The organism is Cellulosimicrobium cellulans (assembly GCF_006539945.1).
In the GTDB taxonomy this organism is placed as follows: Bacteria; Actinomycetota; Actinomycetes; order Actinomycetales; family Cellulomonadaceae; genus Cellulosimicrobium; species Cellulosimicrobium cellulans.
This window is the reverse complement of sequence record NZ_BJNZ01000003.1, coordinates 112,777-168,675: the sequence shown is the minus strand read 5'-3', so window position 1 is coordinate 168,675 and position 55,899 is coordinate 112,777. Positions and strand designations below refer to the sequence as shown.

The following is a 55,899-nucleotide window of genomic DNA, read 5'->3' as shown; positions in this document are numbered from 1 at the left end:
GGCACCTCCATGGGCATGGACCGCGCCAAGTCCCTCCTCACCGTGCGCGACGCCGACCCGCAGCGCCCCGACAGCGGCCCCCTCACCTTCCTCGACGTCATCGTCGCCCAGGTCCGCGCCGCCCGGCACGCCACCGGAGCCACCCTGCCCCTGCTCCTCATGAACTCGTTCCGCACCCAGGACGACACCCTCAGCGCGCTCGCACGCCACGACGACCTCCCCGTCACCGGCCTCCCGCTCGACTTCCTCCAGAACCGCGAGCCCAAGCTCCGCGCCGACGACCTCACCCCCGTCGACTGGCCCGCCGACCCCGAGCTCGAGTGGTGCCCGCCCGGCCACGGCGACCTCTACACCGCGCTCTACGCCTCCGGCGCCCTCCGCGCCCTCCTCGACGCCGGCTACCGGTACGCCAGCGTCTCCAACTCCGACAACCTCGGCGCCGCGCCCGACGCCGCCATGGCCGGCTGGTTCGCCGCCAGCGGCGCCCCCTTCGCCGCCGAGGTCGCGCGCCGCACCCCCGCCGACCGCAAGGGCGGCCACCTCGTCGTGCGCCGCAGCGACGGACGCCTCGTCCTGCGCGAGACCGCCCAGACCCCGGCCGGCGACCAGGACGCCGCCGCCGACATCAGCACGCACCGGTACTTCAACACCAACAACCTCTGGTTCGACCTCGAGGCGCTCGCGGCCGAGCTCGACCGCACCGGCGGCGTGCTCGAGCTCCCGCTCATCAAGAACACCAAGACCGTCGACCCGACCGACCCGTCGTCGACCGAGGTCGTGCAGATCGAGTCCGCCATGGGCGCCGCCGTCGAGGTGTTCGACAGCGCCCTCGCCATCGAGGTCGGGCGCGACCGCTTCCTGCCGGTCAAGACGACGAACGACCTCCTCGTCCTGCGCTCCGACGTCTACGACCTCGACGACCGGTACCGGTTCGTCGCCCGGACCGACGCGCCGCTCGTCGACCTCGACCCGGCCTACTACAAGACCATCGCCGCGTTCGACGCCCGGTTCGACGACGGCACGCCCTCCTTGCGCGCAGCGCGCTCGCTGACCGTCCGCGGCGACTGGGCCTTCGGCTCGGGGGTCACCGTCACCGGCGACGCCGAGCTCGCCGACCCGGGCGGCTCCTCGCGCGTCCCCGACGGCGCCGTCGTCGGTCCGGACGGGGTCAGCGACTGACACCGAGACCGGACTCGGGTCTCCCGAGGGAGAGCCGTGCTCTCCCGAGGTAGAGCCGTGGTCGCGCGAGGTAGAGCCGTGGTCGCGCGAGGTAGAGCCGTGGTCGCGCGAGGTAGGGCCGTGGTCGGGCAACCAGGGTTCTCCCTCGCCGGTTGTGCTCAGGCGGGGAGGTCGACGACGCGGTCCGTGCCGCGCTGGGCGGTGAGGGTGCCCGAGGTGGCGGCGGCGAGGTCGGCGTCGAACCGGGCCAGCTCGGCGGGCGGGACGAGGACGGTGAACTGCGCCTCGGCGCCGTAGGCGACGGCGTCGAGCGAGCCGTCGTGCTGGGCGGCCCAGTCGCGCAGGACGCCGTGGAGGCGGCCGGCGTCGGCGTGCGGGACGTCGACGCGCACCTCGGTCAGCACCGCGCGGCGCACGCGCCGTGCGACGTCGAGCGCCCCGCTCACCGCGGAGGAGTACGCCCGGACGAGCCCGCCCGCGCCGAGCAGCACGCCGCCGAAGTAGCGCGTGACGACCGCGACGACGTCGGTGACCTGGCGGTGCCGCAGCACCTCGAGCATCGGTACGCCCGCGGTGCCGGAGGGCTCGCCGTCGTCCGTGGAGCGCTGCTGGTCGGCGTGCGCGCCCACGACGAGGGCGACGCAGTGGTGTCGCGCGTCCCAGTGCTCCTTGCGGATGCGGGCGATCACGGCGTCCGCGTCGGCGACGGACGCGACGGGGGAGAGGTGCGCGAGGAACCGGGACTTCTTGACGACGAGCTCGTGGTCGACCGGTCCGGCGATCGTGCCCCACAGCTCACCGATGCCCGCGCTCATCCCGCGAGCCTAACCGTGCGCGGCCACGGTTCCTGAGGGCGACGGACGCGCGGACGCCCGGGTCGGCATCCCGACCCGGGCGTCCGTGGAGCGAGGAGGGGCGTCAGTCGGTGCCCGACTCCATGGCGGCCCGGTCGAGGAGCGCGTCGTCGCCCTCGGCCATGCCGCGCGACGCGATGACCTCGGCGCCGCCCTCGGGCATCGCGCCGATGAGCTCCGTCGTCGCCCCGGCCCCTGCCCCGATGAGCGCCGCGTGCGCGGTGCCGACGATGCCGATCCCGGCGTACTGCTCGAGCTTCGCGCGCGAGTCGGCGATGTCGAGGTTGCGCATGGTGAGCTGGCCGATCCGGTCCATGGGGCCGAACGCGGAGTCCTCGGTGCGCTCCATCGAGAGCTTGTCCGGGTGGTAGCTGAACGCGGGCCCGGTGGTGTCGAGGATCGAGTAGTCCTCGCCGCGGCGCAGGCGCAGCGTGACCTCGCCCGTGACGGCGGTGCTGACCCAGCGCTGGAGCGACTCGCGGATCATGAGCGCCTGCGGGTCGAGCCAGCGGCCCTCGTACATGAGGCGGCCCAGGCGGCGGCCCTCGGCGTGATACTGCGCGAGGGTGTCCTCGTTGTGGATCGCGTTGACGAGGCGCTCGTACGCGGCGTGGAGCAGCGCCATGCCGGGCGCCTCGTAGATGCCGCGGCTCTTGGCCTCGATGATGCGGTTCTCGATCTGGTCCGACATGCCGAGGCCGTGGCGGCCGCCGATCGCGTTGGCCTCGTTCACCAGGTCGACGGCGGACTCGAACTCGCGCCCGTCGATCGTGACGGGACGGCCCTGGACGAAGCCGATCGTCACGTCCTCGGTCGCGATCTCGACCGAAGGGTCCCAGAACCGCACGCCCATGATGGGGTCGACGGTCTCGATGCCGGTGTCGAGGTGCTCGAGCGTCTTGGCCTCGTGGGTCGCGCCCCAGATGTTGGCGTCCGTCGAGTAGGCCTTCTCGGTGCTGTCGCGGTAGGGGAGGTCGTGGGCGAGCAGCCACTCCGACATCTCCTTGCGGCCCCCGAGCTCGGCGACGAAGTCGGCGTCGAGCCACGGCTTGTAGATGCGCAGGGCCGGGTTCGCGAGCAGGCCGTAGCGGTAGAACCGCTCGATGTCGTTCCCCTTGAAGGTGGACCCGTCGCCCCAGATCTGCACGTCGTCCTCGTGCATCGCGCGCACCAGCAGGGTGCCGGTGACGGCCCGCCCGAGGGGAGTGGTGTTGAAGTACGCGCGCCCGCCGGACCGGATGTGGAACGCACCGCAGGCCAGGGCCGCGAGGCCCTCCTCGACGAGCGCCGCGCGGCAGTCGACCAGGCGCGCGACCTCGGCGCCGTACGCCGTCGCGCGTCCCGGCACCGACGCGATGTCGGGCTCGTCGTACTGGCCGATGTCGGCGGTGTAGGTGCAGGGCACGGCGCCCTTGTCGCGCATCCAGGCGACGGCGACGGACGTGTCGAGGCCGCCGGAGAACGCGATCCCGACGCGCTCGCCGACGGGGAGGGAGGTGAGAACCTTGGACATGCTCAAAGTATGCGCCAATCTGCATAGGTATTCAATCTCGCGCGACAGGTTGGTCGCTCCGCGAGCCGCTCTCGGCGCGTTGGAGGGTAATAGTGTGCCAAGCGGCTAGGTTTGCTCCCGTGACCACCGACGCCACCGTCCCACCCGAAAACGGCTCCGACGAGGCGGCCGCCCGCCCCGCGGCCTCGCCGTCTCGCTATCCCCGACCGACGGTCTCGCTGGACGAGGCCGAGTGGGTGTGGCGGACGCTCGCCACCGAGGCGATGGTGGAGTCGGCGAAGCCGGAGACGGTGCGGCTCGCCGTGATCGCCGGCCTCACGCGCGCGACGGGCGCCCGGTACGGCGACCTCCTGCGCTGCACCGCGGACGCGATCGACCTCGGTCCCGCGACGGCGCGCGCGGGGGAGGGGAGGGTCGTCCTGACGCACGGCAAGCACCGTACGGTCCGCGAGCACGTGCTCAGCGCGAGCGTCGTCGTGGTGCTGCGGCGCTGGATGGCCGTGCGGGAGGTGCTCGCGGCGGACCTCGAGGGATCGGTGCCGCGCGCGCTGCTGCTCACGGTGCACCACACGCACGACAACGGCGTCACGGTGTCGAGCGGCCTGCCCATCACGAAGCAGGGTCTCGTGCTCTCGTGGCGGCGGTTCGTGCACCGGACGAACGCCCGCTACGGCGCCGTTCGGGCGCCGCTGCCGACGCGCTTCGAGCAGGTCCGACGCGCGTGGGTCGAGGCGTCAGCGCCCGTCGGCAGCGGGATCGTCGCGGGCCCCGGGCTCGGCGACGACGCCGGGCGGGACGCCCTCCTCGCCGCCGAGCTCCTGGAACAGGGTGACGTGGAGGCCGGCGGGGGCGTCGAGCCGTGAGTTGAGCGAGCCCCACGGGGTGCGGGTCGGGGGAGCGACGAGCTCCGCCCCGGCCTCGACCGCACGGTCGGTGGCGACCCGCGCGTCGTCGACCTCGAACGCGACCCGGAGGTGGCCTGCGACCTGGCGCCCGACCTCCACGTCGTCGATCGCCCGCTTGTGGGCAGGGTTCGCGATCTCGAGCGTCGCGTGCCCGACGTCGAGGATCGCCACCCGGTCGTCCTCGCCGTCGGCGTACGCGATGCGCTCGGGGAGGCCCAGGACGTCGCGGTAGAAGGCGAGGGCGGCGTCGTAGTCGGCTGCCTCGACGACGAGGCGGAGCTGGCGGACGGCGGGCCGCCGGGGAGTGTTGTCGCTCATCCGACGAGCCTACGTCACTTTCGGAAAAAATAGTGTGCCAAGCGACCATGACCGACCCCACCTCCGTAGGAACCTCACCACAGAGCACAGAAAGGACGGCCGCACGCCGCGTCGGGTGGACCGCGGCGTGCGGCCGGCTCTGTGCTGCGGAGCAGCAGTCCGGCGGGGGAGCGGACGTCAGGGCTGGCCGGCGGCCGCCTGCTCGGCCTTGCGCGCCGCACCGGTCTCGGTGCGCGCCCCGTCGGTGGAGAGGTCACCACCGGTCGACTCGAGGTGCGCGCGGACGAACCAGTGGAACAGCTCGAGGTCGTGCAGGTGCCCGATGAGCAGGTCGTTGGTCACGTCGTCGAGCTCCTCGGTCGCGGACGCGGCCTCGCGGTGCGCCGTGATGACCCCGACGTACACCTCGTCGAGCGCCCCGAGGTGGGCGATGGTCGAGGCGCGGCCGAGCGAGTAGTCCTCCCAGCTCCGCTCGGCGACCAGGGCGCCGGGCGTGCCCTTCGGGGAGACGCCCAGGGTCGCGATGCGCTCCGCGACGGCGTCGACCATCGCGCGGACGGCGTCGACCTGCGGGTCGATCATCTCGTGCACCGCGATGAAGTGGGGTCCGACGACGTTCCAGTGGATGTGCTTGAGCGTGAGCTGAAGATCGTTGAGCGCGTGGAGGCGCTCCTGGAGGATCCCGGCGACCTTCGCCCCTTCCTCGGGGGTGAGCGACGGGACGGTGTACTTCGGCAGGTCGGAGCGAGCGGCCATGGGTGCCTCCTCGGGTCGGGTGCGGTCGCCGCCGTGACGGCGGGACGGCGTCGGGCGCCGTCCCGCCATCGTCGGGCGGTCCCCGGCCGCTCGCAGCGCGAGGTCAGTCCCGCGGCGTGACGAGCAGCACGAGGCCCAGCACGGCGATCCCGCCGAGGGCGGTGGCGACCGCGGACGCGACGACTCCCGCGGTGATCGCCTGCACCGCGAGCGCCACGAGGAGGAGCACGGCCTGGAGCGCGACGACCCTGCGGAGGTCGGGCACGACGGCGCGCAGCTCCGCACGCGCCTCGGGCGGCACGTGGTCCGACCACCAGGCCGTGCGCAGGACGAGGTGACCCAGCGGGAGGAGGACGAGCACGACGGGGTCGAACGGAGCGTCCCCTTCCATGAGCAGGACGAGCCCGCCGAGGAGAACGAGCAGGTGGGGCACGGGCGGGGCGGGCAGGTAGGCGGTGACGGCCCCGAGGCCGACCGCGGCTCCCCAGACCAGCGACGGCGCGAGCCCGGTCGTCTGGAGCGAGGCTCCGGCGAAGGCGGTGGCGAGGACGAGGAGGAGGACGCGCGGGCACCACCCGGGGAAGGTGTGCTCGGTCTCGACCCGGAGGCGAGGGCGCGGTCCGGCGGTGACGACGTCGCGGCGGGCGAGTCGCCTCATCGGGTGGCTCCGGTGGGGCTCGGACGTCCGGGCCCTTGCCGGTCGAGCCGTCGTGCCGCGAGCTCGAGCGTCCTGCGAGCGCCGTCGGCGCCGGGCGTGCCGTCGTACCAGCGTGCGACGACGATCCCGCGCTCGCGCAGGTCGTGGACGCGGTCCGCGCGCTCGTGGCGGGTGACGGACCAGGCGGTCGCGACGTGGTCGTCGACCTCGGCGACGGAGACGGGTGGGAGGACGTCGACGACGACCACCACGTGCCCGGTGTCGTGCCACTGGCGGGCGAGGTGGGGCGCCTCGTCGTCGAGCAGGGTCGAGAAGAGGTAGACGGCGGCGCCGGCGGGGACCTGGGGCGGTCGGTGGCGGGCGGAGGGGTCGCCGACTGGTCGGGCGAGGGCGAGGCCGTGGAGGATGCGGCGCAGGTGGCGTCGTCCGCCGCCGGGTCGGACGGGTCGGGCGAGGCGGCCGAGGTCGTCGAGGGCGACGCGGTCGCCGTCGGCGAGGACGGCCTGGGCGACGGAGGCGGCGGCGTGGCGGGCGAGGTCGAGGGACGTGGCCTCGTCGGGGCGTTGGGCGCCGACGCCGCTCCAGGTGGCGAGGTCGGGGGCGACGTCGTCGCGGGAGTCGACGACGAGGACGACGGTCGCCTCCGCGGTCCCGAAGGTCCGGCGGACGTAGAGGGTGTCGAGGGTGGGGGAGCGGCGGGCGGTGGCGCGCCAGTCGATGCGGCGGAGCCGGTCGCCGGGGCGGAAGGCGTCGACGTCGCGCAGCTCGGTGCCGTCGCCGGGGCGTCGGGAGGTGTGGGGGCCGGAGAGTCCGCGCAGGCGGGAGGAGAGGGGCAGGCGCCCGAGCGGGGTCGGGCGGGGCAGGACGAGCCGGCGCGGGCCGCGGGCGACGCGGACGACCTGCTCCTCGACGCCGTCGGGCCCGTACGCGGCGTAGTCGACGCGGAGGGTGTCGGTGACGCCGGTGCGGGCGGAGGGTGCGTGCCAGGTGAGCTCGTGGTTTCCGGTCGTGGTGCGGACCAGGCGTTCGGTGACGAGGCCGCCGGGGGCGAGGGCCCGCAGTCGCAGGAGCTCGACCCCGGCTGGGACGTCGGCGACGGTGCGGGCGGCGAGGGTCCCGGCCGGGGCGTCGGTGTCGAGGACGACCCGCACGGTGACGGGCCCGTGGGGTCGGTGGGTCCAGCCCCAGACGGCGCCGAGCAGCGGTGCGAGCCCGAGGAGGGCTGCGTCGGGGCGGCGGAAGAGGACGCCGAGGGCGAGGAGGGTGGTGCCGAGGAGGACGCCGGCGGCGAGGTGGACGGTGGTGCGCCAGCGGGGCGGGTCGTCGCGGTCCGCCGTGGGGGTGCTCATCCGCGGTCGCCGACGGTGGCGGGGCCGGGGACGGTCTGGAGGATGCCGGCGACGACGGTCTCGGGCCGCAGGTCGGCGGCCCAGGCCCCGGGGGTGAGCGTGAGGCGGTGGGCGAGCACGGGGACGGCGACGCGCTTGACGTCCTCGGGCAGGACGACGTCGCGCCCGTCGAGCACGGCGACGCCGCGGGCGAGGAGGGCGAGGTTCTGGGACCCGCGGGGGGACGCGCCGACCTCGAGGTCGCGGTGGGTGCGGGTGGCCGTGGCGAGGTCGACGCAGTAGGCGATGACGTCGGGGTGGACGTCGACCTGCTCGACGGCGGCCTGCATGGCGAGGACGGTGTCGCGGTCGACGACCTGGCGGACGACGGGGTCGTCGTGGCGGCGGGCGATGCGGCGGGTGAGGACCTCACGCTCCTCGTCGCGCGCGGGGTACCCGACGGACAGGCGCACCATGAAGCGGTCGAGCTGCGCCTCGGGGAGCGGGTAGGTGCCCTCGTGCTCGACGGGGTTGGACGTCGCGACGACGTGGAAGGGGCGGGGCAGCACGTGGGTGGTGCCCTCGACGGTGACCTGGCGCTCGGCCATGGACTCGAGCAGCGCGGACTGCGTCTTGGGGGCGGTGCGGTTGATCTCGTCGGCGAGCAGCAGCCCGGTGAAGACGGGCCCGGGCCGGAACTCGAAGGTCCGGGTCGCGGGGTCGTACACGGAGGAGCCGGTGACGTCCGAGGGCAGGAGGTCGGGGGTGCACTGCAACCGCGTGAAGTCGAGGCCGAGCGCCCGGGCGAGGCTGCGGGCGGCGAGGGTCTTGCCGAGCCCGGGAACGTCCTCGAACAGCACGTGCCCGCCGGCGAGCACGGCGGCGAGCGCGAGCGTGAGGGGTTCGCGGGCGCCGACGACGGCGGTCGCGACCTCGTCGAGGACGGCGCGGCCGTGCGCGGCGACGGTCGGCACGTCGAGGCCTGCGGCGGGTGCGGCGGGTGCGGCGGTGCGGGGGGCGGGGTCGGCGGTCATCGGGGTGTCCCTCCGTCGGGGCGGTCCGGGGTGGTGGGGGTCTGGTCGAGCCGGTCGAGCGCCGCGAGCCAGGTGTCGAGCTCCGCGGGCGTCGGGAGGCGTCGGTCGGTGACCAGGCCGTGGACGGTGCGCGCCGCGCGGGGACCGAGGAGCCGTGCCAGGTCGGTCGCGGCGCCGGGGTCGGCGAGGTCGTCGATCCCGTGGCGGGCCAGGCGACGCTCCGTGAGGTGGCGCACCCGGCGCGCGGCGGTGACCGTGACGCGGCCGTCGCGGCCCAGGACGGACCAGCCGAGGTCGGACACGTCGCGCCGGTTGCCGTCGCGCCGCACGTCGGGGACGCGCGGCCACACGGTGTCCCCGGCGTAGCCGGTGCGGTGCCACAGCAGGACGCCCGCGACGGCGAGGGTCGTGAGCATGAGGGCGTGCGCGGGCGACGACCCGAGCAGCACGAGGACCACGCCGAGCCCGACGACGGCGGCGGCGGCGAGCAGGGCGTGCCGGTCCGCCGGGCGCAGGCGATCCCAGCGCTCGCGCGCCCTCACCGTCGTGCCTCGTCGCGCAGCGGGCGGTCGTGGGGCGCGGCCGGGTCGGGTGTCCCGTCCGCGGGGAGTCCGGCCCGCGGCGCGAGGTCCGCCGCGATGCGGGCGAGGGCGGCGCGAGCCGCCTCCAGGTCGTGCACACCGAGCGGCGTCTCGCCGAACCGGGCACGGTGGTACAGGCCTCGGAGCGTCGCGACGGCGTCCGCGTCCACCCGGGTGCTGGCCAGCACGGCGCTCGTGAACTCCGTCGGGGTCTGGGCGGGGTCACGTCGGGTGCCTGCCCGCTCCGCGGCGCGCTCGAGCGCGACCCACGCGGCGACGACGGCGTCGTGCGGGTCGACGTCAGGCACGTGCAGGTCGTCGTGCGCCCGGTCGACCGCCTCGCGCAGCTCGGGCACGACCGGGTCCTCGGCCGCGTGGACGGAGACGGCGCCGGGTGCCGTGACGAGGAGCTCTCGTCGGCGTCGTCGCACGAGGAGCGCCGGGAGGTACCGGCGCGCGAGCACGACGAGGACCACGAGCACGACCACGCCCAGGAACCCGAGCAGGTACGTGTCGAACGAGATGCCGCCGGTGTCGGCCAGGCCCCGGAGGTCGTCCGGGCCGGTGTTCGCGTCACGGGTCGTCGCGGTGTCCGGTGGCGGCGCGACCGGGTCCCGCGCGACGTCGTCGAACCAGCCCGGCGCCTCCCAGCCCCACGGCGCGCCGACGGCCGCGGCGAGCACCGCCGCGAGCGCCAGTGCGGCGACGGCGGCGAAGCGTGCCGGTCCGGGCCGGCGGTGGTCGTCCCCCTGCGGTGCGGTCATGCGGGCCGTAGCGACTCCGCGTGGACGCCGGCGACGGCGGCGGCCACGAACGCGGCGGGGTCGGTGTCGAGGCCGCGGCCCATGGTGGAGAGCCGGACGGGGACGGCGTGGAGGGCGTCGAGGAGGGCGGGGTCGGCGGGGACGTCGACGAGGTGGTGGCGCCCGGTGGGGGCGGAGAGGGTCGTGGCCTGCTCGGTGACGCGGCGGGTGAGGTCGGCGCCCCACCCGGGGAGCCGCTCGACGTCGGGCGTGGGGACGGGCACGGGGACGTCGCTCGCGGCGAGCGCGACGCGGCCGTAGGCGGTGAGGGAGTGGTGGGAGACGCCGAGGTGGCGGTCGCGGGCGTCGGCGCCGGAGACGCGCAGGGACGCGACGGGGCGGCCGCCCAGGGCGGCGACGGCGTTGAGGGCCTCGCCGGCGGCGACGCCGGAGAAGCCCCAGCGGGTGCCGGTGCCGAGGTTGCCGGGTCCCTGGGCGACGACGACGAGGTCGGCGCCGGTGACGTGGCGTGCGGCGAGGAGGCCGGTGTGCACGGTGACGGCCTCGAGGTCGCCGCCGAACGCCTGCCCGACGGTGAGGCAGGTGTCGATCCAGCCGGTCTCGCGCAGGGTGGCGACGGTGCGGGAGAACGCGGCGGGCAGCGCGCCGCCGTCGGTCATGACGTAGGCGACGCGGGGTGCGGGGCGGCCCGCGAGCGCCGCGGCGTGCCGGGCGCCGGCGACGACGGCGGGGAGGGCGGAGTGGAGGTCGGCGACGACGACGGGGGTGGCGTCGAGGTCGTCGGCGTCGCGGAGGGTGTCGTGGTGGGGGGACTCCTGCTCGTCGACGCCGAGGACGAGGGCTTGGAGGGGGGTGTACCGGGCCTTGACGAGGTGGCCGGGTCCGGGTGCGGGGTCGGGCGGGAGGGGGGTGCCGGGCTGGGCGGGCCCGACGACGAGGGCGTACCCGCCGGTGCCGAGGCCGCGCGCGAGGGCGGAGACGTTGAGGAGCACGTGGTCGCCGGGGTCGGGGGTGCCGACGAGCTGGGTGTACGCGAGGGCGCGCACGGTCGCGTCGGGGTCGTCGTCCCGCCCGGGGAGGGGGTGGTGGAGCCGCACGTGCAGCTCCTGGGCGCCGGTCCAGGCCTTCGCGTGCGACACCACGGTCGCGGTCCGCCACGTGATCACGCGGCACACCCTATCGACCGACTAGCGTGGTGCCGATGTCCGAGCCCACTCCCCCCTCCGTCGCGCCCGATCCCGTGCCCGGCTCTGCGCCGTCGTCGTCGGGGTCGTCGCCGACGAATCCGGCCGCGCGCCTGCTGAACCTGGTGATCGCGCTGGTGAACACGAACGCCTCGATGACGAAGCAGCAGATCCGCGTCAGCGTGGCGGGGTACGGCGACGCGCCCTCTCCGGACGCGTTCGAACGGATGTTCGAGCGCGACAAGGACACGTTGCGCGACCTGGGGATCCCGATCGTCACGGTGGACGCGGGCGGGCACGCGGACGAGGTGGGGTACCGGATCGACCAGGACGCGTACGCGCTGCCCGCGGTGGACCTGACGCCGGCGGAGCTGGGGGTGCTGGCGCTGGCGGCGCAGTTCTGGCAGGACAAGACGCTGCGGACGGACATCTCGCGGGCGCTGACGAAGCTGCGCGCGGCGGGCGCGGGGGAGACCGCGATGGACGTCGTCGCGGGCCTGGCGCCGCAGGTGCGGCCGGTGGGCGACGCGTACGCGACCCTCATGGACGCGATCTCGGCGCGGCGCGCGGTGTCGTTCACGTACCGGGCGGCGAGCACGGGGGAGGTGCGGGCGCGGCGCGCGCAGCCGTGGCGGATCGCGGCGCGTCGCGGCGGCTGGTACCTGGTGGGGTTCGACCTGGACCGCGGGGCGCCGCGGTCGTACCGGCTGAGCCGGGTCGAGGGCCGGGTGCGGGCGACGGGTCCGCGCGACGCGTTCGAGGTGCCGGTCGACGTGGACGTGGACGCGGCGCTGGGCACGCGTGACGCGGGTGGGGTCGCGCGCCTGGCGGTCGTGCCGGAGCGCGCGGGCGCGCTGCGGGCGCGCGGCACGGTCGTGGGGTCGGTGCCGGACGCGCGGGCGGGCGACGGCGCGGGCCGCGACGTGCTGGAGGTCGCGTACGACGTGCGGTACGCGCTGGCGGACGAGGTCGTCGGGTACGGGGACGCGGTGCTGGTGATCGGGCCGCCCGACCTGCGTGCGGCGGTCGTGCGGCGGCTGCGGGACGCGGCGGCGCTGGGCTCCGCGCAGGGCGTCGGGGCCGGCGCGGGCGAGGGCGCGGGGTCGACGGAGGTGACGGGGCGTGGCTGAGCGCGCGGACGACCGGCTGGTGCGCCTCCTGGGCATCGTCGCGTACCTGGACGGGGCGGGCCCGGTGCCGGTGGGCGAGCTCGCCCGCCACTTCGGCGTGAGCGAGCGCCAGGTCCTGGACGACGTCGACGCCCTGTGGGTGTCGGGCACGCCCGGGTACTGGCCGGACGACCTCATCGACTTCGACGCCGACTCGATCGAGCGCGGCGTCGTGCGGCTCACCGAGGCGCGTGGCATGACGCGGCCCCTGCGGCTCGGCACGCGCGAGGCGGTCGCGCTCATCGCGGCGCTGCGCGCCATGCGGGAGACCGCGGCGGTGCAGGCCGACCCGGAGCGCGCGGGCGTCGTCGAGTCGGTGCTGCGCAAGCTGACCGACGCGACCGGCGAGGCGGCGGCCGCGCTCGACGTGCAGCTCGCGCCCGAGGGCGACCCGCGCGTGGTCGCCGCGATCACCAGCGCGCTCGTCGCGGGACACCGCCTGCGGATCCGGTACGTGACGGCCGCGGACGAGGAGTCCGAGCGCGAGGTCGACCCCGTGTCGCTGCACACGCAGGACGAGCACGCCTACCTGCTCGCGTGGTGCCACCGCGCCCGGGGGCGCCGCACGTTCCGCGTCGACCGCATCCTTGACGCCACCGAGCTGGACCAGCCCGTGGAGGGGCACGACGTCGACCCTGACGTCGACTTCACCCCCACCGGCGACGCCCCGCTCGCGACGATCACGTTCGCCAGCCCCGCGCGCGCCGTCGCCGAGCAGGTCCCGGTCGAGTCCGTGCGCAACCTGCCCGACGGCGCGTTCGAGGTGCGCCTGCGCGTCACCAACCCGGTGTGGCTGCGCCAGCTCCTCACGGAGCGGGCGCGGCACGTGCTCGCCGTCGAGCCCGCGTCGGTCGCGCGCGACGTGCGCGAGGCCGCGAGCGCCGCCCTGTCCGCGTACGCGCACCTGCCGGGCGAGCCCGACGGCGCGGCGGGCGACGAGGCGTCCGGCGAGCGGGCTGCTGGCTAGGGTGGGCGGCATGTGGTTCTGGGTCTGGACGCTGCTCGTCGTGGGCACGCTCGTGGGCGCGTTCTTCCTCGCGCGGCGCCTGTGGAGGTCCGTGAAGGGGCTGGGGCGCGAGCTGTCGCGCGCCTCGCAGGTCGCGGCGGACATGAGCGCGCGGGCGGACGAGCTGTCGCGGGCCCTGGAGGAGGCGCAGCCGTCGACCGCGCCGACCCTGTTCGACGACCCGGTCGGGCTCCAGGAGCGCGTGGACCTGCTCCGCGCTGAGAGGGCGGAGCGGCGCGTGCTGCGGCGGCGGCGAGACGAGCAGGTCTGGTCCCGCTGGCGCCGGTTCAACGCCTGACCGGCCTGCGAGCCCTTCGAGCACGGCCCGGTCGGGGCGAACTGCGTGACCTATGATGGCGCGTAGAGCAACGTCGCCCCTTGCCGCCCACGAGTAGTAGGTTCTCGCCGTGAACATCCTTCGTCACCCCGCGACGATCGTCGTCCTCATCCTCCTCGTCGTGCTGCTGTTCGGGTCCAAGAGGCTCCCGGACATGGCCCGTTCCGTGGGGCAGTCCCTGAAGATCTTCAAGAAGGAGGTCAAGGACCTCCGGGAGGACGACGACGCGTCGACGACGCCGACGCCGCCGCCGAGCGGCACCACGACGCAGTCCGGCGCGAGTGCAACCACCCCGGGCGGCGCGACGACCGTGGCGGGAGGCACGACGTCCTCGACGCAGGACGACACGCCGAAGGCATAGTCGGTGTCACGATCAGCCCGTGACCCCGAGGGGCGGATGCCCCTGCGCGAGCATCTCGTCGAGATCCGCAAGCGCCTCTTCCTCTCCGCGATAGGCCTCCTCGTCGGCGCCGTCGTCGGATGGATGGTGTACGACCCGGTGCTTCAGGCGCTCCAGCAGCCGCTGATCGACGCTGCCGAACGGCGAGAGGTCCTGACGGGCCTCAACTTCGAGGGCGTGGCGACCGCCATCGACATGAAGGTCAAGGTCTCCCTGTTCCTGGGTGTGATCCTGACGAGCCCGTGGTGGCTGTACCAGCTCTTCGCGTTCATCACGCCGGGGCTGACGTCGAAGGAGAAGCGGTACGCGTTCGGCTTCATCGGCGCCGCCGTACCGCTGTTCCTGGGCGGCATCGCACTCGCCTGGGTGATGCTGCCGCGCGCGGTCGCGCTGCTCAACGAGTTCGTCCCCGACGGCAGCGCGAACCTCATCAACGCGCAGATGTACCTCGGGTTCGTCATGCGGCTCATGCTGGCGTTCGGCATCGCGTTCCTCGTGCCGGTGGTCATGGTGGCGCTCAACACGATGGGCGTGGTGCGCGCCTCGACGTGGTTGGCGGGCTGGCGGTGGGCCGTGCTCATCTCGTTCCTGTTCGCCGCCATCATGACGCCCACGCCGGACGTGCTGACGATGTTCACGGTCGCTCTGCCCGTCTGCGCGCTCTACTTCGCCGCGTACGGCGTCAGCGTCCTGCACGACCGGCGCGTCGACAGCCGCGACGCCGCACGGCTCGCCCTGTGAGCGCCGTGCCCCGGCCGCGCCCTGCCGGGCGCGGGGGACGCGCATGAGCACGGTCGCGCTCGTCGTCAACCCGACGGCCGGGCGCGGCCGCGGTCGCACCGCGGGCGCGCGCACCGCCGAGGCGCTGCGCGCGGCCGGGCACGACGTCGTCGACCTCAGCGCGCCCAGCCTGCCCCTCGCCCAGGAGTCGGCCGACGCCGCCGTGCGCGGCGCGGGCGGTGCGGGAGCCCGACCCGGGGTGGACGCCCTCGTCGTCGTCGGCGGGGACGGCATGGTGCACCTCGGCGTCAACGCGACCGCCGGGACCGGGATCCCCCTCGGCATCGTCGCGGTCGGGACGGGCAACGACTTCGCGCACGGCCTCGGGCTGCCCACGACCCGTGCGGACCGGTGCGTGGACGCCCTCCTCACCGCTCTGGGCACCGCCGCGAGCACCGAGTCCTCGGCGAGCGCCCGGCCGTCCGTGCGCGCGGTCGACGCCGCCCGCGTCACGGGCGAGCACCTGGCTGCGCCCCGCTGGTACGCGGGCGTGCTCTCCGCGGGGATCGACGCGGCCGTCAACGCCCACGCGAACGCGGCCACGTGGCCGCGCGGGCGGTCGCGGTACGCGCGCTCGGCCCTCACGGAGATCACCCGGTACCGCCCGTACGGGTACCGCGTCACGCTGCGCGGCGTGCCCGCGGGCGACGAGCTGCCCGACCTGCTCGCTGGCGCGCCCCTCCTGCGCGACGGCGCCGCCCTCGGGACGAGCCCCGACGCCCCCGACGCGCAGGGCGGGCGGACCGTGGTGTGGGAGTCGCCGGGCGCCCTCGTGTCGGTCGCGAACGGGCCGCGCATCGGCGGCGGCATCCGGATCGCGCCGGGCGCGGCGCTCGACGACGGCCTGCTCGACGTCGTCGTCGCGGGCCCGTTCGGGCGCTGGGGCGCGACGCGCATCTTCCCCGGCATGTACGCGGGGCGGCACCTGGCGAACCCCGGGGTCGGGACCCTGCGCGCGACGTCGGTGACGGTCGCGGCGACCGAGGCGGGCGCGACCCCGCCGCACGCGTTCGCCGACGGGGAGCACCTGGGTCCTCTGCCGCTGCGGGTCGACGTGGTGCCGGGCGCGCTGCACGTCCTGCACGTGGCGGCCGGGCCCGCCGCGCACTGACCCTCCGCCGGCCGTCCGCCGCGGACGCGCCGGTCGCCTCCCGGCGGCCCGCGCGCCGACCGGCGAGGTCGGCGCCGGACCGTAGGCTGGCACCATGACGGCCGCTGAATCGCCCGCCGCCCGTTACGCCGCGTCCCGGGCCCGCCAGGCGGCGGCCCGCACGCGGCTCGCGGAGTTCCGGCAGGTCCTCGACTTCCCGCTCGACGACTTCCAGGAGCGCGCGTGCGAGGCGCTCGAGGAGGGGCGCGGCGTGCTCGTGGCCGCCCCGACGGGCGCGGGCAAGACGGTCGTCGGCGAGTTCGCGGTCCACCTCGCCCTCGCCGGCGGGCGCAAGGCGTTCTACACGACCCCGATCAAGGCGCTGTCCAACCAGAAGTACGGCGACCTCGTGCGCCGCTACGGCGCCGACTCGGTGGGCCTGCTCACCGGCGACACGACGATCAACGGGGAGGCGCCCGTCGTCGTCATGACGACCGAGGTGCTGCGCAACATGCTCTACGCGGGCTCGCGCACCCTCGACGGCCTCGCGTTCGTCGTCATGGACGAGGTGCACTACCTCGCCGACCGGTTCCGCGGGCCGGTGTGGGAGGAGGTCATCATCCACCTGCCCGACGACGTCCAGCTCGTGTCCCTGTCCGCGACGGTGTCGAACGCGGAGGAGTTCGGCGACTGGCTGGAGATGGTGCGCGGCGACACGACCGTGGTCGTCAGCGAGCGCCGGCCCGTGCCGCTGTGGCAGCACGTGCTCGTCGCGTCGGCGAACCCGGCGACCGGGGTCGCGCACGCGGGCGGAGGCCGGGCGCTCGGCGCAGACCTGCTCGACCTGTACGCGGGGCACGTGGACCCCACGGACCCGGGCGTGAACCCGCCCATCAACCCGGACCTGCTGGCCGCGTTCCGCGCGGCCCCGCGCACGAGCGCGTCGGGTCCGGGCGGGCGGCGCGGCCCGGGCGACCGCGGGTACCGGGGGCGGGGCGGGCGGCGTCCCGGCCCCGACCGGTCCGGGCTCGGGTCACGTCGCACCCCGGCCCGGTTCGCCGTCGTGGACGCCCTGGACGCGGACGGGCTGCTGCCCGCGATCTACTTCATCTTCTCCCGCGCCGGGTGCGAGGGCGCCGTGCAGCAGTGCCTGGCCGCGGGGCTGCGCCTCACCTCGCCCGCGGAGGAGGCGGAGATCCGTCGCGTCGCCGAGGAGCGCACCGAGACCATCCCCGCCGAGGACCTGGACGTGCTCGGGTACTGGACGTGGACCGAGTCGCTGGCGCGCGGGATCGCGGCGCACCACGCCGGGATGCTGCCCGTGTTCAAGGAGACCGTCGAGGAGCTGTTCAGCCGCGGCCTCGTCAAGGTCGTGTTCGCGACCGAGACGCTCGCGCTCGGCATCAACATGCCCGCACGGTCCGTCGCGCTGGAGAAGCTCGTCAAGTGGGACGGCACCGCGCACGTGGACGTCACCCCCGGCGAGTACACCCAGCTCACCGGACGGGCGGGGCGGCGCGGCATCGACGTCGAGGGGCACGCCGTCGTCGTCGACCACGCGGGCCTCGACCCCGTGCATCTCGCGGGCCTGGCGTCCAAGCGCCTGTACCCGCTGCGCTCCAGCTTCCGGCCCACGTACAACATGGCGGTGAACCTCGTCGCGCAGGTCGGGCGGGACCGGGCGCGCGACGTGCTGGAGACGTCGTTCGCCCAGTTCCAGGCCGACCGCGGCGTCGTCGGGCTCGCGAAGCAGGCGCAGGCGCACGCCGAGGCGCTCGACGGGTACGCCCAGGCCATGACGTGCGACCGCGGCGACTTCGCCCAGTACGCGGCGCTGCGGCGGCGCATCACCGCCCGGGAGGGCGACCTGTCGCGCGCCGCGAGCCGGTCGCGCCGCGCGGAGGTCGTGGCGGCGTTCGAGCGGCTGCGGCCCGGGGACGTGGTCGAGGTGCCGTCGGGGCGGCGTGCGGGCTACGTCGTCGTGCTCGACCCGGGGGAGGGGGCGGGGTTCGACGGGCCGCGCCCGACCGTGCTCACGCAGGACCGGCAGGTGAAGAAGCTCACCGTGGCCGACGCGCCCGGCGGCATCCGCACCGTGGCCAAGGTCCGTGTGCCGAAGTCGTTCAACCCGCGCGTCCCGGCGCAGCGGCGCGACCTCGCGTCCACGCTGCGCAACGCCCTCGGGGCGCTCGACGAGCCCGGCGCGCGCCCCGGGCGCACCGCCCGCGCCCGGTCGGCCGCCGCGGACGACGCCGAGCTCTCGCGCCTGCGCGCGCAGCTGCGCGCCCACCCGTGCCACGACTGCCCCGACCGTGAGGACCACGCGCGCTGGGCCGAGCGGTGGGCGCGCCTCAAGAAGGAGCACGACCAGCTCGTGCGCCGCGTCGAGGGCCGCACCGGGTCCATCGCGCGCGTGTTCGACCGCATCTGCGACGTCCTGCTCACGCTCGGCTACCTCGCCCCGGGCGACGCCGCGGACGACCCGGTCGCGCCGCTCGAGGACGCCCTGGACGCGGAGGAACCGGGCGGCGGGCCCCGCGACCGCGACCGGGACCCCGCGGGCCGCGCCGGGCTGCGTGTCACGCGCGACGGGCAGTGGTTGCGGCGCCTGTACGCGGAGAACGACCTGCTGCTGGCCGAGTGCCTGCGCCGCGGCGTGTGGGAGGACCTCGACGCCCCCGCCCTCGCGGCGGTGGTGTCCACGTGCGTGTACGCCGGGCGGCGGGAGGACCACGGCGAGCCCGACGTCCCCGGCGGCCCCCACGGCAAGCTCGCCCGCGCGCTCGAGGCGACCACGCGCGTGTGGTCCGAGGTGGACGACCTCGAGGAGGCGCACGACATCGACGCGACCGGCCCCCTCGACGAGGGCCTCGTCACCGCCGTGCACCGGTGGGCCGTGGGCCGCAGCCTCGACGCGGTGCTGCGCGGCTCGGAGATCGCGGCCGGCGACTTCGTGCGCTGGTGCAAGCAGGTGATCGACGTCCTCGACCAGGTCGCGACCGCCGCGCCCACGCCCGCCGTGCGCCGCACCGCGCACCAGGCGATCGAGAAGCTGCGGCGCGGCGTGGTCGCGTACTCGAGCGTCTGAGCCGACCGAACGGGCACCCCGAGTGCCGGGCGGGGCGCGTGACGTGCACGACACCCGCCGCGACCTGCGCGGACGTCACACCGGAGGGGTGAGGTTCGGGCGGTTGTGGCGGTATCGTGAAGGATTGTGGCCTCAACCCTGTACCGCGGCGGCGTGATCCACTCCCAGGCCGACCCGTTCGCGGAAGCACTCCTCGTCGACGACGGCATCATCGCCTGGATCGGCGCCGACGACACGGCCGACGGGCTCGCCGCCCGCGCCGACCGCGTGATCGACCTCGACGGCGCGCTCGTCGCGCCCGGGTTCGTCGACGCGCACGTCCACCTGTTCGAGGTCGGGCTCGCCCTCGCCGGCGTCGACCTGTCCGCGAGCGCCGGCGTCACGACCCTCGCGGCCGCGCTCGAGGCGATCGCGAAGACCGCCGCGGACGCCGGGGACGACGACGTCGTGCTCGCGTTCGGGTGGGACGAGCGGTCCTGGCCCGAGGGGCGCCCCCCGACGCGCGACGAGCTCGACGCGGCCGCCGGCGGGCGCGCGGTGTACGCGGCGCGCGTCGACGTGCACTCGGCCGTCGTCTCCACGACGCTCGCGCGGCGCTGTGCCCTGGAGGAGCGACCGGGGTGGGACGAGTCGGGCTGGGTCATGGGGGAGGCGCACCACGTGGCGCGCGACGTCGCGCGCGACGTGTCGCCGGCACGGCGCACCGACCTGTACCGGGCGGCGCTGCGTGCCGCGGCGGAGCAGGGCATCGTGTCGGTGCACGAGATGAGCGCACCGCACATCGACACGCGCGCCGGGCTGCGCGAGCTGCTCGCGCTCACGGGCGAGGCGTCCTCGGGGCTGGCGCACGTCGTCGGGTACCGGGGCGAGCTGTGCACCACGGTCGACGACGCGCGTGACCTCCTCGCGGACGTGCCGGGCCTGACGGGCATCGCGGGCGACCTCAACGTGGACGGGTCGATCGGGTCGCGCACCGCGGCGATGCGCCTGCCCTACCAGGACGGGCCGGACCGGACCGACCGCGGGAACCTCTACCTGAGCGCGGAGCAGATCGCGAACCACCTGTCCGCGGTCGGTGCGGCGGGCACGCAGGGCGGGTTCCACGTCATCGGTGACCGCGCGATGGACGAGCTCGTCCTCGGGCTCAAGGTCGCGGCGGAGGTCCACGGCCAGGGCGCGGTGCGCGCGGCGCGGCACCGGGTGGAGCACGCGCTGTTCGTGGACGCGTCGGCGCTGGCGTCCCTGCTGCTGTTCGGCGTGAGCCTGAGCATCCAGCCCGGGTTCGACGCCGCGTGGGGCGGCCCGCAGGGCATGTACGCGGCGCGCGTGGGCGCGACCCGGGCGGAGGGACTGAGCCCGTTCGCGGACCTCGCGGGCGCGGGCGTCCCGCTGGCGTTCGGTTCGGACGCGCCGGTGACCCGCCTCGACCCCTGGGCGGGCGTGCTCGCGGCGATGTCGCACGTGGACCCGGACCAGCAGATCTCGGCGCGGGCCGCGTTCCGCGCGCACACGCGCGGCGGGTGGCGCATCGCGGGGCTGGACCACACGGGCGCCGGGCAGCTGCGCGTCGGGGCGCCCGCGCACCTGGCGGTGTGGCGGGGCGAGCACCTGGTCGTGCAGGGCGCGCTCGGGCGCACGACGTCGTCGTGGAGCACGGACGCGCGCGCCGGGCAGCCGCTCCTGCCGGAGCTCGGTCCCGACGTGCCGCGGCCGCGGTGCCTGCAGACCGTGCGCGACGGCGTCCCCCTGTTCGACACGTTCGTCTGACCGCTACCGCTTGACAGGGCCGTGAGCCGGAGTAGGTTCGACAGGGTGTTCCGGCCCCCGTGGCCGCAGGGGGATCAGCCACCGACGACGACCCCTCGGCGTGCCGCGCCGGGTACCTGGCCGGGCCCGCGCGCTCAGTAGAAAACGTGCTCCGCCGGTGGCGGCGGCGTACGGGCCGAAGGGCGCGCGGGCCCGCACACACCCACCGTCTCGTTCACCCGCCGGGCCGCCGCCGCGGACCTGGGTCCGTGCAGGTGCGTGGCGTAGGGTGCACCCGTGCACGCCCCCGAGCCCACGGCCGCCCCGGCCGGGCGACCCCGCCCCGCGGTACCGGACACGTCAGCCCCGGACTCCCCGGCATCCACCACCTCCGAGACCGGCCACGGCGAGACCGGTCGCCGCGTCCCCGGGACGACGGACGGCCGCACCCTCGTCGGGCCCCCGTCGCGGCCGCTCACGCTGCTCCTGGCCCTCGTGGGCGGCCTCGTCACCGACGCGGCGTTCCCCGACCGCGGGTGGTGGCCCCTCGCGTTCGTCGGCGTCGCCGCGCTGTTCTGGGCGCTGCGGCGCGACGGCGCCCGTTGGGGCTTCCTCGTCGGGCTCGTGTGGGGGCTCGCGTTCTTCCTGCCGCACCTGTGGTGGGCGAACTACGCGACCGAGACCGTGCCGTGGGTCGCGCTGTCCGTCATGGAGGCGTGCTTCGTCGCCGTGCTCGGCGCCGCGTGGGTGTGGGCGCGGCGCCGGCCGTGGTCGGCCGCGCGCCCGTGGGCGCAGGCCGTCGGGTTCGCGCTGCTGTTCGTCGGCGTCGAGCAGGCGCGCACCGAGGTCCCCTTCGGGGGCTTCCCCTGGGGCCGGCTCGCGTTCTCCCAGGCGGGCTCCCCGCTCGGGCGCGCGGCGTGGCTCGGGGGCGAGGTCCTCGTGTCCCTGCTCGTCGCGCTCGCCGGGTCGCTGCTCGCGGTCGCCGCGCTCGCGCTGGTGCGCCGCCGCGACGTCGTGACGGGCGCCGTCGTCCCGGTGGTCGTGGCCGGCGCGCTCGTCGCGGCGCCGCTGATCGTGCCGCTCGACACGCGCGCCGAGGCGGGGACGCTCGCCGTCGGGGCCGTGCAGGGCAACGTGGGCGAGCCGGGCCTGGGGTCGTTCGCGAACCGGGCCGAGGTGCTGAACAACCACCTGCAGGGGACCGTCGCGCTGCTGGACCAGGTGGAGCCCGGCGACCTCGACGTCGTGCTGTGGCCGGAGAACGGCTCCGACCTCGACCCGCAGACCGCGCCCGACGTCGCGCGCGCCATCGACGACGCCGCGCGCGAGGTCGGCGCGCCGATCCTCGTCGGCGCCCAGGAGTACCCGGAGACCGGCGGCCGGTACAACGTGTCGCTGCTGTGGGAGCCCGGCGCGGGCGTCGTGGACCGGTACGCCAAGCAGCACCCCGCCCCGTTCGGCGAGTACATCCCGCTGCGGTCCCTGCTGCGGATCTTCTCCGACCAGGTCGACCGCGTCTCCATCGACATGATCCCCGGCACCGAGACCGGTGTCGTCGACCTCGTGTCCGAGCGCCTCGGGCGCACCGTGCCGCTCGGCGTCGTCATCTGCTTCGAGGTCGCCTACGACGGCCTCGTGAACGACGCCGTGGACGCGGGCGCCGAGGTGCTCGTCGTGCAGACCAACAACGCCTCCTTCGGGTACACCGCCGAGTCCACGCAGCAGCTCGCCATGTCGCGGCTGCGCGCCGTGTCCACCGGGCGCGCGACCGTGCAGGTCTCGACCGTCGGCGTGAGCGGCATCATCGCCCCCGACGGCACCCTGCTGCAGAGCACCGGGCTGTTCACCGCCGACCAGCTGGTCGCGGACCTGCCGCTGCGCACGAGCCTGACCCCGGCCGTGCGGGCGGGGGGCTGGCCCGGGCGCGTGGTCGAGCTCCTCGCCCTCGGCCTCCTGGCCGCGGGAGTCGTGGGCGCCGTCCGCGAGCGCCGCGCGGTCCGGGCGTCCGCGACGTCTGCTGCGACCGAGGACGACGCGCGGTGAGCGAGCGCCCCGTGGAGCCCGCCGCGCCGGGCCGCGTGCTCGTCGTCGTCCCCACGTACGACGAGGCGCTGACCCTGCCGGGCACGCTCGCGCGCCTGCGCGCCGCGGTGCCGGGCGCGGACGTGCTCGTGGTCGACGACGCGAGCCCCGACGGGACGGGCGACCTCGCCGACGCCGCGGCCGCCGCGGACCCGGCCGTGCACGTGCTGCACCGGGCGGGCAAGGAGGGGCTGGGCGCCGCGTACGTCGCGGGGTTCGGCTGGGGCCTGGACGCCGGGTACGACGTCCTGGTCGAGATGGACGCCGACGGTTCGCACCAGCCCGAGCAGCTGCCCTCGCTGCTCGCGGCGCTCGCCCCGGCGGGGGAGTCCGGGGAGGGCGCGGGCGCGGACCTCGTCATCGGGTCGCGCTGGGTGCCGGGCGGGCGGGTGGAGAACTGGCCGTGGCACCGAGAGGTGCTCTCCCGGGCGGGGAACGTGTACGTGCGTGTCGCGCTCGGGCTGGGTCTGGGTGACGCGACGGCGGGCTTCCGCGCGTACCGTGCCGACGCGCTGCGCGCCGTGGACCTCGCGAGCGTGGAGTCGCACGGCTACTGCTTCCAGGTGGACATGGCGTGGCGGGTCGTGCGCGCGGGCGGGCGGGTGGTCGAGGTGCCGATCACGTTCGTCGAGCGCACCGCGGGCCGGTCGAAGATGAGCCGCTCGATCGTCTCCGAGGCCTTGTGGAAGGTCACGGTGTGGGGTGCGCGACGCCGCGCCGCGCAGCTCGCCGGGGCGGTCCGGGGGCGGGGGAGCCGGGCCTCTCGCTGAGGCCGGGACCGAGCGGAGCGGGGTCTGCGACCAGCCGGTGACGCACGAGAGGCCCGGACCCTGCGGGGTCCGGGCCTCTCCGGTCGTCGGGCGACCGTGGTGTCAGGCGCTGCGGCGCAGCTTGCCGGCGCGCAGCAGGCCGAGGCGCTCGTCGAGGAGCTCCTCGAGCTCGGAGATCGTGCGGCGCTCGAGCAGCATGTCCCAGTGGGTGCGGGCGGGCTTGCCGGCCTTGGGCTCGGGACGCTCCGCGTCGCGCAGCAGCGCCTCGGCGCCGCAGCGGCACTCCCACACCGGGGGGACCTCGGCGTCGGTCGAGAACGGCAGGATGATGGTGTGCCCGTTGGGGCAGTCGTAGTGCGCCTGGAAGCGGGGGGCGAAGTCGACGCCCTCGTCCGACTCCATGCTCTTCGCACCGATGCTCATCCCGCGCAGCGAACGGTCGGCCATGGTGTCCTCCTGAGGGGTCTTCGGGGGTGGTGGGCGCGCCCGGTGGGGTGCGGGCAGCGGCCCGGTCTACGAGAGGCAACGCCTCACCGTCGGTCGGTGTTCCGGCGCGTCGTGAAGGTCCGGTGAACGTCGCGGGGTGTCCGCGGCCTGGCCGCCCCCACGGCGCCCGGCCGGTCCGCCTCGGCGCGTCGCGGTCCCAGGCTCCCGGGTTTCGATGCCCGACGCAACTCGTCACGGCCGCCACGGCCCGGACGTGCGCACGCTCACACCGGCGGCGCGAGGGGCCGGGAACAAACCCGCGGGGCGGTGGGTTGAGCGGCATGTACATGCAAACGCATCGACCTAGGACTCACGGGAGCACACCATGCAGTTCGGCATCTTCACCGTCGGCGACGTCACGACGGACCCCACGACGGGCCGGACCCCCGACGACACCGAGCGCGTGCGCGCGATGCTGACCATCGCGAAGCACGCGGACGAGGCGGGCCTGGACGTCTTCGCCACGGGCGAGCACCACAACCCGCCGTTCGTCCCGTCCTCGCCGACGACCATGCTCGGCTACCTCGCCGGTGTGACGAAGAACATCGTCCTGTCGACGTCCACGACCCTCATCACGACGAACGACCCGGTGCGTCTCGCGGAGGAGTACGCGATGCTCCAGGTCATCTCCGACGGGCGCATGGACCTCATGATGGGGCGCGGCAACACCGGCCCGGTGTACCCGTGGTTCGGGCAGGACATCCGCAACGGCATCCCGCTCGCGATCGAGAACTACGCGCTGCTGCGCCGCCTCTGGACCGAGGACGTCGTGGACTGGGAGGGCAAGTTCCGCACCCCGCTCCAGGGCTTCACCTCCACCCCGCGCCCGCTCGACGGCGTGCCGCCGTTCGTGTGGCACGGGTCGATCCGCAGCCCGGAGATCGCCGAGCAGGCGGCCTACTACGGCGACGGGTTCTTCCACAACAACATCTTCTGGCCCATCAGCCACACCCGGCAGATGGTGCAGTTCTACCGCCAGCGCTGGGAGCACCACGGCCACGGCCCCGCGGACACCGCGATCGTCGGCCTCGGCGGCCAGGTGTTCATGCGCAAGGACTCCCAGAAGGCGTGGGACGAGTTCCGCCCCTACTTCGACAACGCGCCCGTGTACGGGCACGGCCCGTCGATGGAGGACTTCACGCGCGAGACGCCGCTCACCGTCGGCTCCCCGCAGCAGGTGATCGACCGGTACGCCGCGATGCGCGAGCACGTGGGCGACTACCAGCGCCAGCTGTTCCTCATGGACCACGCCGGTCTGCCGCTCAAGACGGTGCTCGAGCAGATCGACCTCCTCGCGGGCGAGGTCGTGCCCGTGCTCCGCAAGGAGATGGAGGCCGCCCGGCCCGCGCACGTGCCGGCGAACCCGCCGAGCCACGCCGAGCGCGTCGCCGCGGCCCGCGCCGCCGGGACCGAGGGCGCCGCGCACGTCGGCGGCACCGAGGACCGCTGGACCGGGCGCACCGCCGAGGACGACCAGGAGCCGGCGAAGGCCGGCGCCGCGTTCGGTCTGTAGCCCGCGCTGCCCGCGGCCCGGCCTGACCGGTCGCGGGACCCGCCGCCCGACGGCGTACGGTCGAGGGGTGCCCAGCGCACCCGGTCGACCTGCCGCCGTCGGGCACCCCGCACCACCTGGCCCGGCGACGGGCCGACCCCCGCACGACACGCCAGACCCCAGGAGCACCGCATGACCGCCAGCACCCCCGCCCCGGACCGCCGCCTCGTCGTGGTGTCCGCCGGGCTGTCCAAGCCGTCCTCCACGCGGCTGCTCGCCGACCGGCTCGGCGAGGCCACCGTGCGCGAGCTCCAGGGTCTCGGCGTGAGCGCCGAGGTCGAGACCGTCGAGCTGCGCGACCACGCGCACGCCGTCGTCGACGCCATGCTCACCGGGTTCCCCACGGGCGAGCTCGCCGGCGTCCTCGAGCGCCTGGCCGCCGCCGACGGGATCGTCGTGACCACCCCGCTGTTCACCACCACGTACTCCGGGCTGCTCAAGTCGTTCGTCGACGTCCTCGACAAGGACTCGCTCACCGGCACGCCCGTGCTGCTCGGCGCGACCGGCGGCACCGCGCGCCACTCGCTCGCACTGGAGTACTCCCTGCGGCCGCTGTTCACCTACCTGCGGGCCGACGTCGCCACGACGTCCGTGTTCGCCGCGACGGACGACTGGGCCGCCGCCGAGGCCGACGCCGGCGGCGGGCTGCCCGCCCGCATCGCGCGCGCGGGCCGCGAGCTCGCGGAGAAGGTCGCCCTGCGCAAGAACACCGGCCCCGCCGACCCGTTCGCGGCCACGCCCGACTTCACGGCGCTCCTCGGCGGGCTCTGCCCCCCACCGACCGCGCGCCCCCGGCCACCGGTGCTCCCGGCCGGGGGCGCGCTCACGTCGTCCTGACCTGCGGCGACACCACCCGAGGGGTTGCTCTCGGCGGGTGTCGCGCGGCAGGATCGGGGGACCGACGACGACGGGGGAGCACCATGAGCACCAGCGCGACCGAGGGCCACACCGAGACGCACCAGGCAGAACCCGCCCCCGAGCCCGGCGTCGAACCCGTCGCCCCCGTCACGGTCGCAGTCCCGGTCGTCGAGGCGCTCGCCACGCACGCGGACGGCCCCCGCCCTCCGGCCCCGCCGCGGCGGCGACCCGTCGGCGTCGTGACGGTCCCCGGCCGGGCGCCCGACACCTCGCGCTTCGCCGCCGCGCCCCGCTACCCGGCCATGTTCCACGTCGCCGGCGGCCGGCTCGTCTGGGACGGCGCGCGGCTGCGCCTCGTCCGCGGCGACGACACCGTGCTCGAGCCCGCCGGGCGACCCGTCGTGACCGTCACCGGGGTCGGGCCGACCGTCGTCGTGACGTGGCGGGACGAGCAACCCGGTTCGCGGTCGACCCGCGCCGTCCTGCTCGACGGGTCGTCCGCCCGCTTCGCCCGGTTCGCGCGCTCGCTCGCGGACGCGCGGCCCGGGAGCGTCGTCGTCGACGACCGGACCGTGCCCTCGCCGCGCGTGCCGCGCCTCCACCCCGACCAGGCAGGCACCGCCCGACGCCCCGGCGTGTTCGCCCGCGCCCTGTGGCGCGTCGTCGGGCGCGGCGCACCCGCCGCGAGCGCCACCCCGGGTGACGGGGGAGCGGCGCTCGTCGCCCGGCTCGAACGGCTCGCCGCCCTGCACCGCGCCGGCGACCTCACCGACGCCGAGTTCGCGCGCGCGAAGCAGGCGCTGCTCGGCTGACGGGCCGACCGGTGTCCGGCTGCCGTCAGGTCCCGGCCTGGCCCCACCCGGTCACGTCGACCTCCGTGATGACCGACCGGTCCTCGCGGAAGTCCCCGTACCGCGCCCAGGCGAGCACGACCCGCAGCAGGACGATGCCGTCGTCGGCCAGCGACGCCGCGAACTGCGGGAACGCCGCCACGTACGCCGCGGCGCAGCGCTCCCGGTCCGCACCGACCGGGACGTCCGCCGTGCCCTCGCACTGGAGCGTCGTCCCGTCCGTCCCGCCGACCGTCACGGCGACGCGCGGGTCCCGCACCAGGTTCATCACCTTGCGCGACGTCGCGCGCGCGTCGAACACCAGCTCGCCCGCATCCGTCGCCGCCACCGCGAGGAACGCGGCCTGGGGTTCGCCCTCCGCGCCGAGGGACGCCACGACGCCCCACCCCTGCGAACGGACGTAGCCGACCAACGCCTCACGATTCATGCCGCCACCGTAGCGTCCGAGGGCCGCCGGACCGGAGACACCGGGGTACCTGGCGGCACGAGATCCCTGGCCGGCTCTTGCGGCGCTCGCGGGCCGGGGGAGCGCGGTCGAGCTCGCCGTCGGCGCCCGCCCCGGACGCCCCGCACGTCGTGATATCCATCCTGGATGGACCACCGCCGCCGCCGCGCCCGCCCCGGAGTCCTGCTCCTCGCCGCGCTCGTCACCCTCACCGCCTGCTCAGGGTCCGTCACGCCCGAGGACCTCGTGACCCGCCTGGCCGACGAGCCCACCTCCGAGGACGCGCTCAGCGACACGATGACGCCCGACGAGATGGACCCCGCGACGGCACGACGCCTGGGCGACCTCGACGGGATCGTCTTCTACGCAGGCGCGGGCACCCGCGACGGGCAGGACGTCGTCTGCCTCGTCACCGTCGTGCCGGGGGACACCACGCAGGACGACGCGGGAGCTGCCACGTGCGGCCTCGTCACCGACCTCGACGACTCCGACCTCCCGCTGACGTACCAGGACCAGGAGACACGTGGCAGCGCGCTGCTCGTCCCCGACGGCCTCCCCACCGACGCCGACCTCACGCGCCTCACGCCCAACCTCGCCGCCGTCGTCTCACGCACCCCCTGAGCGTCAGGACCCCGCGCCCGGCCCGCCCGCTCTCACGTGCCCGACGACCCCTCGATCGTCTCCAGGTCACGCACCGCGAACCGGTGGTGCTCCCACTCCTCCTCGAGGATCACGTGCAGGCACGACAACGTCGTCTCCGGGTACTGCGGCGCCCACGGGTGACGCCGCACCACCGCCAGCCCCTCCGACGTCACACCCGCCAGGAAGTCCCGCACCATCGCCACCCGGCCCGCACGCGCCTCCAGCACCTCCCCGTACGACGGCGTCCCCGTCACGAACAACGACACGTCCAGCCCGTCCTCCGCCGCCTGCGGACCCGCCTGACCCAACGGGTGGAACGGCTGCTCCACCTCCAGCACCGCCCGCCCCAACCACGCGTCCGTCGCCAGCACCAGGTGCCGCAACGTCTGCGCGAACGACCACTCGCCGTCCACCGACACGTCCACGGCGCTCGCGGGCAGGGCCGCCGCCCGGTCGAGCGTCGCCGCCCACGTCGACTCCAGCGCCGCCCACGCCGCGCGCAGCCCCTCCGGGTCACCGGCACGACGCAGCTCCCGCCCCGGGAACCGCCGGTCCAGCTCCGCCTCCACGAAGCCCGTCACGTCGACGCCGTTCACCCGGAACGCGGGATCGCCGTCCGCGAGCCACGGGGCGTCGATGTCGGCCCCTTCCACCTGCACGCCCCGCATCACGACGCCGGACAGGTCGGACTCCACGAACCGCGCGCCGCGCAGGTCCGCGCCGTCGAACGTCGCGCCCTGCAAGTTGTCAGAGCGGGTGACCCGGGCCATGAGCGCCTCCTCAGGAACGAGCCGCCCGACGAACCGGCCAGCCGAGGGGAGAGGCCGGGCGCGGCGACGACGCCGCGCGGGACCCTGCCGGGGGAGAGGCCCCCACCCCTCAGCGGCGGGAAGCGACGGACGGGGACGACGATCGCACCGTACGCCGCCCGACCCGCACACGACCAGAGGGCCGCACCCGCCAGGTCCACCCGCCGTCGTCGCCCGGCACCCAGAGCGACGCCCACGCCGACGTGGGGGAGCATCGGACCATGCCGATCCTGCCCGCCGAACGCGACCCCAGGCTCATCACCGTCCGCCGCGGCGGCACCCTCACCGACGACCACCACCGCCGGCTCGCCCGGTGGGCCGTCGACTGCGCCGAGCACGTCCTGCCGATCTTCGAGAGCGCCCGGCCCGACGACACCCGACCCCGCGACGCCCTCGACGTCGCCCGCGCCTGGATCCGCGGCGACGTCCCCATGAAGACCGCGCACAGCACCGCCTTCGTCGCCAACGCCGCCGGGCGCGACCAACCCGCACCCGTCAAGTACGCGGCGCTCGCGGCCGGGCAGGCGGTGGCGGTCGCTCACGTCGCGGCGCACGACCTGGGCGCGGCGGCGTACGCGATCCGGGCCGCGGCCGCCGACGCCGCGGCCCGGGGCGATGACCCCGAGGCGGCCCGCCGCGCGGAGCGGCACTGGCAGCGCGAGCGCATCCCGGCTGAGCTGCGCGAGCTCGTCCTGGACGATCAGCGGCGCCGCAGCGCGATCTGCTGGGACGTCTTCGACGACTGAGGCAGGGGACAGGGCCGCTCAGTGCAGCAGGTCGTCGTAGGCGGCGAGAGGGATCCGCCCGCCCGCCGCGGCGACGACGCCCGCGTCACCGGCCACGAGGACGTCGGCCTGGAGCACGGCCACCGCGACGTACTCGGCGGCCGCGGTGTCGTCCGCGTCCAGCTCGTGAGCGATCCGCCATGCGGTGGCCCGCGAGACGCGGTCGCCGAGCAGGCGGATCTTCAGCCCCGCGACGCCCTCCAGGCGGGCACGCGCCGTCTTCTCGTCGAGCACGCCGTCACGGACGTCGCGGTAGAGCATCGAGAGCGCGTGGCTGCGCAGCACGGAGGGCCCGACGAGCGGGCGTCGTGCACCGAGCCCGACGTCGTCGCGCACGAGGCGCAGCGCGGTGACGGCGTCGATCGCGCACCGGGTCGAGGAATCGATGACGACGGGTCCCATAGGAGCCAGTAGACACCGCCGATGCCTCACCTGCGCCCGCTCCAGCTTCTCCGCGGGCTGTCGAAGGTGCGTGGCGGCGCCAGACCGGACGCCGCGACGGGGGGTCCCGGGGATCAGGCACGTGCCTTCGCCCCGACGTCGCAGGCCGGTTCCGAGGAGCCCGTAGGGTCGGACCGTGGCTGAGCCGTGGGAGACGACCATGACAGCGTTCGCGATGACGCGCATGGATCGGAGGTGGCTGATGATCCGGCACGAACGGCTCGGCGTCACGAGCTGGGAGCTGCCGGGCGGTCACGTCGAACGCGGCGAGACGCTCGAAGAGGCTGCCGCGCGCGAGACGGCTGAAGAGACCGGGGTCGTCGTCGAGGTCGGTCGGTTGGTTGCCACGTGCGTTCACGAGTGGCGCGAACGACGACGGCGCACGCTGGTCTGCTTCTTCGATGCGACGGCCGCGAGCAGCGCTGCGCCGCGGGTTCCGGCGAACGAGCCGCACGTGCTGGAGGCGGCATGGGTCGACCCGTTCACGCTGGACACGGTGAGTCCGTTCATCGTGCCGCTGATCGAGCAGCAGCGCGTCGGCTGGCCGAACGTCCCGATCTCCTTCGTGATGACACATCGCCTCAACGGTGACGGGCTCTGGGAACCGGCTCCGGTGGTCGCTGAAGGGGTGAGAGCACGTGCGAGTCACGATGATCCGGTCGCGCGCCGATAATGTACATTATGTCATTTCGCGGTCGAACGGGCCGCTCTGGCGCATCACGGAGCGCCCCCGCGCGCTCCCCTTCGTCATGAGCACGACGACGTACGCACCACGGCTCCACACGTCCCCGCGCGCCGCCCGCGCCACGAGGCGGGACGACGGCACGCGGCGACTCGGCGGCCTGGCGGAGCTCGCGCCGGCCCGGGCGTCGTCAGGAGCCGTCTCCGAGACGCTCGCCACGACGTCGCCGTTCACCGGGCTCGCGCCCGACGGGCGCCGGCCTCGACGGGCCGTCACGACGACGCTCGCGACGCTGGCGTGGGTCCCGGTGCTCGCCCTGACGCTCGCGGCGTTCGCGGTCGTCGGCGTCGTGGCCGGCGTGGTGACCGTCGCCGTGTGGTGCTGGCGCTCGGTGTCCCCCGCGCAGGCGGCACGGGCTGGGTCTCGGGGCGCCGCCGACGTCGCCCCGGACGAGCCGGAGGCGCCCGGACCGGCGGCGACCGACGTCGCCCCGGCGCACGGACGGCGCCTGGTGCGCGACCGCACGTTCGGCTACGATGCCTAGAATCGGACATACATCTCAAACCATTGTGTTTAGGTCAACACCGTGCTGACGTCTCGGAGCCGTGCGGTCGCGGCCCGGCGGCTCGGTCCGTAGACCGCGCCGACGTCACGGCTCCGACGAGCGCCTCCCCCGCCCGGACGCGGCCGCGTGCTGACCGGTCCTGCCGCTGCCCGCGTCGCGCAGCCCTGGCATGTGCCAGCCTGGGCGGGTGCCCGAACCCGACCCCCTCCACGGCCCCTTCCCTCCCCCTCCGCTGCCCGGCGTCGTCGGCCCGCGCGAGCGCACCGTCCACGTCGTGACCCACCCCGAGGCCACGCACCACGTCGACCGTCTGGTCGGGGGTGTCCACGACTCCGACCTCACCGCGACGGGTGCGCGGCACGCGCACCACCTCGCCGCCGCCCTGCGCGCCCGGGTCCCGCGAGCCGCCGCCGTCGACGTCGTCACGTCCGACCTCCTGCGCACGCGGCGGACCGCGGCCGCGATCGGCGACGCGCTCGGCATCGCCCCACGCCTCGACGCCCGCCTCCGCGAGGCGTCCTACGGCGAAGCCGGCGGGCGGCCCCAGGCCTGGCTCGACGCGCGGCTCGTCCCGCCGCCCGCCGTCGGCGACAGGCTGCGGCACGACCTGGGCGTCGCGGGCGCGGAGACGAGGCTCGACGTCGCCGTACGGGTGTACGCGGCGACGACGGACCTGCTCCGCCGCGCCGTCGACCACCAGGTGGTCGTCACGCACGGGTTCGCGGCCACGTTCGTCGTCGCGGCCTGGATCGGGATGCCGGTCGAGGCCGCCGGGCACGTGGCCTTCCCCGTGCCGTCGGGGAGCATCACGACGCTGCGCGAGGACGGGTTCTTCCGCAACCGTGCCGTGCTGGGCGTCGGCGACGTCGCGCACCTGGACGGGGCCCGCTGATCGTCTGCCTGGCGTCGACGCAGGTCAGGGCGCCGCGCGTCGGCGGTCGTGTCGGTGGCACGACCTAGGCTGAGGCGGACTCTTCCCCCGAAGGAGGCCCGCCGCATGGTCGCCCCGCCCCGCCTCGAGCGGATCACCGTCTCCGAGGCGGCCGACCGCTACCTCGCGTCCGTCGCGGCGCAGACCCTGCGCGGGATCCTGTCGCCGACGACGCGGCGCAGCTACGAGCGGGACGTGACGGAGTTCGTCCGGCTCGCCGGGGCGGCCCGGGTGCTGGACGACGTCACCGGGGAGGACGTCGACGACGTGCTCCTGCGCTACCAGACCACACCCGACGGCCGGTACGCGGACGCGTCCCGCAAGCCCGGCAGCCCGGGGCGCTCCGCGGCGACCGTGAACCGTTTCCGCCAGTCCGTCACCCGGTTCTTCTCCCACGCCGCGCGCGAGGGCTGGGTGCAGGCGGACCCGATGCAGTGGGCCGCTCCCCCGGCGCGCCTGCGCGACGGGCTGCGGGTCGCGCGCACCGCGCTGTCCGCGGGCTCCGCCGCGTCGCTGCTCGAGGTCTCGGCGGCACGGGCACCGGCCGACACGGCCGCCTCGCGTCGTGACCAGGACCTCCAGGTCCGCGACCGCCTCGTCGTCGCTCTCCTGCTCGTCCTCGGCCCGCGCGTGTCCGAGCTCGAGCGCGCGAACCTCGACGACTTCGCGCGCGAGCCCGACCAGACCCGGTGGCGCATCCAGGGCAAGGGCGGCCACGTCCGCACGGTGACGCTCTCTCCCCCGCTGGCCGCCGCGCTCGAGGAGTACCTGCAGCGCCTGCGACCGACGCTGCTGGCGCGCCGCCCCGAGGACCCCGACGCGCAGCGCGCCCTCCTGCTGTCCTGGCGCGGTCGGCGCATCGACGCCCAGGCCGTGCGCGGCCTCCTGCGGCGCTGCGTCGCGCGCATGCCCGCCCAGTACCGGCGCGAGGCCACGCCGCACGCGCTGCGCCACACGACGGCGACGCTGCTGGCCGCCGAAGGATGGGACGTGAAGGTCGTCGCCGAGCTCCTCGGGCACGCGTCGATCGCGACCACGGGCGTGTACCTCGACCGGATCGAGGGCGAGCTCGCCGCCGCGATCCGCGCCCACCCCCTCTCGGCCGCGCTCGAGCCCGCGGAGGCCTGACGCGGGGACCGCGGGGCGCGTAGCGTCATCCGTATGGCCTCGCTCCACCGGGTGGAGCTCGTCCCCGACGACGAGCCCCCGCCGGCCGGGCGCGGCGCACCCGCGGAGGGGGCCCACGGGCCCGCGGCACCGGCCCGACGACATGCCCTGCTCCTGCGCGTCGCGGTGCCGCTCCTGGTGCTCGCCCTCGCGGTCGTGGCGGTCGGGACGTGGCGCGCGACCACCGCGGAGCACGGGCGCCTCGCCCGGCCAGGCGCCGTCGTCTCGCTCGCGGTGCCACCGGGGCTCGTGTGGGAGACCGACGCCGCCGCACCCCGGCTCACCGTCGTCGACGACGGCAGGATCCTCGCCACGGTCACCGGTGCGGGAGTGGAGGTCACGGGCCTGACAGGTCCCGCGCTCGCACCGGTGGCGCACGTGCTCGGTCCGTCCGGGCCGGTGACGGACGCCGTGCCTCTCGGCGACGACCTCGGGCGCGCGGTCCCCGCCCCGGGCGGCACGGTCCTGCGCTGGTCGCGCACCGGAGGCGTCGTCCACCTCGCGCTCCAGGACGCGCGCACCGCCCGGGTGCGCTGGCACCGGGAGATCGACCCGGACGACGCCGAGCGCACCGCGATGTGCCGGCCCCAGGTGGCCGGCCAGGCCGCGGTCACCGTCGAGGACGACCTGCTCGTCGTGCGCGGCTGCCGCCTCAGCGCGGTCCTCACCCCCGCCGGAACCCGCCTCGACACGCGCGGCGACACGATCACGGCGGCCGTCACGGCGCGCGCGGACGGCACGTTCTGGCGCACGACCACCCGGCCCCCCGACCGCACCGGGTCCACACAGCTCGTCGCCCCGGACGGGGCGGTCCGCACCGCGGTCCCCGGACGCCTGCTCGTCCCGCTCGTCGGTCCCGGCCGCGACGCGACCACCTGGCTCGTCACGACGCCCGCCCGGGTGACCGCGCTCGACGCCCCGCCCGGCCAGGGCGCGGACGCACCGCGCGAGCTGTGGCACGTCGACCTGCCCGCCGTACAGGCCGTGGCGCTCGCGGGCTCCCGGGTGGTCCTCGCCGCCGACGGCGCGCTCGTCGCCCTCGACGCGCGCACGGGCGAGCGGGTGTGGTCCTGGCCCCGTCGCGCTCCGGCCGTGTCCACGGGCGGACCCGCCCCCGGACCGGACCTCGCGCGCGGCGTGACGGCGGCGTTCACCGACGGTGCGACCCTCGCCGTGGTCGGGCCCGACCCGGGCACCCCGCGGCGCGCGCTCATGGTCGCCCTGTCCCTCGACGACGGTGACGTGCGCTGGCAGGCCGGGTACGACGCGGACCCGCACGGCTTCGCCGCGGTGGCGGGGCGGGTCGTGCACGTGGACCCGAGCTCGTCGCGCATCACGGTGCTCGGACGAGGTGCCGAGAGGAGGCGGTCGGGCGAGGTCCGCGTGCGAGCAGGCTTCGGTGGGGCGAGCCTGACGGGAGACCGGCCCCCGCGCCGAGGTGGCCGGCCCGCGACGAGGGAGGACGCCGTGCCGAAGCGCGACCCGGGACCGAGCGTGAAGGACCCCGAGCTGTACGAGAAGCTGCGCGACGAGGGCGACTCGAAGGAGAAGGCGGCGCGCATCGCGAACGCCGCGGCAGGCTCGTCCCGCACGAGCGTCGGACGCAAGGGCGGCAAGGCCGGCGACTACGACGACTGGACGGTCGAGAAGCTGCGCAAGCGTGCCGCGGAGATCGGCATCGAGGGCCGCTCCTCGATGCGCAAGGCCGAGCTGATCAAGGCCCTGCGCTCGCACTGACCCGGGCGCTCGGGGAACCCGGGAGCGGCGGAGGTGCGGGATCTCACCCGCGGCGCGCCCGTCCTGCGGTCGCGCCCGGAGACGCGCCCGCTACGGTGAGTCCGTGCACCTGTCCGCCGACTCCGCCCTGCGCACCGCCCGCCGTCTGCTCTCCCGCGCGCTCGTGGTCGCCGTCGCGGCGCCGATCACCGTCGCGAGCGTGCTCGTCACCGCCGACGCGATCCGCAAGCGCCGCAACACGACCGAGGCGTCGTTCCCCCGCTCCTCCCCCACCGACGTCGAGGTCGCGGGCACCACGACGACCGTCTTCACGTACGGCGAGGACGTCTACCGGGAGATGCTCGGCGCGATCCGCGGGGCGCAGCGCCGCATCCTGCTCGAGACGTACATCTGGAAGGCCGACGCGCTCGGCGAGGAGTTCAAGCAGGCGCTGGTCGAGGCGAGCGCGCGCGGCGTCGAGGTGTTCGTCGTCTACGACGGCTTCGCGAACCTCGTCGTCCCGCAGGCGTTCTTCGACCTGCCGGAACCGATCCACGTCATCCGCTACCCCGTGTTCCGCCCGGGCGTGCTCATGCTCAACGTGCGCAAGTCGGGTCGCGACCACCGCAAGATCCTCGTGGTCGACGACGAGATCGCGTTCGTGGGCGGGTACAACATCGGCGCCCTGTACGCGACGCAGTGGCGCGACACGCACATCCGCCTCGTGGGCCCGAGCGCGTGGGAGCTGCGCAACGCGTTCGTCGACTTCTGGAACGCGAACCGGAAGCCCGGCCAGCCGCTGCTCGCCGACCCAGGGTCGGTGCACTGGGAGCCGCGACTGCGGGCCGCACGCAACGCGCCCGCGCACCTGGTCTTCCCGATCCGCGGCATCTACCTCGACGCCATCGACCGCGCGAGCTCGCACGTCTACATCACGCAGGCGTACTTCATCCCGGACCGGGAGATCCTCGCGGCCCTCCTCGCGGCCGCCGCGCGCGGGGTCGACGTGCGCGTCCTGGTGCCCGAGCGCTCCAACCACGTGCTCGCGGACTGGCTGTCGCGCGGCCTGTACACGGCGCTGCTCAAGGGTGGGGTGCGCATCCACCTGTACCGGGACGCGATGGTGCACGCGAAGACCGCCACCATCGACGGCGCGTGGACGACGATCGGGACGGCCAACATCGACCGGCTCTCCCTGACGGGGAACTACGAGGTGAACCTCGAGATCACCGACCCCGGGGTGGCCGAGCAGATGGAGAAGGTGTTCGACGTCGACCTGTCGAACTCCCGGGAGCTCACGCTCGCCGAGTGGGACTCCCGATCGGTGGCGGCCAAGCTCAGCGAGGTCGTCCTCACCCCGCTGAGGCCCCTGCTGTGACGCCGGGCCCCGCACGGGGCCCGACGCGAGGGCCGGAGCGGGCACGGCCACGGCGCGTCAGTCGCAGTAGTGGGGCGCCTCGCCGCAGACCACGCCCTGCACCATGAGGACGAAGAACCCCACGACGGCCGCGACGACCGCCAGCGCGAGGACCACGCCGAGCACGATCGCGACGATCGCGCCGGGATGCATCCGGGGCCGGCCGCCGGAGCCCGCGGGACGGTCCCGGACGTGCGGCGTCCACGCGCGCCCGTCGAACCAGCGCTCCGCCCGCACGCCCCACGGGTCCGGGTACCAGCCCGGCGGCGCGGCTGCGGTCACCGGGCGGCCTCGGATCGGGCGGCGTCGGCCACCTCCTCCTCGGGGCGTGGCGGCACGGTCTCGTCGGCCTCGAGCAGCGTCACCTCGCCGTACTCGGGGTGCTCGTCGCGCAGCGCGCGGGCTGCGGCGTCACCGACCCCGTCCAGGCTCCCCGCGGCGACGTCGAGCGCCGCACCGGGGGTGAGCGGCCGGTACGCGTACGTCCCGCCCGTGCGCTGCTCACCGAGGAGCCGGTCGACGAGGCCGTGCCCGACCGCCGACAGCAGCGCGTCGTGGATCGGCACCACGACGCGCGGGTCGAGCCCGCGCACGAAGTCGATGGTCTCGGCGAGCCTGAGCCACGGCGCGGACACCGGCGCGAGGAGCACGTCGAGCCGATCGCCTCCGAGCGCGTCGCCGTCCGGCGCGTCGAACGAGTCGCCGGGGTGCAGGAGCGTCGCACCGTCCCCGCGGACGAGATAGGTGACGTTCGCGATCCGGGGCACGTCGCGGTGGATCTCCGCGTGCTGCCCACCGCCGACCACGACCTCCAGGCCGCCGAGGTCGAGACCGTCGCCGGGGGCGACGACGTGCACGCGCGCGGAGGTGCCCTCCGGCAGGGCGGGACGCAGCGCCGCGACCACGGCCTCGGGCGCCCAGACCGTGAGCCCGGGCCGGGCCGCGAGGGCGACGCCGAGCGCGGGCGCGTCGACGTGGTCCGGGTGCTGGTGGGTGACCAGCACGGTGTCGGCGTCGCGCAGCGCACCCGCCGCGTCGCTGAACGTGCCCGGGTCGATCGCGACGACCTGACCGCCGTGCCGCACCGTGACGCACGCGTGGCCGTGGAACGTGACTCGCATGGATCCTCCTCCGCTCGCCCTGCCCGGCGCGACGGCCGTCGCCTCAGGCTGCCACCCCGACCACGAGGGTGCCCACCGCTCAGCCCACGACGAGGACCAGGTCGCCGCCCTCGAGCTGCTGCACCGCGCCGATCGCGACCCGCTGGACCGTGCCCGCGACCGGGGTCGTGATCGCGGCCTCCATCTTCATCGCCTCGACCGTGGCGACCGTCTGCCCGGCCTCGACGACGTCCCCGACGACGACGACCGGCGTCACCGCGCCCGCGAACGGTGCCGCGACCTGCCCCGGCTGCGTCGGGTCCGCCTTCTCGGCCGTGCGCGCGTCCACGTCGACCGCACGGTCGCGCACCTGGATCGGGCGCAGCTGGCCGTTGAGGGTGAACATGACCGTGCGCATGCCCCGCTCGTCGGGCGTGCCGATCGCCTCGAGGCCCACGAGCAGGCGCACGCCCTTGCCGAGCGCGACCGCGACCTCCTGACCCGGCTCGAGCCCGTACAGGTACGTCGGGGTGTCGAGCACGGACACGTCCCCGTACGCCTGGCGCACCTGCTCGAACTCCTTCGTCGGCCCCGCGAACAGCAGGTGGTTGAGCCGCCGGCGCCGCACCTCGCCCGCCTGCGCGAGCTCGGCCTCGTCCTCCGGCGACAGCGGCGTCACGCCGCCGCGTGCCGCCCGACCGGCGAGGGCACGGGAACGGAACGGCTCCGGCCAGCCCCCGGGCGGGTCGCCGAGCTCACCACCGAGGAACCCGATCACCGAGTCCGGGATGTCGAACGCCTGCGGGTCGGCCGCGAACTCGGCCGGGTCCGCGCCCGCCGCCACGAGGTGCAGCGCGAGGTCGCCCACGACCTTCGACGACGGCGTCACCTTCACGAGGCGCCCCAGGATGCGGTCCGCCGCCGCGTACATGGCCTCGATCTGCTCGAACTTGTCCCCCAGCCCCAGCGCGATCGCCTGCTGCCGCAGGTTCGACAGCTGCCCGCCCGGGATCTCGTGCTCGTACACGCGCCCCGTCGGCCCGGGCAGGCCCGACTCGAACGGCGCGTAGGCACGACGCACCGCCTCCCAGTACGGCTCCAGGTCCGCGACCGCCGCCAGCGACAGGCCCGTGTCGCGCTCGGTGTGCTCCAGGCCCGCGACGAGCGCGGACAGCGGCGGCTGGCTCGTCGTCCCCGCCATGGCGGCGCTCGCGGCGTCCACCGCGTCCACGCCCGCGGCGGCCGCGGCCAGCAGCGTCGCCATCTGCCCGCCGGAGGTGTCGTGGGTGTGCAGGTGCACGGGCAGGTCGAAGCGCTCGCGCAGCGCGGTCACCAGCCGGGTCGCGGCGGCGGGGCGCAGCAGCCCGGCCATGTCCTTGATCGCGAGCACGTGCGCGCCGGCGTCGACGATGCGGTCCGCGAGTCGCAGGTAGTAGTCGAGCGTGTACAGGTCCTCGGCCGGGTCGAGCAGGTTGCCCGTGTAGCACAGCGCGACCTCGGCGACCGTCGTGCCGGTGGCGCGCACGGCCTCGATCGCGGGACGCATCTGGTCCACGTCGTTGAGCGCGTCGAAGATGCGGAACACGTCGATGCCCGTCGCGGCGGCCTCCTCGACGAACGCCTCCGTGACGCGCGTCGGGTACGGCGTGTACCCGACCGTGTTGCGACCGCGCAGCAGCATCTGGATCGCGAGGTTCGGCATCGCCTCGCGCAGGGTCGCGAGCCGCTCCCACGGGTCCTCGCCGAGGAAGCGCAGCGCGACGTCGTACGTCGCCCCGCCCCACGCCTCGACCGACCACAGCTGCGGCGTGGCCCTCGCGACGTACGGCGCGACGGCGGCCAGGTCGTGCGTGCGCACGCGCGTCGCGAGCAGCGACTGGTGGGCGTCGCGGAACGTGGTGTCCGTGACCCGCAGGCGCTGCTCGCCGCGTAGCGCGCGCGCGAAACCCTCCGGGCCGAGCTCGAGAAGCTGCTGGCGCGTCCCGGGCGGCGGTGCGACCGACAGGTCGAGCGCGGGCAGCTTGGCCGCGGGGTCCGTGGTGCGCCGCGGCTCGCCGTGCGGGCGGTTGACCGTCGTGTCCCCCACGTACGCGAGCAGGCGCGTCCCGCGGTCGGCGCTCTCGCGCGCGGCGAGGAGCTCGGGCCGCTCGTCGATGAACGACGTCGCCACGTTCCCGGCGACGAACTCCGGGTCGGCGAGCACGGCCTGCAGGAACGGGATGTTGGTGCGGATGCCGCGGATGCGGAACTCGGCGAGCGCGCGCCGGGCGCGCCGCACCGCCGTCGGGAAGTCACGGCCGCGGCACGTGAGCTTGACCAGCATCGAGTCGAAGTGGCCCGAGACGACGGACCCGGCGGTCGCCGTCGCGCCGTCGAGACGCACGCCCGCCCCGCCCGGCGAGCGGTAGGCGATGATGCGGCCCGTGTCGGGCCGGAACCCGTTCGCGGGGTCCTCGGTCGTGATGCGGGTCTGCAGGGCCGCGCCGTTGACGCGCACGTCCTCCTGCCGGATCCCGAGGTCCTCCAGCGTCTCGCCCGACGCGATGCGCATCTGCGCGGACACGAGGTCGACGTCGGTGACCTCCTCGGTCACCGTGTGCTCGACCTGGATGCGCGGGTTCATCTCGATGAACACGTGCTGCCCGGCCCGCTCCCCCACGGTGTCCACGAGGAACTCGACCGTGCCCGCGTTCTGGTACCCGATGTGCCGGGCGAACGTCACCGCGTCCGCGCACAGCGCGTCCCGGATCGCCGGGTCGAGGTTGGGCGCCGGCGCGATCTCGACGACCTTCTGGTGGCGGCGCTGCAACGAGCAGTCCCGCTCGTACAGGTGCACGACGTTCCCCGCGCCGTCGGCGAGGATCTGCACCTCGATGTGCCGCGGGCGCAGCACCGCCTGCTCCAGGAACACGGTGGGGTCCCCGAACGCGCCGTCGGCCTCGCGCATCGCGGCGGCCAGCGACTCGGGCAGGTCCTCGCGCGTGTCCACGCGGCGCATGCCGCGCCCGCCGCCGCCGGCGACGGCCTTGACGAACACGGGGAAGCCGATCGCGTCCGCCGCTGCGACGAGCTCGTCGACGTCCGACGACGGCTCGCTCGACGCCAGTACCGGCAGACCCGCCTCGCGGGCGGCCTTGAGCGCGCGCACCTTGTTGCCGGCGAGCTCGAGCACCTCCGGCGGCGGCCCCACGAACGTCAGCCCGGCGTCCGCGCACGCGCGCGCCAGGTCAGGGTTCTCCGAGAGGAACCCGTAGCCGGGGTAGACGGCGTCCGCACCCGCTTCCCGGGCGACCCGCACGATCTCCTCGATGTCCAGGTACGCCCGGACCGGGTGACCCGGCTCCCCGATGAGGTACGCCTCGTCGGCCTTGAGCCGGTGCTCGGAGTTGCGGTCCTCCTGCGGGAACACCGCGACGGTGCGGGCCCCCAGCTCGTAGGCGGCACGGAACGCCCTGACGGCGATCTCCGCGCGGTTGGCGACCAGGACCTTCGAGAACACCGGCACTCCATCCGTCGACCGTGCGGCGCCGCCGGGGAGGGCGTGGCGCGCCGCGTACCGGGCGATCCTCCCACGGCCTCGCCGGGCAGGCCGTCGCACCGCCTGTGACGTGCTCCACAGGCCGGCGGGGGCCGCGACGGGTCGCCCGGGCGTCCCCGGTTCGGCAGGAGGAGCGCCCTCCCGTTCCCGGGTCGGTGGCGCTCGCGGCCTCAGCCGGCGGAGCGCGCCCGGCGGCGCTGCGCGAGCTCGTCCTGCGGGCTCGCCGCCGCGTCGTCCTCGTCGTCGAGCGACTCGGTGGGCAGCTCCGCGAGCGTGCCCTCGACCTCGCGCCACACCCGGCCGACCGCGATGCCGAACACGCCCTGACCGCCCTGGACGAGGTCGACGACCTCGTCGGGCGACGTGCACTCGTACACGCTCGCCCCGTCGCTCATGAGGGTGATCTGCGCGAGGTCGTCGACGCCGCGCTCGCGCAGGTGCTCGACGGCCGTGCGGATCTGCTGGAGCGAGACCCCGGTGTCGAGGAGCCGCTTGACGACCTTGAGGACGAGGATGTCCCGGAAGCTGTACAGCCGGTGCGATCCCGAGCCCGAGGCGGGGCGCACGGTCGGCTCGACCAGCCCGGTGCGGGCCCAGTAGTCGAGCTGCCGGTACGTGATGCCCGCGGCGCGGCACGCGGTCGGGCCGCGGTAGCCGGTCGTCGTGTCCTGCTCGGTGATGTCCTCCCCGAAGAGGAGGCCCTGCGCGCCGTGCGGAACCGTGACGCCGGCACCGACGCTCGCCTCACCGCTGCTGTTCACTGTCGCCTCCTGGGGTGATGTCCATGACCACGCTATGGGCGCCGTCGGGGGTCGTCAACGACCGACGACCCGAGCGCGCGGGCGTGTCGCGCCCGTGCGTCCGGCGAGCCGGCCGCTCAACCCTCGACCTGAGGTCGAGCGTCCGTTGTGTCCGTTGTGCCCGCAAGCCTCGACCATCGGTCGATGGTCGCTCCCCCGGCGGTGCGGACCGCCTCCTACTCGTCCACCGAGAAGTCCTCCGGCTGGACGTGGTCCAGGAAGTCGCGGAACTTCTCGACCTCCTCCTGCTGCGCGACGTCGACGACCTCGACCCCCGCCGTCGCGACGACCTCCGCCGAGCACAGCACCGGGCTGCCGGTGCGCACCGCGACCGCGATCGCGTCCGACGCGCGCGAGTCGAGCCGCACCCCGTTGCTCAGGACCAGCTCGGCGAAGAAGATGCCGCCGTCGAGCGCGACGATCTCCGCCCGCTCCAGGCGCACCCCGACCGCGTCGAGCAGGTCCCGCAGCAGGTCGTGGGTCATGGGCCGCGGCGTCGGCAGGCCGGCCTGCGCCATCGCGATCGCGCTCGCCTCCCGCGGGCCGATGACGATCGGCACCACGAGCTCGGACGCGTCGTCGAGCAGCAGCACCACGATCTCCTGGTCGCGCTGCTGCTGACGGACCCCGAGCACCTCGACCGGGACCATCGGGACGTCGTCGCTCACCCCTCCACGGTACGTCTCCCCCCGGCATCCGGCAGGGGGTGAGGAGGAGCCGCGCGGGCGCCCCGCGGGAGGCGGGCGGACGCGTGCCTCAGCGCGTGAGGTCGTCGATCCCCTGGCGCACGAACACGGTGTGCAGCTGCGCGCAGAGCTCCCCGACCTCCGAGGCGACGGTGCCGGCGTGGGCGCGCGCGGACGCGCTCTGCTGCCCGCGCCACGGCGACACGACCTGGTGCACGAGGCTCACGTGCCGGTCGGCGGCGGTGCGCAGGGAGCGCAGGTGGCGCGGCTCGATGCCGTACTCCGAGAGCCCGGCGGCGAGCACGACCACGTCGAGCGAGCGTGCGTCGAGCTGGCCCCCGGGCGCCTGGCGCAGCACGCCGGCCTCGATGAGGCCCTCCACGAGGTCCCGCTCGACCCCCGCCGCGGACACGAGCGCGTCGAGCGTGTAGCGCTGGCGCACGGCAGCGGAGCCGGGCTCGCCGTCGGTCGTCGCCAGGCGCGGGGCGAGGGCCTCGACGTCGGTGCCCGCGTCGAGGGCGGCGAGGCGCTCCTTGATGACCTTGAGCGGGAGGTAGCGGTCGCGCTGCTCGACGAGCACGAACCGCAGCCGCTCGACGTCCGCGGGGCTGTACTGGCGGTAGCCCGACGCGGTGCGGACAGGCTCGATGAGCCCCTGCTCCTCGAGGAAGCGCAGCTTGGAGTGGCTGACGTTGGGGAACTCGGCCCGCAGCGCGCGCAGCACGTCGGAGATGCGCATGGTCGCGCGGCGCGAGATGCCCTGCGGCCACGGCTCCGCCCCGTCGGCGGGCTCGGGGGCCGTGGCGTGCGCGGCGCCCGTCGAGGCGTTCACGACCGGGGGGCCGTGCCGCCCGCCGGTGCCCCCGCGTGCGGGCTGGCGTGGAACGTGAGCCGGTACTTGCCGATCTGCACCTCGTCGCCCGTCGAGAGCGCGACGGCGTCGATCCGGCTGCGGTTCACGTACGTCCCGTTGAGCGAGCCGACGTCGCGCACGAGGAAGTGCTCGCCCTCGCGCACGAACTCGGCGTGCTTGCGCGAGACGGTGACGTCGTCGAGGAAGATGTCCGCGCGCTCCGACCGGCCGGCGACCGTGCGCTCGGCGTCGAGGAGGAAGCGGGACCCCTGCCCGGGACCGCGCTGCATGATGAGCAGGGCGGAGTGGCGCGGCAGCGCCGCGACCGCGGCGTGCTCCTCGGGGCTCAGGCCACCGGGCTGCACGCCCTCCTCGATCGGGGCCTCGATCCGGCCGAAGCTGACCGTCGTGTCGCTACCCGCCCGGTTCGGCACCTCAGGACCGCCTGGGACACTCATCTCGCCTCCTCGGGGCTCACGCACGTCGTGCTCGACCTCGGAACACCGCACCGACGGGGCCGTGGCCCCGCCGTGCGGAACAGTGCTCGAAAACTACTACACCCGCAGGTCACGCGGTGCGCGCGACCCACGGTCGTCCCAACCTACCCCGGCCTGCGCGGATGCGGGAAGCCGCAGTCACTCGTCGGCCGGGACGGGGGTCGCGTACTGCGGCGCCCCGGGCTCGACGGTCGCGGCGACCTCGACCCGGTCCTGCTGGGTGATCGTCGTGCGCGCCCCGTCCGCGCGCAGCGACGCCATCGCGCCGCCGGGGATCTCGAGGGCCGTCTCGAGCGTCGACGGGTCGCCGATGACGTTCCACCGGTACGGCGAGGTGATCGTCTGCCCGTCCACCACGACGCCCTCGGCGGAGTCCTCGAAGTAGCTGCTCGCGACGAGCCGGACCCCGTTGACCTCCATCGCCTCCGCGCCCGCGTTGCGCAGCTCCTCGAGCACGTTGAAGAGCGCGAACGCGTCGAGCGGCTCCGTGCCCTCGACGACCTCGATCTCGACGCCCGGGCCCTCGGCGGGGAGCCGGCCGGACAGGATGCCGAGCGTCTCCGCCTGCTGCTCGGCGAGCTCGAGCGCGGCCCGCTCGCGTCCGGACCCGGACTGGAGCTCGTCCCGCGTCGACTCGAGCGAGGAGACCTGGTCCTCGAGCTCGCCGGAACGCTGGGTCACGTCGTCGAGGAGGCGCACGAGGTCGCTCTGGCGCAGGGACGAGAGCTGGTCCTCCTGCGTCTGGCTCACCTGGACCACGAGCGCGAAGCCGAGCAGCGCGCACAGGACGCCGACGACGATCTGGGACCGGGACGCTCGGGGGCGCAGCGCCCGGCCGAGCCCGCGCAGCCCGCGCGGCTCCGGCCGCGTCGGGGAGCCGTGGCGGCCCACGGCACCGATGGTCCCCGTCGTCGCGGGGGGCTCCGCCGGCGCCGAGGCGTCCGTGCCGGGGGTGTCCGCAGAGGTCGCGTCGTCGTCCGGTGCGGCGGCATCGCCCGCAAGATCGTCGGGCGCGGCCGTGTCCCCGACGCCGTGGTCATGGTCGTGGTCCTGGTCGGCGCCGTCGCGCGGAACGGCCCCTGCCGGGTCGTCGCCGGGCTCCTCGCCGACCGGGGTGGCGCCGGCTGCGGGCGGCTCGTCGCCCTCGACCGTGCCGTCCGGTACCTCGGGTACGACGTCGTGCTCGCGTGCCGGCTCGTCCGCGGGCTCGCCGTCGTCGGCGCCGGTCTCGTCCGGAGCGGCGCCGGTGGCCTCGGCGGTCGAGCGGGGAGCCGCCGTCTCCCCCGGTGTCTCGGTCTCGGGCTCGGCCGGGCGATCGTCGTGGTCCGGTGGTGGGGCGGTCTCGACGTCGTCGGTGGTCTCGTCGGTGGTGACGGGGGCGTCGTCCGGGGCGAGGGCGTCCGGCGTCACGTCGTCGGCGTCCGGGTCGCGGTGGTCCTGGGGGTCGCGGGTCACGCTCACGCCTTGAAGATGTGGCGCCGGATGGCGGCGGCGTTGGAGAAGATGCGGATGCCGAGCACGACGACGACGGCCGTGGAGAGCTGGCTCCCGACGCCGAGCTGGTCGCCGAGGAAGACGATGAGGGCGGCGACGACGACGTTCGACAGGAACGACACGAGGAAGACCTTGTCGTCGAACAACCCGTCGAGGCGGGCGCGCAGGCCACCGAACAGGGCGTCGAGCGCGGCCACGACGGCGATGGGCAGGTAGGGCTGCAGCGACACCGGGACGGTGGGTTGCAGGACGAGGCCCGCGACGATGCCCACCACCAGTCCGACGACTGCGATCATTCGACGTTCTCCTGCCCTGTCTCGTGCGGTTCCGGGCCCGTCCCGGTCCCGTCGGTCGTGCCGTCCGTCGTGCCGTCGGTGCTCCCGGCGGGCGTGTCGGAGTCTACGGTCGCCGCCGGGGCCTGCGCGAAGAACAACGTGGGTGCGGACCGGCCGGGCAGGTCCAGGCGGCTCTGCGTCGTCACGCTCGACCGGATGCCGTACTGGGTCCCGAGGATCTGGAGGTAGTCCGACGTGCCCGAGCGCAGGAGCGAGGTGCGCAGGGTGTCCGGGTCGCCGATCGCCTCGACCCGGTAGGGGCCGACGAGGGGCTGCAGGTCGACGAGCACCGCGTCGCCGGCGGAGCGGATGGCCGACAGCCCCGTGAGCCGCTGGTCGTTGATCGCGACGGCCTCCGCGCCCCCGGCCCAGAGCGCGTTGACGACGCGCTGGAGGTCGGAGTCGTGCACGAGCGAGTTCGCGTCCACGGTGTCGGACGACAGGCCGCCGCTGGTGTCGTCGAGCGTGACGACGACACCCTGGCCCTCGACCGCCTGCGTGCCGGTCAGCGCGCCCTCCTCCTGGAGGCCCTGGAGCACGTCCGCGCTCGCGCCGCTGAGCGCCGCGCCCTGGAGCTGCTCGATCTCCGCGGACAGCTCCGCCCCGCGGGCCGTGAGGTCCTCGACGGCGCCCTGCCGGTCGAGGATCTCCTGCTCCAGGGTCTCGCGCGCCGCGATCACGCCCGGCTGCGGCGCGCGCAGCTCGACCGCGGCCGCCGTGGTGACGACGCCGAGGACGACTGCGAGGGCGACGAGGGTCACCGTGCCCGTACGGCCGCGATGCGGCAACTGCCCCGCGGCGCGGCGCGCCGCGGCGTCCGCGTACCCGGGGTCGAGCGGACGGTGCATGACCTCGTTGAGCAGCGTCATCGACGCGTCGACGGGAGCGCGGCGTGCGGCCCCGCCCGGGTCCGGACTGTTCTCGCTCACGGCGCCTCCCGCGTCGTCGTGCCGGTCTCGCCGGTGGCCGCCCCGCCGCGCACGACGAGCGCGCGCGTCTGCAGCACGTACTGGGCGCCCGCGAGCCAGTACAGGCCGACGCCCCACCAGGTGAACGCCCAGCCCGTGACCGCGGCGACGTCGCCCAGCCACCCCGGCATCTCGGCCAGCAGCAGGAGCGGGAACGCGTACAGCAGCGCGAACGTCCCTGCCTTGCCCGCGAAGCTCACCGGCAGGGGCCCGTACCCGTGGCGTGCCAGCAGCGGCAGCAGCGCGACGAGGAGCAGGTCACGCCCGACGACGACCACGACGAGCCACAGCGGCACGACGTCGCGCCAGGCGAGGCCCAGGAGGGTGACGAGGATGAAGAGCCGGTCCGCGGCCGGGTCGAGCATCTGCCCGAGGCGGCTCACCTGGTCGAGGCGCCGCGCGAGGACTCCGTCGAGCCAGTCGGACGCCCCCGACACCGCGAGCACGACGAGCGCCCACACGTCGTCGCCGCGCACGATGAGGACCGCGAACACCGGCACGAGGAGCAGCCGCAGGAGGCTGATGACGTTCGGGACGGTCAGGACGCGGGAGCTGACCTGCTGCCCTGCTGACACACCCACCGCCCCGTGCTCACGTCGCGCCGTCGCGGCGACCTGCCGCGCGCGGACCATCCTACGTACCGGGCCCCCGCACCCGGACCCTCATTTCGCGGCGCGGCGCCCTCCCCGGGCGGAAATCACCCGTTTCGTCCGTCCCGATCGACCGCGGGACCGGGACGCGGTGAGGGACGTCACCGGGCCCGGCCCGCTCACCGGCCGCTCCCTCCGGTAGGATGGCCACACCTTTGGAGTTCGTCGCTCGTCCCGCGTGTGTCCGTGAGAGCGGCCGTCCCCCTCGATCATCCCTGATCGTCCTGGTGGCCGGCCTGGTGTGTTCGGGAGTGCGACCTGCGAGAACCGTCCTGGTGACCGCACGCCACTCCACACCCCGAAACGAAACGGTCCTCACCCCTTCATGACTGCTGACGTCCTCGCGCCCTCGCACGCCCTCGACCAGTCCGCCGACGCCCCCACCGAGCGCGCGGACCAGACCCTCCCCGAGCCGACCGCGCCCGCCGGGCCCGTGTTCGCCGACCTCGGCCTGCCCGCTCCCCTCGAGCGCGCCGTCGCCGACCTCGGCTTCGTCACCCCGTCCGCGATCCAGGCCGAGGCCATCCCGGCGCTCCTCGCCGGCCGCGACATCACCGGCGTCGCGCAGACCGGCACCGGCAAGACCGCCGCGTTCGGCCTCCCGCTGCTCGCCGCGATCGACCCGTCCCTGCGCCGCGTGCAGGCCGTCGTCCTGACCCCGACGCGCGAGCTCGCCATGCAGGTCGCCGACGCCGTCGAGTCGTTCGCGACCCACCTGCCCAAGGTCGACGTCGTCGCCGTGTACGGCGGCTCCCCCTACCAGCCGCAGCAGCGGGCGCTCGCGGGCGGCGCGCAGGTCGTCGTCGGCACGCCCGGGCGCGTCATCGACCACATCGAGCGCGGCACCCTCGTGCTCGACGACGTGCGCTTCCTCGTGCTCGACGAGGCCGACGAGATGCTGCGCATGGGCTTCGCGGAGGACGTCGACACGATCTTCTCCCGCGCCCCGCGCGAGCGTCAGGTCGCCCTGTTCTCCGCGACGATGCCCGCCCCGATCCGCCGCGTCGCGAACGAGCACCTCACCGACCCCGTCGAGATCGCCGTCGCCCGCCAGTCCTCCACGGTGACGAGCGTGCGCCAGACGTACGCCGTCGTGCCGTTCCGGCACAAGACCGGCTCGCTCGTGCGCGTCCTCGCCACGTCCGACGCCGAGGCCGCGATCGTGTTCACCCGCACGCGCGGCGCCGCGGAGGAGGTCGGGTCCGCGCTCGTCGAGCGCGGTATCTCCGCCGCCACCATCTCCGGCGACGTCGCGCAGAAGGAGCGCGAGCGGATCGTGGAGCGCCTGCGCTCCGGCGCGCTCGACGTCCTCGTCGCGACCGACGTCGCCGCGCGTGGTCTCGACGTGGACCGCATCGGCCTCGTCGTGAACTTCGACCTGCCGGGCGAGCCCGAGGCGTACGTGCACCGCATCGGCCGCACCGGCCGCGCCGGGCGCACCGGCGAGGCCCTGAGCTTCGTCACCCCGCACGAGCGCGGTCGCCTGCGCGCCATCGAGCGCACCACCCGCACCCCGCTCGAGGAGATCGAGGTCCCCTCCCCAGCGGACGTGTCCGCGCACAAGGTGCGGGCCCTGCTCGGCCAGGTCCCCGCCCGCCAGGAGGCAGGCCGCCTGTCCATGTACGTCGACATGGTGCGCACCTTCCTCGCCGAGCACGACGTCGACCCCGTCGACCTCGCGGCGGCCATGGCGGCGCTCGCGGTCGGCGACGACGGCCCCCGGGCCCGCGAGGAGCAGGAGCGGTTCGAGGCCGAGCGCGCCGCGGCGCGCGAGCAGGCCAAGGCGCGCCGCACCGAGCGCACGGGCGAGCGTCCGCGCGGCGAGCGCGCGTCGGGCCGCCGCGAGGGCGACGGCACGCGCGGCATCCGCCGCGACGCCGTCGGTACCCGCTACCGCCTGTCCGTCGGCCACAAGGACGGTGTGATGCCCGGCGGGATCGTCGGCGCGCTGACGAACGAGGCCGGCCTCGCCGGGTCGGACGTCGGCAAGATCGACATCTTCCCGTCCTTCTCCCTCGTGGACATCACCGCGCCGCTCGACGCGGAGACCATGGACCGCATCTCCCGCGCCCGGGTCGCCGGGAAGGCGCTGCGCATCCGCCTGGACGAGGGCGCGCCCGCGTCGCGCGGCCCGCGCGGCGGGCACGGCCCGTCCGGTCGTCGCGACGAGCGTCGCGACCGCTTCGACCGTGCCGACGACCGGGGCGAGCGCAAGCCCCGCCACCGCACCGCGTACTGACCGCTCCGGCGTCCGCCGCCGGCGACGCGAGCAGACGAACGGCCCCGGATCCGCTGGATCCGGGGCCGTTCGCGTACCGTCGCGCGTCAGGTGCGCGGTTCCTCGTGCGCCTCGCCGTGCGCCTGGACCAGCGCCGCGAGGCGCCGCGCATCCGCGTCCCCGCGGGCGCCGTCGGCCCGCTGGATCCCCATGACGGCGAGCGTCGACCCGTCCGCGAGGTCCAGGCGAACCCACGCGTCGCCGCTGCCGAACCGGACCGACACGACCTGCGCCCACTCGAGCTGCCGCGTGTAGATCACGTTGCGCACCCGCAGCCCGGAACGCGACGGGACCGCGTGCACCCCGCCGAGGCGCCACAGCAACCACGCCGCGAACAGCGCGAACGCCGCCAGCGACAGCCGGTTCACCCACGACGTGCCGAGCGGTCCCGTCGCCGACAGCCCGACGACGACGCACCCGCCGACGACCACGACACCGGTCGCCCACGCCGACACCAGCCCGAACCGGGGCCGGAACGGCCGGTACGGGTCGTCGTGGCGCTCCCCCGGCAGACCAGGATCGGGGAACGGGTCGGTGCTCATGCCGCCACCGTCTCACACCCGCACGACGCTCACCGGCGCCGAGCCCGAGGGGCGAGCGGGATCAGAGGCGGGACGCGTGGATCCGCGTGACGAGGATCGCTCGCGCCCCCACGTCGTACAGGGCGTCCATGACCTGGTTCGTCTGGTCGCGCCGCACCATCGCCCGCACCGCCGCCCAGTCGCGGTCGTGCAGCGGGGACACCGTCGGCGACTCCAGGCCCGGCGTGATCGCGACCGCCCGCTCCACGAGCTCGACGGGGACGTCGTAGTCCATGAGGACGTACTGGCGGGCCGTGAGCACACCCTGCAGGCGCCGGCTCAGCACCTCGACCCCCGCCGGGACGTCCGCCTCCGCGACCGCGCGCGGACGGATCAGGACCGCCTCCGACACGAGGATCGGGTCGCCGAACACCTCCAGGCCCGCGCCCCGCAGCGTCGTGCCCGTCGAGACCACGTCCGCGACGACGTCCGCCACCCCGAGCTGCACCGCCGACTCCACCGCGCCGTCCAGGTGCACGACCGTGGCCTCCACACCGTGCGAGCGCAGGTGTCCCTCGACCAGCACCTCGTACGACGTCGCCACGCGCAGCCCCTGCACCTGCTCCAGCGACGTCACCGCACCCGCCGGAGCCGCGTACCGGAACGTCGACCCGCCGAAGCCGAGCTGCATGTGCTCCACCGCGTCGGCGCCCGAGTCCAGCAGCAGGTCCCGGCCCGTGATCCCCACGTCGACCGTGCCCGACCCCACGTACACCGCGATGTCGCGAGGACGCAGGAAGAAGAACTCGACGTCGTTGTCCGGGTCGGCCAGCACGAGCTCGCGCGAGTCACGCCGCTGGCGGTACCCCGCCTCGCGCAGCATCTCGACGGCGGGCTCGGACAGGGACCCCTTGTTGGGGACGGCGATACGCAGCATGACAGGACCTTCGTTCAGGGGATCGGCAGCGGGTCAGGACGAGAACGGTGACAGAGCAGGGGCGAGCGGCGCTCGCGGCCGGGAGCGCGGCGCTCACCGGAGCGGCCGCTCACAGATGCTCGTACACGTCCTGCAGGCTCAGACCCTTCGCCAGCATGAGGACCTGCAGGTGGTAGAGGAGCTGGGAGATCTCCTCCGCCGTCTTCACGTCGCCCTCGTACTCGGCGGCCATCCACACCTCGGCGGCCTCCTCGACCACCTTCTTCCCGATCGCGTGCACGCCGGCGTCCAGCTCCGCGACCGTGCCGGAACCGGCAGGTCGCGTCGTGGCCTTCTCGGACAGCTCCGCGAACAGGGACTCGAACGTCTTCACGCGCCCCAGGGTATCCGCCACGCGGGAGAGACCGGGGCGCGGTCCGCCCAGCGGGCACGCCCCGGCCCCCGCGTCACAGGTCGCGCAGCGCCACCACCGTCGCGACCGCCGCCTCCGCCGCCTCCGCGCCCTTGTCCTCGCGCGACCCCTCCAGGCCCGCCCGGTCCAGCGCCTGCTGCTCGTCGTCGCACGTCAGCACCCCGAAACCCACCGGCACGCCCGTCCGCACGCTCACGTCCGTCAGGCCCGACGTCGCCGCCTGGCACACGTACTCGAAGTGCGGCGTCCCCCCACGGATCACCACCCCCAGCGCCACCACCGCGTCCGCACCGCGCTCCACCGCGCGCGCCGCCGCGACCGGCAGCTCGAACGACCCCGGCACCCGCACCACGCTCACGTGCGACACGTTCGCCGCCGCCAACGCCCGGCGTGCCCCCGCCAGCAACCCGTCCATCACCTCCGTGTGCCAGCTCGCCGCGACCACCGTCACCCGCAGCCCCGACCCGTCCACGCTCAACGTCGGCGCACCTGCCCCGCTCATCCCTCGTCCTCCTTCGTCTCGACGCCCAGCCCCTCGCCAGGCTCCACCAGGGCGGCCCCCTCCGGGACCGCCACCGTGTCCAGCAGATGACCCATCGCCACCTTCTTCGTCACCAGGTACGCCCGGTTGTGCTCCCCGTGACCCACCTCGATCCGCTCCGTCCCCACGACCTCGATGCCCCAGGCCACCAGGCCCGTCACCTTCGCCGGGTTGTTCGTCAGCAACCGCACCCGCGACAACCCCAGGTCCGCCAGGATCGCCGCCGCCGCCCCGTACTCCCGACGGTCCACCGGCCACCCCAGCTCCAGGTTCGCCTGCACCGTGTCCAGACCCGCGTCCTGCAGCTCGTACGCCCCGATCTTCGCCAGCAGCCCGATGCCGCGCCCCTCGTGCCCCCGCAGGTACACCACGGCGCCACCCTCCGCCGCGACCCGCTCCATCGCCGCCTGCAGCTGCGGACCGCAGTCGCACCGCAACGACCCGAACGCGTCACCCGTCAGGCACTCCGAGTGCACCCGCACCACCGGGACCCCCTCCGGCCCGACGGCGCTCGCGGCCTCCGCACCGACCTCACCACGGTCCGCCGAGCCCGCCGGGTCGACCGCAGGCACGAGAGCGACGTGCTCCGCCCCCGTCCGCAGATCCCGGTACCCGACCACCCGGAACCGGCCGTGCGCCGTCGGGAGCACCGCAGACGCGGTGCGGTGCACCCGACGCGCCAACGCCTGCCCGTCCGGCACCTCCGCGGCCACCGCCGGCGCCGGGTCGTGCACCCGACGCCACGCCACCAGGTCCGCGATCGTGATGAGCACCAGCCCGTCACGCTCCGCCAGCGCCGCCGCGTCCCCCAGACGCATCATCGTCCCGTCGTCGTGCACCAGCTCCGCGATCCCGCCGACCTCGCCCACCCCCGCCAGGCGCACCAGGTCCACCGCCGCCTCCGTGTGCCCCGCACGGTGCAGCACACCCCCCGGCACCGCCCGCAACGGCAGCACGTGACCCGGCCGGATCAGGTCCACCGGACCCGACGCCGGGTCCGCGAGCACCCGCAACGTCCGCGCCCGGTCCTCCGCCGAGATCCCCGTCGTCACCCCCGTCGCCGCGTCCACCGTCACCGTGTACGCCGTACGCCGCGGATCCTGGCTGTGCGGCACCATCAACGGCAGCTCCAACGCGTCCGCCCGCGCCGCCGGCATCGGCGCGCACAGGTACCCCGACGAGTGCCGGATCGTCCACGCCACCCAGTCCGCCGACACCCCCTGCGCCGCGAACACCACGTCCGCCTCGTTCTCCCGGTCCGGAGAGTCCGCCACCAGCACCGGTCGCCCCGCCCGGATCTCCGCCAGCGCCTCCTCGACCGACCCCAGGCGCACGCCCCCCGTCCCCTCCGGCACGGCGGCGCTCGCGGACCCCGCGCCCGTCACGACGCGCTCCGGGGAGCGGCGCCGGCACCAGAGCCCGACAGGAGCAAGCGTTCGACGTACTTCGCGAGCACGTCCACCTCGAGGTTCACCCGGTCGCCCGGCACCAGGCCACCGAGGATCGTCGCCTCGAGCGTCGTCGGGATGAGCGAGACGCCGAACGTCCCGTCGTCCACGCGCGTCACCGTGAGCGACACCCCGCTCACCGCGATCGAGCCCTTCTCGGCGACATACCGCGTCAGGCCCGCAGGCGCCGAGAACACCAGGTCGTCCCAGCGCGCCCCCGGGTCGCGGCTCACGAGCGTCCCGACCCCGTCCACGTGACCCTGCACCACGTGACCGCCCAGCCGCGCGTCCGCCCGGACGGCCCGCTCCAGGTTCACCGGCGACCCCGCCACGAGGTCACCCAGGGCCGTACGACGCAACGACTCCGGCATCACGTCCGCCGTGAACGACCCGTCACCCCCGAGGCTCGCGACCGTCAGGCACACACCGTTCACGGCGATCGAGTCGCCCAGCGCCGCGTCCGAGGTGGCGAGCGGCCCCTCGACCGTGAGCACCGCGTCCTCCCCCTCGCCGCCCGGGAACCCGATGTCCCGGACCTTCCCGATCTCCTCCACGATCCCCGTGAACATCAGCCGTCCCGCCCTTCCGTGCTCTTCCTGGACACCACGAGCGCGTCGTCGCCGACGCGCCTCACCTCGACCGTGCGGAACCGGTGCGCGTCGGCGATCGTCGCCACGCCCAGCCCGCCCACGGACCGCCGACCGCTCCCCAGCAGCAGCGGGGCCACGTACGCGTGCAGCTCGTCCACCACGCCCGCCGCGAGGAACGCCGTCGCGAGCGTCGGACCACCCTCCACGAGCACGTGCCTCACCTCACGGTCACCGAGCCGGGCCAGCACCTCACCGACGTCACGCGTCAGCAGGTGCACCAGCTCGCCACCCTCGCCGCGCACCCGCGCCGACGGCGGGATCCCCCGCAGCCCGACGACGACCCGCAGCGGCTGGTGCTCCGCGAGACGCCCGGCGCTCGCGGCATCCGCCGCGTGCACCCGTGCCGTGAGCTCCGGGTCGTCGGTGAGGAGCGTGCCCGTTCCGATGAGGATCGCGTCGACCTCGGCCCGCACGCGGTGCGCGTGCTCGCGTGCCGCCGGTCCGGTGATCCAGCGGCTCGTCCCGTCCTCGGCGGCGACGTAGCCGTCGAGCGTCGTCGCGGTCTTGAGCGTCACGTACGGCGTGCCCCGGCGCACGGACGTGAGCCACACGCGGAGGAGCTCCTCGCCCTCGGCGGCGCGCAGACCGCGCACGACCCGCACCCCGGCCGCGCGCAGGCGGTGGGCGCCGCCCGTCGCCACGGGGTTGGGGTCGGCGACGGCGTGCACGACCTCGGCGACGCCGGCGGCGACGAGCGCGTCCGCGCACGGCCCGGTGCGGCCCGTGTGGGCGCACGGCTCGAGCGTGACGACGGCGGTCGCGCCGGTGACGTCGACGCCGCGCTCCCGGGCGTCGGCGAGGGCCGCGGCCTCGGCGTGCGGCGTGCCCGCACCGCGGTGATGTCCCTCGGCGAGGACGGGCCGCGGGTGCGGGTCCAGCGACTCCGGCGAGGCGCCGTCGGGCACCGGCCGGCCGCCGGGGGCGGGCCCCAGGAGGACGCAGCCGACCCGGGGGTTGGGCCCGTACGCGGGCCCGCGAGCCGCGAGCTCGAGCGCGCGCGCCATCGCGGCGTCGATCGTCAGGGTGCGGGGGTGCTCGCCCATCGTCCTCCTCCCGGGCACGAGCGCTCCGGGGTGAGGGTGGGCGGCGGGGTCAGGCCTGGACCGGCCCGACGGCGTCGCTCACCACGGCGAGGCCGTCGCCGCGGTGGACGGGTGCACCGACGGGTCGCCGGAGCACCACGCCCTGGGCGTGGCCGCGCCGCACGTGCTTCCTCCCATCCGGACTGTCACCGTCGGTCCTGGAGTTCCACCAGGTCAACCGCGCGTGGGCGCGGGTCGCGGACTGTCACCGCCGGCTCGG

At 75.3% G+C, this 55,899-nt stretch carries 55 protein-coding genes, 1 pseudogene and 1 riboswitch (2 of these 57 cut by a window edge); of the genes and pseudogenes, 24 read left to right on the top strand and 32 right to left on the bottom strand.

The genetic code is table 11. The features are described 5' to 3' along the window. Positions 1-1,179 carry the 3' portion of a UTP--glucose-1-phosphate uridylyltransferase gene (locus tag CCE02nite_RS03650; protein WP_141388259.1) on the top strand. 243 nt of this gene lie to the left of the window's left edge, so the window shows 1,179 of its 1,422 coding nt (coding positions 244-1,422); its start codon lies off the left edge, out of view; its stop codon occupies positions 1,177-1,179. Between the two features lie 158 nt (positions 1,180-1,337). Here CCE02nite_RS03650 and CCE02nite_RS03645 read toward each other — a convergent pair whose 3' ends face one another. The 10 genes from CCE02nite_RS03645 to CCE02nite_RS03595 all read right to left on the bottom strand — a co-directional run bounded on the left by CCE02nite_RS03645 (position 1,338) and on the right by CCE02nite_RS03595 (position 11,056). Further along, positions 1,338-1,994, bottom strand: coding sequence for a YigZ family protein (locus CCE02nite_RS03645; protein WP_141388257.1), 657 nt, complete (start codon positions 1,992-1,994; stop codon positions 1,338-1,340). A gap of 103 nt (positions 1,995-2,097) precedes the next feature. Next, on the bottom strand, positions 2,098-3,546 hold the full coding sequence (gene argG, locus CCE02nite_RS03640; protein WP_141388255.1) for an argininosuccinate synthase: 1,449 nt from the start codon (positions 3,544-3,546) through the stop codon (positions 2,098-2,100). 734 nt (positions 3,547-4,280) lie between these two features. Continuing rightward, complete coding sequence (locus CCE02nite_RS03630) at positions 4,281-4,769, bottom strand: VOC family protein (RefSeq protein WP_141388253.1); 489 nt, start codon at positions 4,767-4,769, stop codon at positions 4,281-4,283. Positions 4,770-4,946: 177 nt separating this feature from the next. Beyond that, the gene (locus tag CCE02nite_RS03625; protein WP_053370840.1) at positions 4,947-5,525 is read right to left on the bottom strand and encodes a Dps family protein; all 579 of its coding nucleotides are present in this window, start codon (positions 5,523-5,525) and stop codon (positions 4,947-4,949) included. 103 nt (positions 5,526-5,628) lie between these two features. Further along, positions 5,629-6,183 (bottom strand): hypothetical protein, encoded by a 555-nt coding sequence (locus CCE02nite_RS03620; RefSeq protein ID WP_141388251.1) that lies wholly within the window; start codon positions 6,181-6,183, stop codon positions 5,629-5,631. Next, the gene (locus CCE02nite_RS03615) at positions 6,180-7,532 is read right to left on the bottom strand and encodes a DUF58 domain-containing protein (RefSeq protein ID WP_141388249.1); all 1,353 of its coding nucleotides are present in this window, start codon (positions 7,530-7,532) and stop codon (positions 6,180-6,182) included. Before CCE02nite_RS03615 ends, CCE02nite_RS03620 begins: the two co-directional genes overlap by 4 nt. After that, positions 7,529-8,545 (bottom strand): AAA family ATPase, encoded by a 1,017-nt coding sequence (locus CCE02nite_RS03610; protein ID WP_141388247.1) that lies wholly within the window; start codon positions 8,543-8,545, stop codon positions 7,529-7,531. The genes CCE02nite_RS03615 and CCE02nite_RS03610 overlap by 4 nt, the downstream gene beginning before the upstream one ends. Beyond that, a complete protein-coding gene (locus tag CCE02nite_RS03605) occupies positions 8,542-9,087 on the bottom strand; it encodes a hypothetical protein (RefSeq protein WP_141388245.1) in 546 nt (181 codons plus the stop codon). Before CCE02nite_RS03605 ends, CCE02nite_RS03610 begins: the two co-directional genes overlap by 4 nt. After that, complete coding sequence (locus CCE02nite_RS03600; protein WP_141388243.1) at positions 9,084-9,890, bottom strand: DUF4129 domain-containing protein; 807 nt, start codon at positions 9,888-9,890, stop codon at positions 9,084-9,086. The genes CCE02nite_RS03605 and CCE02nite_RS03600 overlap by 4 nt, the downstream gene beginning before the upstream one ends. Beyond that, the gene (locus tag CCE02nite_RS03595; protein ID WP_141388241.1) at positions 9,887-11,056 is read right to left on the bottom strand and encodes a DUF3866 family protein; all 1,170 of its coding nucleotides are present in this window, start codon (positions 11,054-11,056) and stop codon (positions 9,887-9,889) included. The genes CCE02nite_RS03600 and CCE02nite_RS03595 overlap by 4 nt, the downstream gene beginning before the upstream one ends. Before the next feature lie 35 nt (positions 11,057-11,091). Between CCE02nite_RS03595 and CCE02nite_RS03590 the strand changes: the two genes are divergently transcribed. The 10 genes from CCE02nite_RS03590 to CCE02nite_RS03545 all read left to right on the top strand — a co-directional run bounded on the left by CCE02nite_RS03590 (position 11,092) and on the right by CCE02nite_RS03545 (position 23,542). Next, positions 11,092-12,204: a helix-turn-helix transcriptional regulator gene (locus CCE02nite_RS03590; RefSeq protein ID WP_141388239.1), complete on the top strand. Its 1,113-nt coding sequence runs from the start codon at positions 11,092-11,094 to the stop codon at positions 12,202-12,204. Next, positions 12,197-13,210 carry a helix-turn-helix transcriptional regulator gene (locus CCE02nite_RS03585; RefSeq protein WP_141388237.1) on the top strand — a complete coding sequence of 338 codons (1,014 nt, stop codon included), beginning with the start codon at positions 12,197-12,199 and terminating at the stop codon, positions 13,208-13,210. Before CCE02nite_RS03590 ends, CCE02nite_RS03585 begins: the two co-directional genes overlap by 8 nt. 10 nt (positions 13,211-13,220) lie before the next feature. Next, the gene (locus tag CCE02nite_RS03580; RefSeq protein ID WP_141388235.1) at positions 13,221-13,547 is read left to right on the top strand and encodes a hypothetical protein; all 327 of its coding nucleotides are present in this window, start codon (positions 13,221-13,223) and stop codon (positions 13,545-13,547) included. A gap of 109 nt (positions 13,548-13,656) precedes the next feature. After that, a complete protein-coding gene (gene tatA / locus CCE02nite_RS03575; protein ID WP_141388233.1) occupies positions 13,657-13,947 on the top strand; it encodes a Sec-independent protein translocase subunit TatA in 291 nt (96 codons plus the stop codon). 36 nt (positions 13,948-13,983) lie between these two features. Next, a complete protein-coding gene (gene tatC, locus CCE02nite_RS03570; RefSeq protein WP_141388427.1) occupies positions 13,984-14,727 on the top strand; it encodes a twin-arginine translocase subunit TatC in 744 nt (247 codons plus the stop codon). Between the two features lie 43 nt (positions 14,728-14,770). Continuing rightward, a complete protein-coding gene (locus tag CCE02nite_RS03565) occupies positions 14,771-15,877 on the top strand; it encodes a diacylglycerol/lipid kinase family protein (protein ID WP_141388231.1) in 1,107 nt (368 codons plus the stop codon). Positions 15,878-15,971: 94 nt separating this feature from the next. Then, positions 15,972-18,944 (top strand): DEAD/DEAH box helicase, encoded by a 2,973-nt coding sequence (locus tag CCE02nite_RS03560; RefSeq protein ID WP_141388230.1) that lies wholly within the window; start codon positions 15,972-15,974, stop codon positions 18,942-18,944. A 126-nt stretch (positions 18,945-19,070) separates the two neighbouring features. Then, positions 19,071-20,711 (top strand): amidohydrolase, encoded by a 1,641-nt coding sequence (locus CCE02nite_RS03555; protein ID WP_141388227.1) that lies wholly within the window; start codon positions 19,071-19,073, stop codon positions 20,709-20,711. A gap of 276 nt (positions 20,712-20,987) precedes the next feature. Next, a complete protein-coding gene (gene lnt / locus CCE02nite_RS03550; RefSeq protein ID WP_255318613.1) occupies positions 20,988-22,733 on the top strand; it encodes an apolipoprotein N-acyltransferase in 1,746 nt (581 codons plus the stop codon). After that, positions 22,730-23,542, top strand: coding sequence for a polyprenol monophosphomannose synthase (locus CCE02nite_RS03545; RefSeq protein ID WP_255318612.1), 813 nt, complete (start codon positions 22,730-22,732; stop codon positions 23,540-23,542). Before lnt ends, CCE02nite_RS03545 begins: the two co-directional genes overlap by 4 nt. Positions 23,543-23,644: 102 nt before the next feature. Here CCE02nite_RS03545 and CCE02nite_RS03540 read toward each other — a convergent pair whose 3' ends face one another. Beyond that, positions 23,645-23,989 (bottom strand): RNA polymerase-binding protein RbpA, encoded by a 345-nt coding sequence (locus CCE02nite_RS03540; protein ID WP_021483180.1) that lies wholly within the window; start codon positions 23,987-23,989, stop codon positions 23,645-23,647. Positions 23,990-24,353: 364 nt separating this feature from the next. Here CCE02nite_RS03540 and CCE02nite_RS03535 point away from each other — a divergent pair, with 364 nt between their 5' ends. From CCE02nite_RS03535 to CCE02nite_RS20370, 3 genes are all read left to right on the top strand, one after another. Beyond that, positions 24,354-25,541 (top strand): LLM class flavin-dependent oxidoreductase, encoded by a 1,188-nt coding sequence (locus CCE02nite_RS03535; protein WP_141388225.1) that lies wholly within the window; start codon positions 24,354-24,356, stop codon positions 25,539-25,541. A gap of 171 nt (positions 25,542-25,712) precedes the next feature. Then, positions 25,713-26,417, top strand: coding sequence for a CE1759 family FMN reductase (locus CCE02nite_RS03530; RefSeq protein WP_141388223.1), 705 nt, complete (start codon positions 25,713-25,715; stop codon positions 26,415-26,417). Positions 26,418-26,500: 83 nt separating this feature from the next. After that, positions 26,501-27,250: an SHOCT domain-containing protein gene (locus CCE02nite_RS20370; protein WP_141388221.1), complete on the top strand. Its 750-nt coding sequence runs from the start codon at positions 26,501-26,503 to the stop codon at positions 27,248-27,250. Positions 27,251-27,275: 25 nt separating this feature from the next. Here CCE02nite_RS20370 and CCE02nite_RS03520 read toward each other — a convergent pair whose 3' ends face one another. Then, positions 27,276-27,716 carry a pyridoxamine 5'-phosphate oxidase family protein gene (locus tag CCE02nite_RS03520; RefSeq protein WP_141388219.1) on the bottom strand — a complete coding sequence of 147 codons (441 nt, stop codon included), beginning with the start codon at positions 27,714-27,716 and terminating at the stop codon, positions 27,276-27,278. A 165-nt stretch (positions 27,717-27,881) separates the two neighbouring features. Between CCE02nite_RS03520 and CCE02nite_RS03515 the strand changes: the two genes are divergently transcribed. After that, entirely contained in the window at positions 27,882-28,355 is a 474-nt protein-coding gene (locus CCE02nite_RS03515; RefSeq protein ID WP_141388217.1) for a hypothetical protein, read from the top strand. 32 nt (positions 28,356-28,387) lie between these two features. On the opposite strand, the gene CCE02nite_RS03510 is transcribed toward CCE02nite_RS03515, so the two are convergent. Further along, a complete protein-coding gene (locus CCE02nite_RS03510) occupies positions 28,388-29,146 on the bottom strand; it encodes a DinB family protein (protein WP_141388215.1) in 759 nt (252 codons plus the stop codon). A 260-nt stretch (positions 29,147-29,406) separates the two neighbouring features. Here CCE02nite_RS03510 and CCE02nite_RS03505 point away from each other — a divergent pair, with 260 nt between their 5' ends. Then, on the top strand, positions 29,407-29,931 hold the full coding sequence (locus CCE02nite_RS03505; protein ID WP_141388213.1) for a putative immunity protein: 525 nt from the start codon (positions 29,407-29,409) through the stop codon (positions 29,929-29,931). An 18-nt stretch (positions 29,932-29,949) separates the two neighbouring features. Here CCE02nite_RS03505 and CCE02nite_RS20365 read toward each other — a convergent pair whose 3' ends face one another. Further along, positions 29,950-30,372 (bottom strand): hypothetical protein, encoded by a 423-nt coding sequence (locus CCE02nite_RS20365; protein ID WP_170227205.1) that lies wholly within the window; start codon positions 30,370-30,372, stop codon positions 29,950-29,952. 175 nt (positions 30,373-30,547) lie between these two features. On the opposite strand from CCE02nite_RS20365, the gene CCE02nite_RS03495 reads away from it, so the two are divergent. The 7 genes and pseudogenes from CCE02nite_RS03495 (at position 30,548) to CCE02nite_RS03470 (ending at position 36,850) form a co-directional block, all read left to right on the top strand. Next, complete coding sequence (locus CCE02nite_RS03495; RefSeq protein ID WP_304363321.1) at positions 30,548-31,084, top strand: NUDIX hydrolase; 537 nt, start codon at positions 30,548-30,550, stop codon at positions 31,082-31,084. A 76-nt stretch (positions 31,085-31,160) separates the two neighbouring features. After that, complete coding sequence (locus CCE02nite_RS03490; RefSeq protein ID WP_141388211.1) at positions 31,161-31,637, top strand: hypothetical protein; 477 nt, start codon at positions 31,161-31,163, stop codon at positions 31,635-31,637. 208 nt (positions 31,638-31,845) lie between these two features. After that, on the top strand, positions 31,846-32,550 hold the full coding sequence (locus tag CCE02nite_RS03485; RefSeq protein WP_255318611.1) for a histidine phosphatase family protein: 705 nt from the start codon (positions 31,846-31,848) through the stop codon (positions 32,548-32,550). Between the two features lie 105 nt (positions 32,551-32,655). After that, complete coding sequence (locus CCE02nite_RS03480; protein ID WP_141388207.1) at positions 32,656-33,717, top strand: tyrosine-type recombinase/integrase; 1,062 nt, start codon at positions 32,656-32,658, stop codon at positions 33,715-33,717. 33 nt (positions 33,718-33,750) lie between these two features. Further along, a pseudogene (locus CCE02nite_RS21205) lies at positions 33,751-35,055 on the top strand (outer membrane protein assembly factor BamB family protein); the annotation flags it as partial. A gap of 168 nt (positions 35,056-35,223) precedes the next feature. After that, entirely contained in the window at positions 35,224-35,493 is a 270-nt protein-coding gene (locus CCE02nite_RS20880) for a DUF7218 family protein (RefSeq protein ID WP_204541592.1), read from the top strand. Between the two features lie 103 nt (positions 35,494-35,596). After that, positions 35,597-36,850, top strand: coding sequence for a phospholipase D-like domain-containing protein (locus CCE02nite_RS03470; protein WP_174774879.1), 1,254 nt, complete (start codon positions 35,597-35,599; stop codon positions 36,848-36,850). Positions 36,851-36,907: 57 nt separating this feature from the next. Here the strand turns inward: CCE02nite_RS03470 and CCE02nite_RS03465 are convergent, their stop codons facing one another. The 11 genes from CCE02nite_RS03465 to clsA form a co-directional block, all read right to left on the bottom strand. Next, on the bottom strand, positions 36,908-37,171 hold the full coding sequence (locus CCE02nite_RS03465) for a DUF2510 domain-containing protein (protein WP_141388203.1): 264 nt from the start codon (positions 37,169-37,171) through the stop codon (positions 36,908-36,910). After that, positions 37,168-38,010 (bottom strand): MBL fold metallo-hydrolase, encoded by an 843-nt coding sequence (locus CCE02nite_RS03460; protein ID WP_141388201.1) that lies wholly within the window; start codon positions 38,008-38,010, stop codon positions 37,168-37,170. The genes CCE02nite_RS03465 and CCE02nite_RS03460 overlap by 4 nt, the downstream gene beginning before the upstream one ends. A gap of 79 nt (positions 38,011-38,089) precedes the next feature. After that, positions 38,090-41,488, bottom strand: coding sequence for a pyruvate carboxylase (locus CCE02nite_RS03455; protein WP_141388199.1), 3,399 nt, complete (start codon positions 41,486-41,488; stop codon positions 38,090-38,092). A 209-nt stretch (positions 41,489-41,697) separates the two neighbouring features. After that, positions 41,698-42,288 carry a MerR family transcriptional regulator gene (locus CCE02nite_RS03450; protein WP_141388197.1) on the bottom strand — a complete coding sequence of 197 codons (591 nt, stop codon included), beginning with the start codon at positions 42,286-42,288 and terminating at the stop codon, positions 41,698-41,700. 215 nt (positions 42,289-42,503) lie between these two features. Further along, entirely contained in the window at positions 42,504-42,977 is a 474-nt protein-coding gene (locus tag CCE02nite_RS03445) for a bifunctional nuclease family protein (RefSeq protein WP_024839673.1), read from the bottom strand. 106 nt (positions 42,978-43,083) lie between these two features. Next, positions 43,084-43,845: a transcriptional regulator FtsR gene (gene ftsR, locus CCE02nite_RS03440; RefSeq protein ID WP_237842654.1), complete on the bottom strand. Its 762-nt coding sequence runs from the start codon at positions 43,843-43,845 to the stop codon at positions 43,084-43,086. After that, on the bottom strand, positions 43,842-44,324 hold the full coding sequence (locus tag CCE02nite_RS03435) for an FHA domain-containing protein (RefSeq protein WP_047234767.1): 483 nt from the start codon (positions 44,322-44,324) through the stop codon (positions 43,842-43,844). The genes ftsR and CCE02nite_RS03435 overlap by 4 nt, the downstream gene beginning before the upstream one ends. A gap of 177 nt (positions 44,325-44,501) precedes the next feature. Beyond that, on the bottom strand, positions 44,502-45,824 hold the full coding sequence (locus CCE02nite_RS03430) for a DUF881 domain-containing protein (protein WP_141388195.1): 1,323 nt from the start codon (positions 45,822-45,824) through the stop codon (positions 44,502-44,504). Beyond that, positions 45,821-46,153 (bottom strand): small basic family protein, encoded by a 333-nt coding sequence (locus CCE02nite_RS03425; RefSeq protein ID WP_021483549.1) that lies wholly within the window; start codon positions 46,151-46,153, stop codon positions 45,821-45,823. Before CCE02nite_RS03425 ends, CCE02nite_RS03430 begins: the two co-directional genes overlap by 4 nt. Continuing rightward, complete coding sequence (locus CCE02nite_RS03420; protein WP_255318610.1) at positions 46,150-47,121, bottom strand: DUF881 domain-containing protein; 972 nt, start codon at positions 47,119-47,121, stop codon at positions 46,150-46,152. Before CCE02nite_RS03420 ends, CCE02nite_RS03425 begins: the two co-directional genes overlap by 4 nt. Beyond that, on the bottom strand, positions 47,118-47,735 hold the full coding sequence (clsA, locus tag CCE02nite_RS03415) for a cardiolipin synthase ClsA (protein WP_255318622.1): 618 nt from the start codon (positions 47,733-47,735) through the stop codon (positions 47,118-47,120). Before clsA ends, CCE02nite_RS03420 begins: the two co-directional genes overlap by 4 nt. Before the next feature lie 400 nt (positions 47,736-48,135). Between clsA and CCE02nite_RS03410 the strand changes: the two genes are divergently transcribed. After that, complete coding sequence (locus CCE02nite_RS03410; RefSeq protein ID WP_141388191.1) at positions 48,136-50,049, top strand: DEAD/DEAH box helicase; 1,914 nt, start codon at positions 48,136-48,138, stop codon at positions 50,047-50,049. An 86-nt stretch (positions 50,050-50,135) separates the two neighbouring features. On the opposite strand, the gene CCE02nite_RS03405 is transcribed toward CCE02nite_RS03410, so the two are convergent. The 7 genes from CCE02nite_RS03405 to ribD all read right to left on the bottom strand — a co-directional run bounded on the left by CCE02nite_RS03405 (position 50,136) and on the right by ribD (position 55,640). After that, on the bottom strand, positions 50,136-50,630 hold the full coding sequence (locus CCE02nite_RS03405) for a PH domain-containing protein (RefSeq protein WP_141388189.1): 495 nt from the start codon (positions 50,628-50,630) through the stop codon (positions 50,136-50,138). 61 nt (positions 50,631-50,691) lie between these two features. Beyond that, positions 50,692-51,546 carry an ATP phosphoribosyltransferase gene (gene hisG, locus CCE02nite_RS03400; protein ID WP_141388187.1) on the bottom strand — a complete coding sequence of 285 codons (855 nt, stop codon included), beginning with the start codon at positions 51,544-51,546 and terminating at the stop codon, positions 50,692-50,694. Positions 51,547-51,655: 109 nt separating this feature from the next. Continuing rightward, positions 51,656-51,919, bottom strand: a complete 264-nt coding sequence (locus CCE02nite_RS03395) for a phosphoribosyl-ATP diphosphatase (protein WP_024839663.1) — start codon at positions 51,917-51,919, stop codon at positions 51,656-51,658. Positions 51,920-51,992: 73 nt separating this feature from the next. Next, complete coding sequence (ribH, locus tag CCE02nite_RS03390; protein ID WP_141388185.1) at positions 51,993-52,460, bottom strand: 6,7-dimethyl-8-ribityllumazine synthase; 468 nt, start codon at positions 52,458-52,460, stop codon at positions 51,993-51,995. Next, the gene (ribA, locus tag CCE02nite_RS03385) at positions 52,457-53,884 is read right to left on the bottom strand and encodes a GTP cyclohydrolase II (RefSeq protein WP_255318609.1); all 1,428 of its coding nucleotides are present in this window, start codon (positions 53,882-53,884) and stop codon (positions 52,457-52,459) included. Before ribA ends, ribH begins: the two co-directional genes overlap by 4 nt. Continuing rightward, positions 53,881-54,516, bottom strand: coding sequence for a riboflavin synthase (locus tag CCE02nite_RS03380; protein WP_141388183.1), 636 nt, complete (start codon positions 54,514-54,516; stop codon positions 53,881-53,883). Before CCE02nite_RS03380 ends, ribA begins: the two co-directional genes overlap by 4 nt. Next, entirely contained in the window at positions 54,516-55,640 is a 1,125-nt protein-coding gene (gene ribD, locus CCE02nite_RS03375; RefSeq protein ID WP_255318608.1) for a bifunctional diaminohydroxyphosphoribosylaminopyrimidine deaminase/5-amino-6-(5-phosphoribosylamino)uracil reductase RibD, read from the bottom strand. The genes CCE02nite_RS03380 and ribD overlap by 1 nt, the downstream gene beginning before the upstream one ends. A gap of 160 nt (positions 55,641-55,800) precedes the next feature. Further along, positions 55,801-55,899, bottom strand: a riboswitch (FMN riboswitch) (it continues 25 nt past the right edge of the window).

What these genes read in the sequence shown, in the direction of transcription:
- CCE02nite_RS03610 (WP_141388247.1), bottom strand. Translation starts at nt 8,545, where the DNA reads ATGACCGCCGACCCCGCCCCCCGCACCGCCGCACCCGCCGCACCCGCC.
- hisG (WP_141388187.1), bottom strand. Translation starts at nt 51,546, where the DNA reads ATGCTGCGTATCGCCGTCCCCAACAAGGGGTCCCTGTCCGAGCCCGCC.
- argG (WP_141388255.1), bottom strand. Translation starts at nt 3,546, where the DNA reads ATGTCCAAGGTTCTCACCTCCCTCCCCGTCGGCGAGCGCGTCGGGATC.
- CCE02nite_RS03560 (WP_141388230.1), top strand. Translation starts at nt 15,972, where the DNA reads ATGACGGCCGCTGAATCGCCCGCCGCCCGTTACGCCGCGTCCCGGGCC.
- CCE02nite_RS03405 (WP_141388189.1), bottom strand. Translation starts at nt 50,630, where the DNA reads ATGAGCACCGACCCGTTCCCCGATCCTGGTCTGCCGGGGGAGCGCCAC.
- CCE02nite_RS03600 (WP_141388243.1), bottom strand. Translation starts at nt 9,890, where the DNA reads ATGACCGCACCGCAGGGGGACGACCACCGCCGGCCCGGACCGGCACGC.
- CCE02nite_RS03445 (WP_024839673.1), bottom strand. Translation starts at nt 42,977, where the DNA reads ATGGTCCCGGTCGAGGTGCTCGGGGTCCGTCAGCAGCAGCGCGACCAG.
- CCE02nite_RS03620 (WP_141388251.1), bottom strand. Translation starts at nt 6,183, where the DNA reads ATGAGGCGACTCGCCCGCCGCGACGTCGTCACCGCCGGACCGCGCCCT.
- CCE02nite_RS03530 (WP_141388223.1), top strand. Translation starts at nt 25,713, where the DNA reads ATGACCGCCAGCACCCCCGCCCCGGACCGCCGCCTCGTCGTGGTGTCC.
- CCE02nite_RS03410 (WP_141388191.1), top strand. Translation starts at nt 48,136, where the DNA reads ATGACTGCTGACGTCCTCGCGCCCTCGCACGCCCTCGACCAGTCCGCC.
- CCE02nite_RS03540 (WP_021483180.1), bottom strand. Translation starts at nt 23,989, where the DNA reads ATGGCCGACCGTTCGCTGCGCGGGATGAGCATCGGTGCGAAGAGCATG.
- CCE02nite_RS03380 (WP_141388183.1), bottom strand. Translation starts at nt 54,516, where the DNA reads ATGTTCACGGGGATCGTGGAGGAGATCGGGAAGGTCCGGGACATCGGG.
- CCE02nite_RS03615 (WP_141388249.1), bottom strand. Translation starts at nt 7,532, where the DNA reads ATGAGCACCCCCACGGCGGACCGCGACGACCCGCCCCGCTGGCGCACC.
- CCE02nite_RS03580 (WP_141388235.1), top strand. Translation starts at nt 13,221, where the DNA reads ATGTGGTTCTGGGTCTGGACGCTGCTCGTCGTGGGCACGCTCGTGGGC.
- CCE02nite_RS03490 (WP_141388211.1), top strand. Translation starts at nt 31,161, where the DNA reads ATGAGCACGACGACGTACGCACCACGGCTCCACACGTCCCCGCGCGCC.
- CCE02nite_RS03435 (WP_047234767.1), bottom strand. Translation starts at nt 44,324, where the DNA reads ATGAGTGTCCCAGGCGGTCCTGAGGTGCCGAACCGGGCGGGTAGCGAC.
- CCE02nite_RS03630 (WP_141388253.1), bottom strand. Translation starts at nt 4,769, where the DNA reads ATGAGCGACAACACTCCCCGGCGGCCCGCCGTCCGCCAGCTCCGCCTC.
- CCE02nite_RS03480 (WP_141388207.1), top strand. Translation starts at nt 32,656, where the DNA reads ATGGTCGCCCCGCCCCGCCTCGAGCGGATCACCGTCTCCGAGGCGGCC.
- CCE02nite_RS03625 (WP_053370840.1), bottom strand. Translation starts at nt 5,525, where the DNA reads ATGGCCGCTCGCTCCGACCTGCCGAAGTACACCGTCCCGTCGCTCACC.
- CCE02nite_RS03590 (WP_141388239.1), top strand. Translation starts at nt 11,092, where the DNA reads ATGTCCGAGCCCACTCCCCCCTCCGTCGCGCCCGATCCCGTGCCCGGC.
- tatC (WP_141388427.1), top strand. Translation starts at nt 13,984, where the DNA reads ATGCCCCTGCGCGAGCATCTCGTCGAGATCCGCAAGCGCCTCTTCCTC.
- CCE02nite_RS03510 (WP_141388215.1), bottom strand. Translation starts at nt 29,146, where the DNA reads ATGGCCCGGGTCACCCGCTCTGACAACTTGCAGGGCGCGACGTTCGAC.
- CCE02nite_RS03535 (WP_141388225.1), top strand. Translation starts at nt 24,354, where the DNA reads ATGCAGTTCGGCATCTTCACCGTCGGCGACGTCACGACGGACCCCACG.
- CCE02nite_RS03460 (WP_141388201.1), bottom strand. Translation starts at nt 38,010, where the DNA reads ATGCGAGTCACGTTCCACGGCCACGCGTGCGTCACGGTGCGGCACGGC.
- CCE02nite_RS03565 (WP_141388231.1), top strand. Translation starts at nt 14,771, where the DNA reads ATGAGCACGGTCGCGCTCGTCGTCAACCCGACGGCCGGGCGCGGCCGC.
- CCE02nite_RS03515 (WP_141388217.1), top strand. Translation starts at nt 27,882, where the DNA reads ATGGACCACCGCCGCCGCCGCGCCCGCCCCGGAGTCCTGCTCCTCGCC.
- ribD (WP_255318608.1), bottom strand. Translation starts at nt 55,640, where the DNA reads ATGGGCGAGCACCCCCGCACCCTGACGATCGACGCCGCGATGGCGCGC.
- CCE02nite_RS03425 (WP_021483549.1), bottom strand. Translation starts at nt 46,153, where the DNA reads ATGATCGCAGTCGTCGGACTGGTGGTGGGCATCGTCGCGGGCCTCGTC.
- CCE02nite_RS03520 (WP_141388219.1), bottom strand. Translation starts at nt 27,716, where the DNA reads ATGAATCGTGAGGCGTTGGTCGGCTACGTCCGTTCGCAGGGGTGGGGC.
- CCE02nite_RS03645 (WP_141388257.1), bottom strand. Translation starts at nt 1,994, where the DNA reads ATGAGCGCGGGCATCGGTGAGCTGTGGGGCACGATCGCCGGACCGGTC.
- ribH (WP_141388185.1), bottom strand. Translation starts at nt 52,460, where the DNA reads ATGAGCGGGGCAGGTGCGCCGACGTTGAGCGTGGACGGGTCGGGGCTG.
- CCE02nite_RS20365 (WP_170227205.1), bottom strand. Translation starts at nt 30,372, where the DNA reads ATGGGACCCGTCGTCATCGATTCCTCGACCCGGTGCGCGATCGACGCC.
- CCE02nite_RS20370 (WP_141388221.1), top strand. Translation starts at nt 26,501, where the DNA reads ATGAGCACCAGCGCGACCGAGGGCCACACCGAGACGCACCAGGCAGAA.
- CCE02nite_RS03505 (WP_141388213.1), top strand. Translation starts at nt 29,407, where the DNA reads ATGCCGATCCTGCCCGCCGAACGCGACCCCAGGCTCATCACCGTCCGC.